Source organism: Sphingopyxis sp. KK2, from assembly GCF_001990265.1.
Classification (GTDB): domain Bacteria; phylum Pseudomonadota; class Alphaproteobacteria; order Sphingomonadales; family Sphingomonadaceae; genus Sphingopyxis.
The window spans coordinates 1-41,518 of sequence record NZ_LYVN01000024.1; the positions used below are offsets into that span (position 1 = coordinate 1).

The 41,518-nt window shown below is 64.5% G+C and carries 37 protein-coding genes, 1 tRNA gene and 1 pseudogene; 22 read left to right on the top strand and 17 right to left on the bottom strand.

Annotation, left to right across the window (positions count from 1 at the left end; genetic code table 11):
* A partial coding sequence (locus B1A78_RS06270; protein WP_077146157.1) for an ImuA family protein occupies window positions 1-698 on the bottom strand: 698 nt, incomplete at its 3' end.
* A 177-nt stretch (window positions 699-875) separates the two neighbouring features.
* On the opposite strand from B1A78_RS06270, the gene B1A78_RS06275 reads away from it, so the two are divergent.
* Entirely contained in the window at window positions 876-1,790 is a 915-nt protein-coding gene (locus tag B1A78_RS06275; protein ID WP_231568074.1) for a HEPN domain-containing protein, read from the top strand.
* Window positions 1,791-1,805: 15 nt separating this feature from the next.
* Here the strand turns inward: B1A78_RS06275 and B1A78_RS06280 are convergent, their stop codons facing one another.
* The 5 genes from B1A78_RS06280 to B1A78_RS06300 all read right to left on the bottom strand — a co-directional run bounded on the left by B1A78_RS06280 (window position 1,806) and on the right by B1A78_RS06300 (window position 10,292).
* Window positions 1,806-2,054, bottom strand: coding sequence for an EexN family lipoprotein (locus B1A78_RS06280; protein WP_156103406.1), 249 nt, complete (start codon window positions 2,052-2,054; stop codon window positions 1,806-1,808).
* Between the two features lie 274 nt (window positions 2,055-2,328).
* On the bottom strand, window positions 2,329-2,970 hold the full coding sequence (locus tag B1A78_RS06285; protein ID WP_051908556.1) for a hypothetical protein: 642 nt from the start codon (window positions 2,968-2,970) through the stop codon (window positions 2,329-2,331).
* A gap of 19 nt (window positions 2,971-2,989) precedes the next feature.
* Window positions 2,990-6,895 carry a CHAT domain-containing protein gene (locus tag B1A78_RS06290; RefSeq protein WP_037468506.1) on the bottom strand — a complete coding sequence of 1,302 codons (3,906 nt, stop codon included), beginning with the start codon at window positions 6,893-6,895 and terminating at the stop codon, window positions 2,990-2,992.
* Window positions 6,896-7,093: 198 nt separating this feature from the next.
* Complete coding sequence (locus B1A78_RS06295; RefSeq protein WP_062793020.1) at window positions 7,094-9,256, bottom strand: ATP-binding protein; 2,163 nt, start codon at window positions 9,254-9,256, stop codon at window positions 7,094-7,096.
* Window positions 9,257-9,305: 49 nt separating this feature from the next.
* Window positions 9,306-10,292 carry a DNA cytosine methyltransferase gene (locus tag B1A78_RS06300; protein WP_062793022.1) on the bottom strand — a complete coding sequence of 329 codons (987 nt, stop codon included), beginning with the start codon at window positions 10,290-10,292 and terminating at the stop codon, window positions 9,306-9,308.
* Between the two features lie 45 nt (window positions 10,293-10,337).
* On the opposite strand from B1A78_RS06300, the gene B1A78_RS06305 reads away from it, so the two are divergent.
* Entirely contained in the window at window positions 10,338-10,799 is a 462-nt protein-coding gene (locus B1A78_RS06305; RefSeq protein WP_077146140.1) for a hypothetical protein, read from the top strand.
* Between the two features lie 113 nt (window positions 10,800-10,912).
* On the opposite strand, the gene B1A78_RS06310 is transcribed toward B1A78_RS06305, so the two are convergent.
* Window positions 10,913-11,521 (bottom strand): hypothetical protein, encoded by a 609-nt coding sequence (locus B1A78_RS06310; RefSeq protein WP_037468513.1) that lies wholly within the window; start codon window positions 11,519-11,521, stop codon window positions 10,913-10,915.
* 254 nt (window positions 11,522-11,775) lie between these two features.
* Between B1A78_RS06310 and B1A78_RS06315 the strand changes: the two genes are divergently transcribed.
* The 14 genes and pseudogenes from B1A78_RS06315 (at window position 11,776) to B1A78_RS06380 (ending at window position 24,822) form a co-directional block, all read left to right on the top strand.
* Window positions 11,776-13,812, top strand: coding sequence for a conjugal transfer protein TraG (locus tag B1A78_RS06315; RefSeq protein WP_037468514.1), 2,037 nt, complete (start codon window positions 11,776-11,778; stop codon window positions 13,810-13,812).
* Window positions 13,809-14,216 carry a hypothetical protein gene (locus B1A78_RS06320; RefSeq protein ID WP_037468516.1) on the top strand — a complete coding sequence of 136 codons (408 nt, stop codon included), beginning with the start codon at window positions 13,809-13,811 and terminating at the stop codon, window positions 14,214-14,216. The genes B1A78_RS06315 and B1A78_RS06320 overlap by 4 nt, the downstream gene beginning before the upstream one ends.
* On the top strand, window positions 14,213-15,202 hold the full coding sequence (gene trbB, locus B1A78_RS06325) for a P-type conjugative transfer ATPase TrbB (RefSeq protein ID WP_037468518.1): 990 nt from the start codon (window positions 14,213-14,215) through the stop codon (window positions 15,200-15,202). The genes B1A78_RS06320 and trbB overlap by 4 nt, the downstream gene beginning before the upstream one ends.
* An 11-nt stretch (window positions 15,203-15,213) precedes the next feature.
* Entirely contained in the window at window positions 15,214-15,543 is a 330-nt protein-coding gene (locus tag B1A78_RS06330; protein WP_037468729.1) for a TrbC/VirB2 family protein, read from the top strand.
* A complete protein-coding gene (locus B1A78_RS06335) occupies window positions 15,540-15,800 on the top strand; it encodes a VirB3 family type IV secretion system protein (protein ID WP_037468520.1) in 261 nt (86 codons plus the stop codon). The genes B1A78_RS06330 and B1A78_RS06335 overlap by 4 nt, the downstream gene beginning before the upstream one ends.
* Entirely contained in the window at window positions 15,794-18,259 is a 2,466-nt protein-coding gene (gene trbE, locus B1A78_RS06340) for a conjugal transfer protein TrbE (protein WP_037468522.1), read from the top strand. Before B1A78_RS06335 ends, trbE begins: the two co-directional genes overlap by 7 nt.
* Window positions 18,256-18,972: a P-type conjugative transfer protein TrbJ gene (gene trbJ, locus B1A78_RS06345; protein WP_037468524.1), complete on the top strand. Its 717-nt coding sequence runs from the start codon at window positions 18,256-18,258 to the stop codon at window positions 18,970-18,972. The genes trbE and trbJ overlap by 4 nt, the downstream gene beginning before the upstream one ends.
* 115 nt (window positions 18,973-19,087) lie before the next feature.
* The gene (trbL, locus tag B1A78_RS06350) at window positions 19,088-20,410 is read left to right on the top strand and encodes a P-type conjugative transfer protein TrbL (protein ID WP_037468526.1); all 1,323 of its coding nucleotides are present in this window, start codon (window positions 19,088-19,090) and stop codon (window positions 20,408-20,410) included.
* Window positions 20,411-20,414: 4 nt separating this feature from the next.
* A complete protein-coding gene (gene trbF / locus B1A78_RS06355) occupies window positions 20,415-21,203 on the top strand; it encodes a conjugal transfer protein TrbF (RefSeq protein ID WP_037468528.1) in 789 nt (262 codons plus the stop codon).
* Window positions 21,200-22,024 (top strand): P-type conjugative transfer protein TrbG, encoded by an 825-nt coding sequence (gene trbG, locus B1A78_RS06360; protein WP_037468530.1) that lies wholly within the window; start codon window positions 21,200-21,202, stop codon window positions 22,022-22,024. Before trbF ends, trbG begins: the two co-directional genes overlap by 4 nt.
* Complete coding sequence (locus B1A78_RS06365; protein WP_231568076.1) at window positions 22,021-23,277, top strand: TrbI/VirB10 family protein; 1,257 nt, start codon at window positions 22,021-22,023, stop codon at window positions 23,275-23,277. Before trbG ends, B1A78_RS06365 begins: the two co-directional genes overlap by 4 nt.
* Entirely contained in the window at window positions 23,277-23,501 is a 225-nt protein-coding gene (locus B1A78_RS06370) for a DUF2274 domain-containing protein (protein ID WP_037468731.1), read from the top strand. Before B1A78_RS06365 ends, B1A78_RS06370 begins: the two co-directional genes overlap by 1 nt.
* Before the next feature lie 5 nt (window positions 23,502-23,506).
* Window positions 23,507-23,659, top strand: a pseudogene (locus B1A78_RS23345) (helix-turn-helix domain-containing protein); the annotation flags it as partial.
* Window positions 23,660-23,721: 62 nt separating this feature from the next.
* Window positions 23,722-24,822: a site-specific integrase gene (locus tag B1A78_RS06380; RefSeq protein ID WP_051908558.1), complete on the top strand. Its 1,101-nt coding sequence runs from the start codon at window positions 23,722-23,724 to the stop codon at window positions 24,820-24,822.
* Between the two features lie 17 nt (window positions 24,823-24,839).
* Here B1A78_RS06380 and B1A78_RS06385 read toward each other — a convergent pair.
* The 6 genes from B1A78_RS06385 to B1A78_RS06410 all read right to left on the bottom strand — a co-directional run bounded on the left by B1A78_RS06385 (window position 24,840) and on the right by B1A78_RS06410 (window position 30,536).
* A tRNA-Lys gene (locus B1A78_RS06385) sits at window positions 24,840-24,915 on the bottom strand.
* 122 nt (window positions 24,916-25,037) lie between these two features.
* Window positions 25,038-26,144 (bottom strand): rod shape-determining protein RodA, encoded by a 1,107-nt coding sequence (gene rodA, locus B1A78_RS06390; RefSeq protein WP_077146142.1) that lies wholly within the window; start codon window positions 26,142-26,144, stop codon window positions 25,038-25,040.
* Window positions 26,141-28,048, bottom strand: a complete 1,908-nt coding sequence (mrdA, locus tag B1A78_RS06395) for a penicillin-binding protein 2 (RefSeq protein WP_077146143.1) — start codon at window positions 28,046-28,048, stop codon at window positions 26,141-26,143. Before mrdA ends, rodA begins: the two co-directional genes overlap by 4 nt.
* On the bottom strand, window positions 28,049-28,573 hold the full coding sequence (locus tag B1A78_RS06400; RefSeq protein WP_077146144.1) for a rod shape-determining protein MreD: 525 nt from the start codon (window positions 28,571-28,573) through the stop codon (window positions 28,049-28,051).
* A complete protein-coding gene (mreC, locus tag B1A78_RS06405) occupies window positions 28,570-29,469 on the bottom strand; it encodes a rod shape-determining protein MreC (RefSeq protein ID WP_077146145.1) in 900 nt (299 codons plus the stop codon). The genes B1A78_RS06400 and mreC overlap by 4 nt, the downstream gene beginning before the upstream one ends.
* Before the next feature lie 20 nt (window positions 29,470-29,489).
* A complete protein-coding gene (locus B1A78_RS06410) occupies window positions 29,490-30,536 on the bottom strand; it encodes a rod shape-determining protein (RefSeq protein ID WP_077146146.1) in 1,047 nt (348 codons plus the stop codon).
* Window positions 30,537-30,722: 186 nt separating this feature from the next.
* Here B1A78_RS06410 and mutL point away from each other — a divergent pair, with 186 nt between their 5' ends.
* Window positions 30,723-32,543 carry a DNA mismatch repair endonuclease MutL gene (gene mutL, locus B1A78_RS06415; protein WP_077146147.1) on the top strand — a complete coding sequence of 607 codons (1,821 nt, stop codon included), beginning with the start codon at window positions 30,723-30,725 and terminating at the stop codon, window positions 32,541-32,543.
* A gap of 68 nt (window positions 32,544-32,611) precedes the next feature.
* Complete coding sequence (locus tag B1A78_RS06420) at window positions 32,612-33,091, top strand: hypothetical protein (RefSeq protein WP_077146148.1); 480 nt, start codon at window positions 32,612-32,614, stop codon at window positions 33,089-33,091.
* A 6-nt stretch (window positions 33,092-33,097) separates the two neighbouring features.
* On the opposite strand, the gene B1A78_RS06425 is transcribed toward B1A78_RS06420, so the two are convergent.
* On the bottom strand, window positions 33,098-34,663 hold the full coding sequence (locus tag B1A78_RS06425; RefSeq protein ID WP_077146149.1) for an alkaline phosphatase: 1,566 nt from the start codon (window positions 34,661-34,663) through the stop codon (window positions 33,098-33,100).
* A gap of 212 nt (window positions 34,664-34,875) precedes the next feature.
* Here B1A78_RS06425 and B1A78_RS06430 point away from each other — a divergent pair, with 212 nt between their 5' ends.
* On the top strand, window positions 34,876-35,847 hold the full coding sequence (locus tag B1A78_RS06430) for a DUF2167 domain-containing protein (protein ID WP_144037714.1): 972 nt from the start codon (window positions 34,876-34,878) through the stop codon (window positions 35,845-35,847).
* Window positions 35,848-35,857: 10 nt separating this feature from the next.
* On the opposite strand, the gene B1A78_RS06435 is transcribed toward B1A78_RS06430, so the two are convergent.
* Entirely contained in the window at window positions 35,858-36,631 is a 774-nt protein-coding gene (locus B1A78_RS06435; protein WP_372236866.1) for a MauE/DoxX family redox-associated membrane protein, read from the bottom strand.
* Window positions 36,632-36,663: 32 nt separating this feature from the next.
* Between B1A78_RS06435 and B1A78_RS06440 the strand changes: the two genes are divergently transcribed.
* Window positions 36,664-37,077 (top strand): MerR family DNA-binding protein, encoded by a 414-nt coding sequence (locus B1A78_RS06440; RefSeq protein WP_077146152.1) that lies wholly within the window; start codon window positions 36,664-36,666, stop codon window positions 37,075-37,077.
* 24 nt (window positions 37,078-37,101) lie between these two features.
* On the opposite strand, the gene ychF is transcribed toward B1A78_RS06440, so the two are convergent.
* On the bottom strand, window positions 37,102-38,199 hold the full coding sequence (gene ychF, locus B1A78_RS06445; RefSeq protein ID WP_077146153.1) for a redox-regulated ATPase YchF: 1,098 nt from the start codon (window positions 38,197-38,199) through the stop codon (window positions 37,102-37,104).
* Window positions 38,200-38,363: 164 nt separating this feature from the next.
* On the opposite strand from ychF, the gene B1A78_RS06450 reads away from it, so the two are divergent.
* Both B1A78_RS06450 and B1A78_RS06455 read left to right on the top strand, forming a co-directional pair.
* Window positions 38,364-39,002 (top strand): CAP domain-containing protein, encoded by a 639-nt coding sequence (locus tag B1A78_RS06450; RefSeq protein ID WP_144037715.1) that lies wholly within the window; start codon window positions 38,364-38,366, stop codon window positions 39,000-39,002.
* A gap of 79 nt (window positions 39,003-39,081) precedes the next feature.
* Entirely contained in the window at window positions 39,082-40,236 is a 1,155-nt protein-coding gene (locus B1A78_RS06455; RefSeq protein ID WP_077146155.1) for a serine hydrolase, read from the top strand.
* Between the two features lie 43 nt (window positions 40,237-40,279).
* On the opposite strand, the gene B1A78_RS06460 is transcribed toward B1A78_RS06455, so the two are convergent.
* Window positions 40,280-41,518, bottom strand: a 1,239-nt coding sequence (locus B1A78_RS06460) for a PhoX family phosphatase (RefSeq protein ID WP_077146156.1), incomplete at its 5' end; no start/stop codon positions are given.

Below are 41,518 nucleotides of genomic sequence, written 5' to 3' on the forward strand. Positions count from 1 at the left end.
GGTCGGTCGACCAGTGCGGCAGGAAGAGCGATACGACCCGTCGCATCGCAGCCCTCCAATATCCAGAAATGCGGATTGCCGCCGCGTACGCGTTCGAGCGCGACGCGCCAGCGTGGGCGGCCAAGGCTCGGAATGCCAAGGTCCTCGCTTGGGCTCGCGGTGATCCGCCAGCGCGTCACCGCGGCCGTGCCCTCGGCGGCTTGGTCGGCCTTGCAGGTGCGGCGAAAGACGAACGCCGGAACGCCCGAGGTTTCGGCGGCGAGCTGGAGGCGCTTCGACGCCGTCGTCGAATATTTGCTCACCTCGCCGACGACGCCGGCGAGGCCAGGATGGCGCAAGCATTCTTCCATCGCGAGCAGGACATTGGTGTCGCTGCCCGCCTCGACATGGATCACGCGGTCGGGGTGCAATCCCGCGAGATGCAGGGCAGGGGCGAACAGGTCGTGCCAGCGCAGGCACCAGAAAACAGTCCCTTCGGTCCGCGCGAGGATGCCGGCGAGGAAGATCGTCGCGCTCGCATCGTCGGCGAGCTCGGGGCTTCCGGCTATCTCGTGGAGCGCGCCGGTCGCGATTCCGCCGCCCGGGAGTCGCGAATCGACCGCCTCGACGCCGAACGGAAGCACCTCGTGCCGCGCGCACACGCCTTCGATCCGCGCAATTTTGGCGCGAAGATCGGCGAGGACGGCAGGGTGGCGCATGATAACATAGGACTCGGCAGATAGTTGATTCGTTTCCTCTTTGTTCCTTGTCGGCTTGCCGAGTCAAGCGGGACGCCGCAAAGGGCAGGCCGATCACGATGCGATCAGGTCCGGAATGAATCGAGTTTGGCTTGCCAGAGTCTTGATTGTCGGCCAGATTCAGGGGCTGAAATGAAAATGGACATCGATCATCTTCCCGCGCGGCAGCAGGGCGAACTCCAGCGCATCAAGACCGTGCTGATGGAGGAATTCGCGCGATCGATCGAACGTGCGACGATGCCCGCCAAGCGCAACGGCAAGATTCTGAAGATCATCCTGTTCGGCAGCTATGCGCGCAGCGACTGGGTCGACGAGCCCGAGAACGGCTATCAGTCGGACTTCGATCTGCTGGTCATCGTCAGCCACGAGGACCTGACGGATATCTCCGACCACTGGTATATCGCCGAGGACAAGATCCTTCGTGATCCCGACGTCGACCGGACGCTAAACATCATCGTCCATACGCTAGCCGACGTGAACAAGGCGCTGACCCGCGGCGAATATTTCTGGGTCGACATCCTGCGCGACGGAATTCTGCTCTACGATTTGCCCAACCATCCGCTGGCGGTGCCGAAGCCACTGACGCCGACCGATGCGTATCGGATGGCGGTCGAGTATTTTGAAACATCGCTGCCGGCGATAGACGTTCAATTGCAGACGGTGGATTTTCAGGCTCAGCGCGGTGACAATGAGCTGATCTGGCGGAAGGCGGCCGCATTTTCGCTACATCAAGCGGTTGAACGTGCCTACGCGTGCTTCTTGCTCACCAGCACCTTCTATTTCCCGCGCTCGCACAACATCAAATTCTTGCGTTCGCTCGCCGAAGACCGGGAGCCGCAGCTTGTGGAGGCTTGGCCCCGCGAGAGCAAATTGGATCGGCGCCGTTTCGAGCTGTTGAAGCGCGCCTATGTCGAGGCACGATATTCGCCGAACTACGAAATCACCGTGGAGGACCTCGAAGCGCTCGCGGCTGCGGCCCGCAACCTGCGCGAGATCGTCGAGCGACTTTGCCAGGAACAACTGGACCGGCTGCGTTCGGCCGCCGGACTGTAGCGCTCCGCCCCACGGTCAACGGGGCGTATAGGCTTTCCCGTCACCGACAAACCGCTTGCTCCGCGCCTTCGCGTCGGCCCGGATAACGGCCATCTCGGCGTTGTTGCATTCGTTGCCGCGAACAGAGCCATCTTGGCACCCCGCGAACACCTCGCGCGCCTCGTCGACATGTGCGTCGAAATACTGCTTGCTGCGCGGCTCTTCCTTCCCGCAGCTCGCCAGCGCGGTTCCGAGAAGAACAATTCCAATAACTTGCGTCCTCATCAGGCTCTCCTTTGCGAGCCAACAAATTATCGCGGGGCGTCACCACCGATCAACAAAAGACCGCAGAAACTCTCAAATCGAGAGCGATTGTTAGCGCACACCATCGCCAGCACGCCGGGCATTTGATAAAGGCATCACCGCCGGGCGGCCGTCGCATATGTGCAAGCCTCGGCTAAAAGCGGCGGCGCAAGTTCTCGAACTTGTTCTCAACGCCCGGCTTCACGCCCAAACCGGCAGCCTGCGCCTCGATCTCCGCCATCCGGAATCCGTTGGATCACCGACCCTTCTTAAGACGTTCGAAATCAGTTAGACCGGCTGCGCGAAAAGCATCGAACATCTCGGCGCCATCTCCTAACGGCGTGACTTGGCTATGGGTCGCTGCACCAAGATCATCACAGAGTTGTATCGCAGATCTGATTGTAGAGGACAGCCAGGCGAGAAAGCGCTCCATATCGGGCGGATATAAAAGATCGGTCTCGCTTTCGAACATGCCATGTGAACCGTCTTCGGTGACGTAGGTGTTAATCGCGGTTTCAAGAACAAAGAGGTTGAGAATCGCGGTTGCAGTAAGATCGCGCTTATCTGGAAGCGCCCTGAGCTCAGGGCGCCATTCGTAGGTCTTTGCGATCAGTGCATCGTTGATATGCCCTGCAAAGACATTGCGCAGATACTTTGCGAAGCGCAGCGCGCTCGCTAATTCTTTGACGGTCTCGCCGAGCGAAGGATACTCGCGGTAGAGCGGCTGCAAAGCCGGCGCGAGATCGGCGAGCTCGCCGAGCGCCACAAGCGCTGTCTTACACGCAGCAACCCAGCGGCTCGAAAGTTTCGTACCGGCTGATAGATCGCTATCCGCGAGGAAAAGATCGCCATGAAGAATGCGCGACCTAAAATAGATGAGTTCACTGCTTGTCGCCATGCGCACCATACCCTTTCGCTCAGCAGGCTTGACCGCCTAAGTCGGTGGTCGGATGCCGGAGGTCGGGGTTGCCGAACAAGGTCATCGCGAGGCCATATGAGGGATCCTGCGCGAACCGGTCGTCGACCAGCTTGTTTGCCTCGAAACAAGCCTCGATGATGCGGGCCCCATTCTTCCAATGCTGGAGAAAGGCCGGGAGCCAGTGCGATGGAACGCGAGAATCGAGCGGCCATGGCGAAGCAATCACAGCAGCGCAGCCTCGATCAAGTATCTGCTTGGCAAGACCGACGGAAGTATTTGCGGCCGGATGCTTGTCCGCGCGCCCGCCACTGCAAACAAATAGAATCACAATTCCGACGTTCCTCAAAGCATTGGCGAGCTCGCCAGCACTTACCTTCAATACGCCCTCGTCCGACACCATCTGGAAATAACGGCCCTCGGAATTGACTCCACCGTGCGCTGTTACCACCGCAAGCGTTGATCCAGCGAAGGACGCCGGAAGGGTCGGGCCGTTGTCCGCAATGAATTGGTGCTCATTGAAGCAACTTTCTAGCCGTTCCGCGACCATCGCAAGAGTCTGGCTTTCGCCTCCACCCGCTGTCGAAATCCATGCACAATAGCGTCCGTCGCCGATCAAGCCGGTTCGGCGCGCACCCGCGAGCCAAGCGAGGGATGGCGCCGAAGCCATCGGCCGCGTCCGACCAGCGAACTCGCTGTCAACAAAAAGCAAATTTGGCGGGAACGACTGAAGGCTTGCCTCGGGGATCAGCACAATTGGACCTGGGGGCAGGTCTGAAAAGCGAAGATTATCAGTCGTTGTATAAAAAATGTTAGGCGGTCGATCATCGAGTCCATAGCCGAACGGGAATCTCTCAGCCCATTGCCGAAGCCTCGCCTCAGTGAAATGGTCGTCGGCTTCAACAACCGGCGGGCCGACATCGCCGCCGATGGTACTCACCCTGACGAGGCGGCCGCGATCATCGAAACCCGCCTGGACAACGGAAATACCGGTGAGGGAAATCGCGCGCGCGTATTCGCCGCTCTCCTCGATCGCCTTCGCAAGCGGCGGAGGAACTGCGGCTTCGTCCCAACCGGGAAGTGCAACGCCATAGTCAGCAAGGAGATCGAGGAGGAATGACGCTTGTTGCGGCTGGCGTATGATCTCGGAAGCTCCAAGTGCACGGCTGGCGATAATTGTGACGTCTCTCAGGTCAAACCCGGCATCGGCGGAGTAGCGAGAAGCTCCGCGGCCCTTCAAAACCTCGAACACAGTCTCGGCGCTGGGGCTGGCGGCGGCGGCGGCCTCAAGCATCGCACGGGTTCGGGAATCCGTTCGCGCCAGAAGTTCGCCGAAAAGCGTCTCCGCGTCTTCGACACCATGATTGCTATCGCGCATCTCGCGCAGCAACTGGCCGACGACTGCGGCAATCGGCGCGGTCATGGCGTTGCTCGCCAGGACATCGTTGCCGTTGGCAATCGCGTCGGGAAGCAACGCGGCCAGCCCCTCGAAGTCCCGCTTCTGAAGGAGTTCCCTATGGCGGATCTGGATATCCAGTGTGTCCGCGAAATGTCCGTGTGTGTCGGCCTTGCCCATTGCTTCGAGCCAAAAGCGAGACCGCGCGGCCATCCGCTTGGCCTCACGGTATAAATTAGCGTCACGCGTCAGTCGTGCGAGCGTTACGGCCTCCTGATAGAGCTGCTCGAGTTCCGCTTCGTCATCGGCAAGCATCGCGCACGCGAGTGCGACCATCGCATCCACAAAGTTGGATGAGCGCGCATAAACATCCGCTAGGGCGAACCAGGCGAGGCGTCGCCGGCGCGGCGTACTCGCCCCATTGAGAAGCGCCTGCTCGACAAGGTCGCGAGCTGGCTGCGCTGATCCTGTGGACACTAGACGACCCGCGACAACACGCAGCAACGCGAGATCGATATCGGGATCCGCTGAGTGGCGTGCAAAGGCCGATGCCACGAGCAGCCAAGTTACATGACTGTGTTCCTCCTCGGCCGAACCGGCGGGCGCATGAGAGAGATATTCGGAAACACTAGAAACAACGGCATCCGCATCTTCGCTCAAGAGTTCGGGGGGGAGCGTCAGCCGCCCAATTATTGCCGGTTCCTCGCTCTTGATCCATTGGAAGACCGATTCCATGAACGGCTTCTTCTCCATCAGCCATTCCATTCCAGCCGTGCTGATGAATGCGTCCGGAAGCGCTTTGATGGTTTGATTCGCAAGTTTTGCATTGATGATTGCGAGAATGGCAAGACCATCGGTACCCGACGCTGGAGCTTCGAGGAGTTCAGATAGCGATACGCGAAGGTCTGCCCGCGAAGGGTCGTCGGCAAGTCGCTTGAGCAGAGCGACGATCGCGTCCTCGACCCGCTCGCGTCCGATCGGCCAGGCGCCCTTGGACCCCGCGAGCAGAAATATCTGTCCTAGAACATGTATGAGGTATCGCTCGCCGCGTGCAGCGTGTGCTCCGATTGGCAAGGGCTGCACTAGCTCAAACGCATGAATCGGGAGCGCCCTAGCTATAGCATCGTCGACTGCCGCCATGCGATAGGCAGTGGCAAGATCCTGATCGGTGCCCGCCTGCGCGATGAAGGAACTATAGTCGGGGACGGTCGCGCCACCGAGATTCTGGTCGAGTATTCGGTAGAAGGCGGCGGATTCTCCGTTTTGCAGCCGGTCCGCCGCCACATCCGCCGCCAACGCATATTGTCGCTCAGCGGCGAACCGACGAAGATCACGACGTGCAACGCTCTCGTTGCCAGGGAACAGCGCGTCCAGCCGCGCTGCGGCGGCGGCGGCGATTACGGTAAGATCACCGTCCATTGCGATCCCAAGTGCCGTTTCGAGATATTCAAGCGTATCAAGTTCGGCGATCGCCGGAGCCAGAAGCTCGCCAGCAAGCCTTAACGCGTTTGCCTCGCCTGCAATTCGGGCGAGGCGAACGCGCGCACTTGGGAGAAGCGAGGCTCCGCGATCTGCTTCGCCGCGGATCGCCTGTAAGACGTGCGCCGAAAAACCGGCGCGGCTCATCAGCTGAATCCGGAGAAATTCTTTGTGGTGGTCGGCGCTGGCAGGAAGTCCTTCGAGATCGCGAAGAGCTGCACCTAGTCGACCCTCGTCAATCCATTGCGCCCACTGGTCGATGCGCTTGGCAATCAGGTCGTCAGGCCCGTCTTCGCTCCAACTCGACACAACGCCACAACCCTCGATCGAAAGGAGCAGGTCCTGGAGCGGCTTTCTGCTTGGGTAGGAAAGCCCAGTATCCATGGCCGTGTAGGTGAGACGACCCTTGCCATTTGCCGTCGCAGCAGCCGCAAGCCCATGAACTTGTGGCACCCAGAAATCTTCATCAAGGATCGGCGCGGAAAGCCCACGCGGAACGTTGGGTTGAATGTCGTCCGCGCGATAGGCAGCCGCGTTGACAACGACGATCGCCGTGAAGTCGTTTGCATCGGCAATGCGTTCGACGATCCCGCCAGTGAGGAGGTTCGGCATCACCTCGATGACGAATGTCGCGCGGCGCGCAGCCTCGTGTTGTCCGGAAAGTTCGCATCCCGAAAAACGTTCGTAGACCTCGCGAAAGTTATCCCAAAAAGTTGTGAACCACGCGTCGGCGTCAGAATTCGGCGGCAAAACAATAATATATCGACGGAATGCCGGTTCGTTGCCATTGATATGAATCGCGCTGAGAGCCGCCGCGATGATGCTGATGCGACGATGCACCGTTGCGACGTCAAGGCACAATATGTCGGACCCGCCGAGAACGTTCGGTTGATCGGAGTAGTATTGGACAATATGGTCCGCAGCAGCAGCCCAGTCGCCACGCTGAATCGAAATCAACGCGCGTTCCGATGCACCAGAAGTGGCGGGATCGTCGTCATTTCCGTCGTTGCCGGAAGGCTCTTCGATTATCATGCCGTCGCCGCGCCTAAGAGGTAAACAAAATCAACGACAGCGAAGTGCTCATCAATAGCCATCGCTAGCGCATAGATGAAAGATGCTTCCCGGCCAATCCGGGAGCGGCTGAACCATGAGAATAGTCCTGTTTATGGATGGTTGATTCGCAAATTCGTGGCCGATTTCGCGTATAACCCAGAGCCAAGAAACGAGTTGCTATTGGAGGGTCGTAACCGTCTGTACCGATTCTTGCTCAGCAGCCGAAGCGGTCACTTCTTCTTCGTCGTCGGCTAAGCCTCGGCGTATGTCGATTTCGAGGGATTCAATTACCGACGCGTGTGCAACTTGCGCCCCCTCCAGAAGGGATCGAAGCCCCACTACTTTCCAAGCAGTGTCAGGACCTGCCTTCCCGACTCGGTTGAGCAAAAGCCTCTCGTCATCGTTGGTCGTCTTTGTGTCGGGCATAGATCCGATAAGGTAGCCCTGAACGTGAACCCGACGGTGTAACTCCATTAGGCAATATTCTTCGACCTTCGCCATATAGCCCTCGAGCTGTGACAGATGGGCGTTCATCAAGGGAAGCGACGGGCTCTTCAATTCTACTATATTTATCTGATGCGGAGCGCCCGTGTCGCTCATAACAAAGACAAGGTCGGGGCGCTTAGCGTCATCCATCGCCTTGACCTGTTCATCTATGCCAAGGTGAGCCGCAATAGCAGTCGATACTCTTGAGAGGTTGGCATCACTCGTTAAGTATCTGGAATACTCCGGCTTGATTAGCCAAGGCTGGTCTTTGAGAAGGCCATGGAGGCGATTCTCGATCCCTTTCGTCTTCCAGAACTCTCCCTCACCATCTTCGATAAGCTTCAAGAGGGCATTGATGCCATTTCGCTTGCCGCGATAGTTTTTCAAAGCATCGCTTTTCTCGATATCTGCCAGCTCGACAAGATTGAGCGCGATGATTTGAAGGGACTTAGGATCATGTCCGAGTTCGCTAAGCCGGATTAGAACTTCGCCGGCATTGACAGATTGCGCCACCAGCGGTGCCAATTCTGCAAATTCTTCTGAGTCAGCGCCATGTTCCACCGCGAGCGCGCGTATGAGCTTCTTGGCTGAGGTCTTTGCTCGACCTTCCAGGGCATCTGTGAATCTCATCACCGATCGGGCAGTTTTAGACCTCTCGATATCATCGTCGACCTTGTCTTCTTTCCACTTTGCGTGGGCAGCAAGCGCCTTTTTCATCGCTTCTTCGACGAAGGTGATCAGGGCGCGCACGATTTCGTTGTCTTCGCGCAACTGCGTCCGGTTGGTATTCACCAAGTCGATGCCATGACGGTCAAGGTCATCGGCGCGAACAACACATTCCATGTAGCTCTGGCTGTGGAAGTTGTGCATGCCGGTCGGAAGTCCGAACAAAGATGGCCCAGCGGCGAGCCGATCGTTGCAGTAGATTCGGGCTCCCCGCTGCGACGTCGGTAGGTGCTTCCCCCTGGGGCGAAATCCTACCATATATTTGACGGGCAGGGTGGTAACGTCTTCCACATTCACGACATCGTCGGCCAAATTAGCCAGAGAGGCGCCCGCGGGATAAACAAAATCATACTCTGCGACTTCGGCTTCTACCAAGACGTGGTTTATCTTGATGGCCAGTTCGTCGGGCTCGATCCCGAAAAACGCCTGGCGAATAGTATTTCCGATGGTATCGGTGGAAAAGCGCACCGCATCGGCTTTCAATCCGGTCAACGTGATCTTGGTGCCATGATCTTCAGAGGGGAGATTGTCTTCATAACTCGCCGGAATGTCGACCGATCCTAGGTCTTCGGCATGTCGGATTGTGCTATCGTCAAGTATGAAGGTTGTGGCGAAAGTTTCACCCTTGCGCTTGGTACGGATAACCACCTTTGTCGCGGCGCCGAACCCCGCTAACTTCCCAAGTCCCTTTCGCCCCATCACGTTTCGGACGCCCGTTTCGGACTTCAAAATCGTTTCTGCCCCGGTCTGGACATCCAGGCGGCGCTTTCGATTTATAGGCAGGAATTTCTGTTCAACATCAGCCGGTGACATCCCGTGACCATCGTCAGAAATTACAATCGAAATATTCTCTGGAAGGGGGGTAAGAAGAATCGTGAACGGATCGCGCTGATTTTCGGCGACTTCCTTCTTTGCGGCAGCCTTCGCAGCAACCCGAGCTTCATGAATTTCGTCGGTCGGGATCGTAATTTCTACTTGTCGCGCCTCGCTGTCGTACGCGTTGGCGACAAATTCGACTAGGCATTTGCCTATCGTCGCATACATGTTGATTCCAAGTGCTTCTAGCATCCCTCCCTGAATTCGGAGGGGAAAAGAAGCGGGCCGCTTATCGAAAAGGTCGTGGCTCATTCGGTCAGCATGATACTTGTTGAACCGAATTGGAAGAGCCTGCATCCAATTACGCGGCTACTTTGATCTCCGTTTTGGATATCGCGTCGCGCACGGCGCCCGCGACGGCGCGGGCTAACGGTACCGGGACGCCGTTCCCGATCTGACGAGCTACAGGGTAAGGCCTGCCAGCGAACATCCAATGATCCGGCACTCCCTGAATTCGTGCGCCCTCACGAAGCGATAGCGTCCGATTCTCTACGGGATGTAGATATCTACCCTTGGAGGGGTTCTGGAATGTGCATCGGATAGTGTTGAGAGGTTGATCTGGATCGACCCGCCCCCAGACGTCTGTTGCCTGGCATCCGACCCGCGTCCACGATGGGGGGCAGAGTTCGGGAGCCAGCCGCATCAAATCTCGCTTGTCACCTCTTGGCGGAATGAGCTGAATTCGTTGAGCCGCGATCCCGACCGGCTGTGGCCAGCGATGTAGTTCGTCGCCCACAGGTATTTCTCGGGCGAGGACATCGCCAGCGGTAATGCGTTCATGATGCGGCGCAGGAGCGTTGAACCTTCCAATCTTCGAAGCAATCGTAAAGGCTCGGCGGCGCAGCTGCGGCGTCCCGTAATCCACGGCGTCAAGGAGCCATGTAAATATCTCGTATCCTTGACCTTCCAGCATCACAGCAAGGCGCCGCCACTGCTGAGACGACAGAAATGGTGGGACATTCTCAACCACAACCACTTCCGCGTTGCTCGCTTTCGCCCACCTCGGAACTTCGAGCGCAAGATCGTTCCTGACGTCCAAGGGGTCTTGCCTGCCGAGCGTGGAGAAGCCTTGGCAAGGCGGGCCCGCGATCAACACATCCGCCTGTGGGATGTCGTCGAATCCTGACACCGATGCCGTAACTCCGACGTCGCGCAGGTTCCGATTGTAGGAAGCAATTGCTTCCTTCGAAATGTCGATAGCGAGAACTGGTTCGAAGCCATGATCGACGAAGCCAGCACTGAAAAGGCCGGCGCCGCTAAAAATATCACAGAAGGTCATATTTCGCATATTCGCATAGCTTTAATGTGAATATGCGAATATGCAAGGCGAATTATGCGATTCGAAGATGTCCCTGATGATGTCCTGGAACTCTTGGCGGCGATGCTCCGAGTGCCGGGATTGCCCGTTCAAAAGGACATTGCTCGTGCGATCGGAGCTGATCAGGCACTAGTATCGCGGGTGAGGAACCGAGAGGTGAAGCGCGTTACCCCGCGCATCGCCAACCTGTGGAACTATGTGAATCAACGAATTGCCGAACAGCGCCGCGCTGGCGCTGCCAGCGAAGAGATTGACAGCGACGTTTCGAAGAACGCGTTGTTAAAGCCAAAGCGGCGCGCGCGCGATCTTCCCAACGTTTCGACGTTGGGTCCGGCTTCCCAATACGCGGACGATGCTATTTCCGGCGTTAAGGCGTATTTGGCGGACGGCTACGATGCACGCCTGATTCTAGAACAGATTCAGGTGCTGCGTAGAGCTCAGCATGTTCGACGAGCCGGTCGGAGCCGCGATGTATAGCGCTTAGGCCGACTGACGCGCAGACTATGATAAACCACGGCGGTGCTGCGAGGCGCGAAGAGAGATGCGCCAATCGTCCCGGTTGCACAGCCGTTGCATATCACATTCCCCGCTTAGTCACGCATATCTCTCTCCAGTGCCAGCGCCTCCCGCGCTGTCTTTAAGTCGGCCATCGTGGCGGGCTCAGATATTCCGCCAATTCGTTCGATCTCGCGTAATGCGGGTTGCACGGCATCAATCGCGCTGATGGCCGGGTCGAGCACCCATTCGACGCCGTAACCAACCTTGCGGTCCTGATCTTCAACGATATGAGGAAAATGGGTCACCGCTTCGCCATAATATCCGTAAAACCGCGCCACGGGCATGAGAATGTCAGGAGACAAGAGACCGACCTTGGATGCCAGTGCTTTGAAAAGTGTGGCCTCGGGGAGGACAAAGCTCTCGGTAAAATGAGCAGGAAGTCCGCCCCCAGAAATCCCAGTGCGCAGGTACCATCGCCCTACTGAATTGGCTAGATGAACGAGTTCCTTCGAAATCAGCGTGATCTCGCTGTAAAGACCGAGGGCCACAGATAACGCCTCTTTCGCCCGGGTTTCATCATCGCGGCGCCGGTTCAACTTGTAGTTGTAGAGCGCGCCCCAAGTCAGCGCTGCGAAGCCGAGGATGGAGCCGATCATCGACTGCCAGCCCTTCAACTCCTCATATAACTCGCACAGTGTCATCAGGTCCCCCCTATGTCGTGAATGCGGCCACCCGTGTTTCGCGGCCTCGCGGGATGAAGTCGAGCATTCCCAACCGCGCGCCAGCTTCCCGCATACGCTCAGTCGTCACAATAATGTAGGAATACACGGCTCGATGGTCTGAAATGCGTCGGAGACGTACCTCGGTGCGTCGGAGACGTACTGTAAGTTTGGCCGTCTAGCGCGGATTTTGTGGGCTCGGGTCCGGACAAGGCCGTCCGGACGGGAGCCTCATCATGACCCCGACCAAATTGCTCATCGGCCAGATATTGATCGTCTTCGCGATTGTGGTTCTCGGCGTCTGGGCAGCCACGCAATGGGCCGCCGAGATGCTCGGCTATCAGCCGGAGCTTGGCGCGCCATGGCTCCGCCTCGGCGGGCTGCCGGTCTATCGGCCGTGGGACCTCTTTCCCTGGTGGTATCACTATGAGGCCTATGCGCCGCACGTCTTCGACAAGGCGGGTTCGCTCGCGGCGGCCAGCGGTTTCATCGGCTGCGGCGCGGCGATCGGCGGCTCGCTCTGGCGCGCGCGACAGAAAGGGCAGGTCACGACTTACGGCTCGGCGCGCTGGGCGAAGGAGCGCGAGATCGACGCCGCTGGGCTGCGCGGCGATGCCGGCGTGTTTCTGGGGCGGCTGTCGGGCCGCTATCTGCGCCACGCGGGCCCCGAGCATGTCATGGCGTTCGCGCCGACGCGTTCGGGCAAGGGCGTCGGGCTCGTCGTCCCGACGTTACTCAGTTGGACCGGTTCGGCGGTCGTCCACGACATCAAAGGCGAGAATTGGCAGCTGACCGCGGCGTGGCGATCGCGCTTCTCGCACTGCCTCTATTTCGACCCGACCGACGTCCGCTCGGCGCGCTACAATCCGCTGCTCGAAGTGCGCAAGGGCGCATGCGAGGTCCGCGACGTCCAGAATATCGCCGATATCTTGGTCGACCCGGAAGGGGCGCTCGAACGGCGTAATCACTGGGAAAAGACCTCCCATTCGCTGCTCGTCGGCGCGATCCTCCACATTCTCTACGCCGAAGAAGAGAAGACACTCGCGCGCGTCGCGACCTTTCTCTCCGATCCCTCGCGCAGCTTCGCCGCGACGCTCGTCGCGATGATGCGCACCAATCATCTCGGAACGGCAGACGAGCCGCGGGTCCATCCCGTCGTGGCATCGGCGGCGCGCGAGCTGCTCAACAAGAGCGAGAATGAGCGCTCGGGCGTGCTCTCGACCGCCATGTCGTTCCTCGGCCTCTATCGTGACCCGACGGTCGCCGCGGTGACATCGGGATGCGACTGGCGGATCGCCGATCTCGTCTCCGCCGAGCGGCCGCTCTCGCTCTATCTCGTCATCCCGCCGTCGGACATTTCGCGGACCAAGCCGCTCGTTCGCCTGATCCTCAACCAGATCGGTCGCCGCCTCACCGAGAAGCTCGACGACCGGCGATCGACCGTCCGCCGCCACGACCTTCTGCTGATGCTCGACGAGTTCCCGGCGCTTGGCCGTCTCGATTTCTTCGAGACCGCGCTGGCCTTCATGGCGGGCTACGGCATTCGCGCCTTCCTGATCGCGCAGTCGCTGAACCAGATTTCCAAAGCCTATGGCGATAACAACGCCATCCTCGACAATTGTCATGTCCGCGTCGCCTTCGCGACCAACGACGAGCGCACCGCGAAACGCATCTCGGACGCGCTCGGCACCGCGACCGAGCAGCGTGCAATGCGCAACTACGCTGGCCACCGGCTCGCGCCCTGGCTCGCCCACGTCATGGTCAGCCGGCAGGAAACCGCCCGCGCGCTGCTGACGCCGGGTGAGGTCATGCAGCTGCCGCCGACCGACGAGCTGGTGCTCGTCGCCGGGCTGGCGCCGATCCGTGCGAAGAAGTTGCGCTATTTCGAGGACGCCAATTTCAAGGCGCGCCTCGGCCCCGCGCCCGAACTCGCCGATGACGGCTATGCCGATCGACCGGCAACACGCGGCGACGATTGGAGCGGCTGCGTTGCGGGGTTGGTCGCTGCCGACATCGACGCGGATGACGCCGACGACGCCGCGATCGAGGATGGCGGCGCGCAGCAGGCGAAGGTGCCCGAACTCGCCGAACAGCCGGAACCGCGCGTCGAGACCGCGCGTCCCTCCAACCCGCTCGGCATCGACGACGATACCGATCCCGCGATCGACAAGAAATTGATGGACCGCGTCCGTCCGCTCGCGCCGGTCTTGATCGGTCACGCGATGGACGAAGCCGTGTCGCAGGACGGCGAGCAGCTGGGGCTCGGGCTGTGAGCGCGCGCGCGGGCCTCGTCCGGCACCAACTCTTCATCGAGCGCGGCCTCAGCGACCGGCTTTCGCTGCTCGCGAGAAAGCCCGGCGTCACCAAATCGACGATCCTCGCCGAGGCGCTCGAAGCCTGGCTGACGCGCCAAGGCGTCAATGAACTGCAGGAGCGCTTCGGTCCGCGCCTCGATGGCCTGGCGCGCGTGCTCGCGCGGATCGAGCGCAACGGCCAGATCGAGATCGAAATCCTCGCACTCCTCGTGCGCTACCTCCTCGCATCGGTCCCGCCGGTTGCCGAGGGCGATGATGTCGCGCGCGCGCAGGGCCGCGAGCGCTTCGAATGGTTCACGGCGAAGGTCGTCGAGGCCTTCCGCGAGGGCCGCGGCAGTTTTGGCTCGGGAGGCGGCGCGTGAGTGCGGCCGTCTCCGCCGAACGGCGGCGCACGATGCTGCGCAGCGCGATGGGCCCGGCGATCGAGGCGGCGCTGTCGAACGCGCATGTCGTCGAGGTGATGGTCAATCCCGACGGGGCGCTGCGCGTCGACGTGCTCGGTGAAGGCCGGGTCGATACCGGCGTGCGCATGGCGCCCGAACAGGTCGAGCGGATCATCCGGCTTGTGGCATCGCATGCCCGCTTCGAGGTGCACGCCGCGTCGCCGATCGTCAGCGCCGAGCTGCCGCCGCATGGCGAAGGGGCAGGCGAGCGGTTCGAGGGCCTGTTGCCACCGGTCAGCCTCGCCCCCTGTTTCTCGATCCGCAAGCCCGCGGCGCGGGTCTATACGCTAATGGATTATGTCGGCGCCGGCATCGCGACGCCGGAGGCGGCGCGCCTCCTGTCGCTGGCCGTCGTCGAACGGCTCAACATCCTCGTCGCCGGCGGAACCAGCTCGGGCAAGACGACGCTTGCCAATGCGCTCCTCGCCGAAATGGCGAGCCTCGACGAACGCGTGATCCTGATCGAGGACACGCGAGAGCTCCAATGCCCCGCGCCCGACCGCGTCGAACTGCGCACGCGTGCGGGCGCGGTCTCGATGGGCGATCTCGTCCGCTCGACGCTGCGGCTCCGCCCCGACCGCATCATCGTCGGCGAGGTGCGCGGTGCCGAGGCGCTCGACATGCTCAAGGCGTGGAACACGGGACACCCCGGCGGCATCGCCACGGTTCATGCCAATAGCGCGGCGTCGGCGCTGACCCGGATCGAGCAGCTCGTCCAGGAGAGCGTCGTCACCGTACCGCGGCGCCTGATCGCCGAGGCGATCGACCTCATTGTCTTCATCGCCGGACGCGGCGCCGCGCGGCGCATCGCGACGATCGCGCGCGTCGAGGGCGTCGGCCCGACCGGCGACTACGCACTGACCGACCTTTCCATTCAGCCTGAAGGAGAAATGCCATGTCCCTGATTCCCTTTGCGATGTCGCGCGCCACCACGACGGCGCACACCGCGCGTCCGGTCCTTGTTGCTGCTCTGACGTTCGGCCTTGCCGCAACGGCGCTCGCCGCGGGCTCGGGCATGCCGTGGGAGGAACCGCTCCAGCAGGTGCTGGAATCGGTGCAGGGACCGGTCGCGAAGATCATCGCGGTGATCATCATCATCACGACCGGGCTGACGCTGGCATTCGGCGAAACCTCGGGCGGCTTCCGGCGGCTGATCCAGATCGTCTTCGGCCTTTCGATCGCCTTCGCCGCCTCGAGCTTCTTCCTTTCCTTCTTCAGCTTCGGCGGCGGGGCGCTCGTCGCATGAGTCATATCGAAGGCTATGAGGCGCCGATCCACCGCTCGCTCGCCGAGCCGATCCTGCTCGGCGGCGCGCCGCGCGGGCTCGCGATCGTCAATAGCACGATCGCCGCGGCGATGGGGCTCGGACTTCAGCAATGGATCGCCGGCCTCATCCTCTGGGCGCTCGGCCACACGCTGATGGTATTCGCGGCGAAGCGCGATCCCGATTTCGCGCCGGTGCTCGCGCGCCACATTCGGCAGAAAGGCGAGCTCACATGCTGAACCTCGCCGAATATCGGTCGCGCGCCGACCGGCTCGCCGATCATCTGCCATGGGCGGCGCTCGTGGCGCCCGGGATCATCCTCAACAAGGACGGGAGTTTCCAGCGCAGCATCGCCTTTCGCGGCCCCGACCTCGACAGCGCGACCGAGGCCGAACTCGTCGCCGCCTGCGCGCGCGCGAACAATATGCTGCGGCGCTTCGGATCCGGCTGGGCGCTCTTCTTCGAGGCCGAGCGCGTCGCCGCGGCGGGCTATCCCGAAAGCGAATTCCCCGACGCGGCCTCGTGGCTCGTCGATGCCGAACGGCGCGCCGCATTCGACGACAGCGAGCGGCAGCATTTCGAGAGCCATTTCCACCTGACGCTCGTCTGGATGCCGCCTGCCGACCAAGCCGACGGCGCCGGGCGCGCGCTGATCGAACGCCCCGACGCCACGCAAGGCACGCGCGACTGGCGCGAGGCGCTCGCGCGCTTCGAGGCCGAGAGTCTGCGCGCGATCGACCTGATGGCGACGTTCATGCCCGAGGTCCGCGCGCTCGACGATAGCGAGACTCTGACCTATCTCCACCGCGCGATCTCGCCGCACCGCCACCGCGTCCGCGTTCCCGCGACGCCGATGTATCTCGATGCGTTGCTCGCCGACACGCCGCTCACCGGCGGGCTCGAGCCGATGCTCGGTGACCAGTATCTGCGGTCGCTGACGATCCTCGGTTTCCCCTCGATCAGTCGCCCCGGCATCCTCGACGCGCTCAACGGACAGGACTTCGCTTATCGCTGGACGACGCGTTTCATCGCGCTCGACAAGGCCGACGCGACTGCGGCGCTGACCAAGCTCCGACGGCAATGGTTCAACAAGCGCAAGTCGCTCTCGGCGCTGCTGCGCGAGGTGATGTACAACCAGCCGGCGCAACTGCTCGACAGCGACGCCGACAACAAGGTCGTCGATGCCGATGCCGCACTCCAGGCGCTCGGCGGCGATCATGTCTCCTTCGGTTATTTGACGACGACGATCACGGTATCGGACCGGAACCGTGCCCGCGCCGAGGAAAAGCTGCGCGCCGCCGAGCGCATCGTCCATTCGCTGGGCTTCACCGCGATCCGCGAGAGCGTCAACGCGGTCGAAGCCTGGCTGTCGAGCTTGCCGGGCCAGACTTACGCCAATGTCCGCCAGCCGCTCGTGCACAGCCTCAACCTTGCGCATCTGATGCCGCTTTCGTCGGTGTGGGCCGGACCCGACTGGAACCGCCACCTTGGCGGCCCGCCGCTGCTGATGGCCGAGACCGGTGGATCGACGCCGTTCCGCCTCTCGACCCATGTCGGCGACGTCGGCCATATGATGATTGCGGGGCCGACGGGGGCAGGGAAGTCGGTCCTGCTCGGTCTGATCGCATTGCAGTTCCGCCGCTACGCGGGCGCGCAGCTCTATATCTTCGATAAGGGTAATTCGGCGCGCGCCGCGGTGCTGGCGATGGGCGGACGACATCATGCGCTCGGCGAGGGCGACGATATGCTCGCCTTCCAGCCGCTGCGTGAAATCGATCGCGCCGAGGAGCGGAGCTGGGGCGCCGACTGGGTCGCCTCGCTCGTCGCGCACGAGGGCGTTGCGGTGACCCCCGACATCAAGGACGCGATCTGGTCGGCGCTGACCAGCCTCGCGAGCGCGCCCGCCTCGGAACGCACGCTCACCGGTCTGTCGCTGCTCCTCCAGTCGAATGCGCTGAAGGCGGCGATCCAGCCCTTCACGCTCGAAGGTCCGCACGGCCGTCTGCTCGATGCGGCCGAGGAAGGGCTGGCGCTCGGATCGGTCGAATGTTTCGAGACCGAGGCGCTGATGGGGCAGGCGAGCGTCGTCGAACCCGTCCTCTCCTACCTGTTCCACCGGCTCGACGCGCGGTTCAACGGGCGGCCGACCCTGCTTATCCTCGACGAAGCCTGGATATTCCTCGACAACCCGCTCTTCGCGGCGCGCATCCGCGAATGGCTGAAGGTGCTGCGCAAGAAGAATGTCGCGGTGATCTTCGCGACGCAGAGCCTCGCCGATATCTCGAACAGCAGCATCGCGCCTGCGATCATCGAAAGCTGCCCACAGCGGATTCTCCTCCCGAACGACCGCGCAGTCGAGCCGCAGAGCCGCGCCGCCTATGCCGCCTTCGGGCTCAACGAAGCGCAGATCGAGCTCGTCGCGCGCGCGACGCCGAAGCGCCAATATTATCTCCAGTCGGCGCGCGGCAACCGCCTCTTCGAGCTCGGTCTGGGCCCGATTGCGCTGGCGCTCTGCGGCGCATCCGATCCGGCGACGCAGGCGCGGATCGACGCCGTCCTCGCCGAGCATGGCGAAGGCGATTTCGCGGCGCACTTCTTGCGCGGCGCCGGCCTCGACTGGGCCGCCGACCTGCTCGCCGACTTCCCCGGTGCCCCCACTACCGATCGACCCGCCCCCCAAGAAGGAGAAATGCCATGAAGACGTTTGCCCATATGCTGCTTGCCGCTGCCGCCATTCCGGCGCTGCTGCTCGCCGTGCCGCCCGCCACCGCGATGCCGGTTTTCGACCAGGCCAATTATTCGCAGAACCTGCTCACAGCCGCGCGCACGCTCAAGCAGATCGACCAGCAGATCCGGCAGCTCCAGAATGAAGCGCAGATGCTTGCCAACATGGACAAGCATCTGAAGCGAGTCGACTTCCCCGAACTCGAAAAGCTGAAGGATAATCTCGCCCGCGTCGATGCGCTGATGGAAAAGGCCGAGGGGATCGACTTCGGGGTCGACCAGCTCGACGCGCGCATGGCGGCGCTGTTCCCGAAGGACTTCTCCGGCCTGCCCCGGTCGGCGAGCGTCGCCAATGCCAAGGCGCGGCTCGATACCGCGATGGCGTCGTACCGCCGCACGCTCGCGGTCCAGTCGCGCATCGCCGCCGACGTGAAGGCCGATGCCGCGGTGCTCGCCGACGTCGCGGCGCGAAGCTCGAGTGCGGAGGGCAGCCTGCAGGCGCAACAGGCGACCAACCAGCTTCTCGCTCTCGCCGCCAAGCAGCAGATGCAGCTCCAGCAGATGATGGCGGCCGCTTACGAGGCCGACATGATCGACCGCGCCCGCGCGGCGCAGAGTGCGGCGGAAGCGCGCGAGCGCACACGCCGCTTCCTCGGCGACGGCAAGGCTTACACGCCGATCCGCTGACCAGCGACACGAACGGCGCGAGGCTGCCCCTCTCCTGGCCCGCCGTTCGCCGCGGGGTCTCGAAAACTCCCCCCGAGACCCCGCGGACCCATCATCCTCTACGAAAGCCCGCCCGATGGACGATCTCAATGTCATCGACCGCTTCATGGAAGCCTTCATCCGCTACATCGACAGCGGCTTCGGGCTGCTCGGCGGCGATGTCGCTTTCCTCACCAGCATATTGATCGGCATCGACATCACGCTCGCCGGGCTCTTCTGGGCGATGGGCGGAGAGAATGACATCATCGCGAAGCTGCTCAAGAAGATCCTCTATGTCGGCGTCTTCGCCTTCATCATCGGCAACTTCGGGGCGCTTTCGGATATTATCTTCCGCTCCTTCGCCGGGCTCGGCATCACCGCCGGCGGCGGCACGATCTCGGCCGAAGACCTACTGAAACCCGGACGGCTTGCCGGCGCGGGGTTCGAGGCGGCGCATCCGCTCATCGACCAGATCAAGGACATGCTCGGGCCGATCGCTTTCTTCGAGAATTTCCTCGAGATCGTGGTGCTGCTGATCGCCTGGGTCCTCACGATCCTCGCCTTCTTCATTCTCGCAATCCAGCTTTTCATCACGCTGATCGAGTTCAAGCTGACCAGCCTCGCGGGCTTTGCGCTGATGCCCTTTGCCCTCTGGAACCGGACCGCTTTCCTCGCCGAACGCGTGCTCGGCAGCATCATATCGTCGGGGGTAAAGGTGATGGTGCTTGGCGTCATCGTCGGCATCGGCTCGGGTTTCTTTCCCGATTTTCTGACGACGATGGCGGGCTCCGAGCCAGACGTCGAGGAAGCGATGTCTTTGGCGCTCGGCGCGCTGGCCTTGCTTGGGCTCGGCATCTACGGACCGGGCATCGCATCGGGCATTGTCGCCGGCGCACCGCAGCTCGGCGCGGGCGCTGCAGTCGGCACCGTCGCCGCAGCCGCGGGAACAATGATCGTCGCCGGCGGCGCCGGCATGGCGGCTGCGCGCGCTGGCGGCGGCGCCGCGCTCGGCGCGGTTCGCGCCGGCACATTGATGGGCGCGGCGGCCTCGACGTCGTACAAGCTCGGGCAGGAAACCTCGGGATCGCAAACGGTCGGCGCCGGTCTCTCGGGCGTCGCAACCGCGACCAGGGGCGCGGCCGTCAACGCTGCGCGCCGCACTGGCAGCTCGCTCGGGATCGGCGACGCCGCCGCCGCCGGGCGCGATGCCGCCTGGAACGCCGGAAATCAGAGCAAGAGCCCGGCTTCGCCGCCGTCGAACGAGAATGCCGCCGCGTCTGCTGCACCGCCCGCGTGGGCGACCGATCTCAAGGCCGACCAGCGCCGTCGCTCGGCGCGGCAGACTGCCGCCCATGTGATTTCCGACGGGAGCCGCGGTGGCAGCGGCGCGAGCCCCGATATCGCCGAGAAGGAGGATTGATCCGATGAAATTCAAACGACCTATCCAGCGCTACGGGCACACGCCCGAGCCGGTCACGCCCTATCAGCGCGCCGGACAGGCGTGGGACGACCGGATCGGCGCCGCGCGCGTCCAGGCACGAAACTGGCGGATCATGGCATTCGGCGGACTTCTGCTCTCGACCGGGCTCGCCGCCGGACTTGTCTGGCAGTCGGTACAGAGCCGCGTCACGCCCTATGTCGTCGAGGTCGACCGGCTCGGCGAGGCGCGCGGCGTCGCGCCCGCAACCGCCGATTATAATCCGACCGACCCGCAGATCGCGTGGGCGCTCGGCCGCTTCATTGCGAATGTCCGCGGCATCTCGCTCGACCCGGTGCTGATGCGCGAGAATTGGCTCGTCGCCTATGACTTCGCGGCTGAGCGCGGCGCTCTCTTCCTCAACGAATATGCGCGGGCCTCCGATCCCTTTGCGAAGGTCGGGACGAGATCGGTGTCGGTCGAGATCACCAGCGTCGTGCGCGCCTCGCCGCGGTCGTGGCAGGTGAAGTGGAAGGAAAGCGCCTATGAGCGCGGCAGCCTTGCTTCGACGTCGCGCTGGACCGCGATGCTGACCGTCGTCGTGAAGCCGCCGCGCTCGGCCGACGTCTTGCGCAAAAATCCGCTTGGCCTCTATGTCGAGGCGATCGACTGGAGCCGCGAATATGAGCGCGAGGAGCGCGGCCCCGCCGCCGCGAACGCGCCGCCGCACACGGCGGGTGAGCCGCCCGCCGAAACTCCTCCTGTACCCGCAACCCCCGAAGGAGCCTTGCCATGACGTGCTTCCGCCCGATTCTTGCCGCTGCCGGTGCGGTGGCTCTGGCCTCTTCCGCAATCGCCGGTCCCGGGCCGGTCGAGCGCGTCCGCGCGGCGGCGGCTGCCGCCGTCAAGGAACCGCGCGCGCAGGACTATCGCGGTGCCATCCAAACCTATGCCTATGTCGAGGGCGGCGTTTACCGGCTCGTGACCGCGCCCGAGCATATCACCGACATTGCGCTCGAGCCGGGCGAAGCGCTCGTCGCGGTCGCGGCGGGCGATACCGCGCGCTGGACCGTCGGCGACACGACGAGCGGGGCGGGAGAGGCGCGCCGCGTCCATATCATGATCAAGCCGCTCGCGCCCGGCTTGGCCACGAATCTCATCATCACGACCGACCGGCGCGTCTATCACCTCGCGCTCGCAAGCACCGCGCGCACGGCGATGTCGGCGGTCTCCTGGACCTACCCGCACGACAGTCTTCTCGCGATCGAGCGCGCCGCAAGTGCAACGCGCGCCGCGGTCGAGGCGCGCCCGGCGATCGATCCTGTCCATCTCGACTTCAGCTACGCGATCCGCGGCGACAAGCCGGCATGGCGGCCGCTGCGCGCGTTCGACGACGGACGGCAGGTCTTTATAGAGTTTCCGGCGACGCTCGGGCAGGGCGAGGCGCCGCCGTTGTTCGTGACCGGGGAGGGCAATAGTCCCGAACTGGTCAACTACCGCGTCAGCGGACGCTTCTATGTCGTCGACCGCCTTTTCGAGCGCGCGGAGCTTCGTCATGGAACGAAGCGGCAGACCGTCGTGCGCATTGTCCGCGTCGGCCCCGGAGCGAGCCGGTGAACGCGTCCGACGTGCCCGATCGCAATGTGAGCGAGGACATCGCACCGAAGGTTGGCGCCGCGCCTGCCGATCCTGCCGCGTTGGAGCAGCCGGCCCCGCTGACGCCCAAGGTCGATCCCGAGAGCCTGGTGCTGCGGGGAAGCCCGCGCCGAGTGGTGCGGTTCCGGCGCGAGCTGATTATCGGCATGGCTGCCGTCGGCGCGCTGGCGATCGCCGCCACCGCATGGATTGCGCTCAGCCCCGCGTCCTTCAAGCTTGCCGCGAGCGGCGACGAGATGTTCGACGCGCAAGCGGCGCGCTCGCCCGAGGCGCTCGCCGCGGCACCCGGGAGCTATGATGCGATCCCGAAGCTCGGTTCGCCGCTGCCCGGCGATCTCGGGCGCCCGATCCTCGAGCATCAGCGCAAGCTGGCGGGCGAGGGCGAGGTGCTGCCTGCCGACCCTGCCGCCGATGCGGCCGCCGTCGCCCGCGAAAAGGCCTTGGCGGACCAAGCTGCGGCGCGCCAATCGGCGGTGCTGATGCTCGGCGGGCGGAGCGGGGCGGCTAACCTTACAGTCGCCGACACCGTATCGGCGCCGGAGAAACCTGGCGAAACGGTTCCGGGAGCTCCAGCCAGCGCCGCAGCGACCGGCAGCGCGGTCGCCGCTAGCGCGAATGAAGTCAGCGCACACCGCATTCGCCAGCCGGCCTCGCCTTGGATCGTGAGCAGCGGCAGCATCATCCCGGCGAATCTCGTGACCGGGCTCGACAGCGACTTGCCCGGCCTCGTCGTCGCGCAGGTGAGCGAGAATGTTTACGACAGCATCACCGGACGCACGCTCCTCATTCCGCAAGGCGCCCGGCTCCTTGGGCGATATGAAAGCAATATCGCCTTCGGCCAGCGCCGCGCTTTTGTCGCCTGGCAGCGCATCATCTGGCCCGACGGATCGTCGCTGACGCTCGACAACGCGCCCGCGACCGATGCCGCGGGCTATGCCGGGCTCGCCGACCAGGTCGACTTCCACAGCTGGGCTTTGCTCAAGGGCGTCGGGCTCGCGACGCTGCTCGGCGTCGGCACCGAACTCGGCTTCGGGAACGACGAGAGCGAACTCGTCCGCGCAATGCGCGAGTCCGCGCAGACCAACGGCGCGCGCGCCGGCGACCGCATCGTCGAGCGGAATCTCGACATCCCGCCGACCATCCGCGTGCGGCCCGGCTGGACGCTGCGCGTGATCGTCCACCGCGATCTCGTCCTCGCGCCGTGGAGGCCGTGATGCCCGATATCAAGCTGGCGAAGATCCCCGATCGCAAGCCCGTGAAGCTCGTCGTCGAGATGTTGCCCGACCTCGAACAGGCGCTAGCCGATTATGCCGACGCCTATGCGGCGGCTTACGGGCAGCGCGAGAAGCCCGCCGACCTCGTGCCCTACATGCTCTGGTCGTTCCTCGAGAGCGACAAGGCGTTCGCGCGCGCCCGGCGCGGCGGCGCGGCGCCCTAGCCGCGATGGCGGAGCCGGCGCTTCTATCGCTGATCGAGGCAGCGGATTTCCTCGGCCTGCATCCGAACACCGTGCGCCGCTACGTCCGGCAGGCGGTCATTCCCGGCGGCAAGATCGGGCGCGACTGGCGCTTCGTCGAGGCCGACCTTGTCGCCTGGCTTCGCGGGCGGTATCCTGATGACGCACGGATGCATCTGGGTGCCGACGACAAGGAGGCACTATGGCACTCTGGAAACGTGCAAATACCTATTATGTTGACATCACAGCCCCGGACGGAAGCCGAATTAAACATACTACTGGCACAGCCGACCGGGAAAAAGCGAAGGAATACCACGACAAGCTGAAGGCTCAGCTGTGGGACTTGGCGAGACTGAAGCAGAAGCCGAAGCGTTCATGGGACGAAGCGGCACTGCGTTGGCTCAAGGAGAAGGCGCACAAAAAGTCCTACCGGGACGATGTGCAGCGGATCCGTTGGTTCACTGGTCATTTGCGGGGCAAGACCCTCGACCAGATCGACCGGAGCCTCGTCGATGGCCTGGTGACGCGCCATATCCATGGCACGGATCGCACGAAGGATCTCTATGTGGCGCTCATCCGCGCCATCTTCCGAAGGGCGATGCGCGAATGGGAATGGATCGACGCCGTGCCGGCGTTCAAGACCTACAGCGTCGGCGGAAAGGTCCGCGTTCGCTGGATCACCGAGGAGCAGGCCGAAACCCTGCTCAAGGAACTGCCGGCCCATCAGCGTGAAGTGGTCGTGTTTGCGCTCGCGACTGGCCTGCGCCAGGGCAATGTGCTCGATCTGACATGGGACCGGGTCAATCTCGCCCGGCGCATCGCGACGATCGAGCATGGCGATACGAAGAACGGGGAAGCTTTGGGCGTCCCGCTCAACGATCTCGCCGCCGCCGTTCTCATGCGGCAGCAGGGCAAGCATGAAAGCCATGTGTTCACCTTCCGGGGCAGACCGCTCCGTTCGGCGAACACGCGGGCTTGGCGCAAGGCGCTCCGGCGCGCCGCGATCACCAACTTTCGTTGGCACGATCTGCGGCATACCTGGGCGAGCTGGCTCCGGCAGAATGACGTGCCCACCTGGGTGCTTCAGGAGCTGGGCGGATGGAAATCGGAATCGATGGTGCGCCGCTATGCGCATCTGTCGGTGAAGCATCTTCAGCCGTACGCCGACCAGCTGACTTTCGGGTCCCGAACCGGCCTCGCCGGAGAGGCGCAGAAGACTGCGGAAGTCCATGTCCCAAAATCACCCCCAGGCACGGCGCAAACCGGTCTGCGATTGGTGACCCGGGACGGGGTAACCGTTTGATTTGTAAGGGAAGAAAATGGTGGACGCACTAGGGCTCGAACCTAGGACCCGCTGATTAAGAGTCAGCTGCTCTACCAACTGAGCTATGCGTCCACTGCCGTTTTCCGGCGCGCTTTGGAGCGGGGGGCAGGGCCCTTTGCTGCGAAGCGAGCGGCCCGCTATCATGGCCTTGCGGGGATGGCAATGCCCCGATCGTCTTTTTTGCGATAATTTTATCAGCTGAGGCGGCTGCTCTGCTTTTTGCTGTCATTCTCGATCGCGAGGATGATGCCGACGCAGGTCATGATCGTCAGCATCGACGAGCCGCCATAGGAAAAGAGCGGCAGCGGGATGCCGACCACGGGGGCGAGTCCCATCACCATCATCAGGTTGATCGCGATGTAGAAAAAGATCGTCATCGTGAGGCCCGCGGCGGTCAGCTGGCCGAAGCGGGTGCGGGCCTTCAGGGCGACACGCGTCGACCAGCGCAGCAGCAGGAAGAAGCCCAGGAGCAGGCCCAGCCCGCCGATCAGCCCCCATTCCTCGGCCATCGTCGCGAAGATGAAGTCGGTATGCCCCTCGGGCAGATAATCGAGGTGGCTTTGCGAGCCGTTGAGGAAGCCCTTGCCGCCGATGCCGCCCGAGCCGATCGCGATCTTCGACTGGCTGATATGGTAGCCGGCGCCGAGCGGGTCGCTTTCGGGGTCGAGGAAGATCAGCACGCGTTTCTGCTGATAATCATGGAGGAAGGAGAAGAGCACGGGCAGCGCGGCGAGGCCCGCTGCCGCCGTGCTGCCGAACCACCAGAAGGGCAGGCCGGCGCAGAACATCACGATCACGCCGCCGATGCAGATGGCGAGCGCGGTACCGAGGTCGGGCTGGAGCATCACCAGCGCGGCGGGAAAGCCGATCGCGACCAGCGCGGGCCACAAGGCGGTCCAGGTGCGCGTATTGCCGGGCGGCAATTGCGCATAGAAGCGCGCGAGCGCGAGCACGATCGCCACCTTCATCAACTCGGACGGCTGGAGGTTCATGAAGCCGAGGTTGAGCCAGCGCTGGCTGCCTCCGCCGACGAAGCCGAGCAATTCGACCGCGATCAGCAGGATCAGCACGCCGATATAGCCGAGATAGGCGAAATCCTCGAAGATCCGGATCGGGAAGCGGCCGATGATGAGCGCCAGCGTCAGGAAGGCGGCGAAGCGCACGCCCTGTTGCAGCGCCCAGGGCGACCAGTTGCCGCCGGCCGCCGAATAGAGGACGAGCAGGCCGAAGCCGGTGATCGCGCTGAGCAGCGCGATCAGTTTCCAGGGGATGCGCTGAACGGCGGGTGGGACGGGGATCATTGCGGCACCCCCGGGTCGGGATCGCTCGACGCGCCCGCTTTCCACGCCGCATAGTCGCGGTCCATGCGTTCCTTGATCGTGCCGCCCCATCCGGCCTCGAAGGTCTCGAGCGCCTCCATCCCCCTTTCGCGATCGAAGAGGAAGGTCATGAAATCCTTGGCGACCGGCGCTGCGGCGCGGGCGCCGCCCATGCCATGTTCGATCACGACGGCGGTCGCATAGCGCGGATTGACGACGGGCGCGAAGCCGATGAACAGGCCGTGGTCGCGGAATTTCCACGTCCCCGCCTTGCCGTTGCCGGTGTTGAGCCCGCGCACCTGCGCGGTGCCGGTCTTGCCCGCCATCGTGATGCCGTCGAGCGGCAGGCGACTGCGCACCGCGGTGCCCGCGCCGTTGACGACGAGATCCATGCCGTGGCGCGCGACTTCGAGCGCTTCGGGTGCGAAGGGCAATGCCTCATTCTTGAACTGGCGGTTGACGAGGCGCGGATAGAGGCGTCGCCCCGACGCGATGCGCGATGCCATCACCGCGAGCTGGAGCGGGTTCACGCTGACATAGCCCTGGCCGATGACCGCGTTCAGCGAATCCGACGCCGACCACTGCTGGTCATATTTGCGCATCTTCCACGCGCTGTCGGGGATGGTGCCGAAGCGCTGGTTGCTGCCCGCGAGCTGGAATTCCTCGCCGAGCCCCATCAGCCGCGCCGTCGGGGCGATCGCGTCATAGCCGAGCCGGTGTGCGAGCCAGTAGAAATAGCTGTTGCAGCTCTTCATGATCGCCGAGGGCATGTCGAGGCTGCCATGGACGCCGAGGCAGCGGAAGAAGCGGCTGCCGAGCCGGTAGCCGCCGACACAGGTGTGGCGCTCGCTGGGGTCGACGCCATGTTCGACCGCGGCGATCGCCGCCATCGGTTTCAACGTCGAGCCCGGCGGATAGAGCCCGCGCGTCGCCTTGTTGATCAGCGGCTGGTGGTCGTCGGCGCGCAGCCAGGCATATTCGCTGTTGCTGATGCCGTCCGAAAAGCTGTTCGGGTCGAAGCTGGGCATCGAGACGAAGGACAAGATGTCGCCGTTGGCGCAGTCGATGACCACTGCGGCGCCCGATTCGCGTCCCATACGCCGCGCGACATATTCCTGGAGGTCGGCGTCGATCGTCAGGTGAACGGTCTTGCCCTGGATGTCTTCGGTGGTCGACAGGTCGCGCACCACCTTGCCGCGCGCGGTCACCTCGACGCGCTTCGCGCCCGGGGTGCCCTTCAGCATCGGCTGGAAATATTTCTCGAGCCCGTCCTTGCCGATCCGGTACCCCGGCGTGATGTAGAGCGGGTCCTTGTCCTTCTGATATTCCTCGGCATTGGGCGCGCCGACATAGCCGATCAGATGGCCGACCGCCGCGCCGGTCGGATAGTTGCGGGCAAAGCCGCGTTGCGGCGCGACACCGGGGAGTTCGGGCAGCCGGACGAGGATCGAGGCATAGTCGCCTTCGGACAGATCCTCGGCGATCGCCACCGGCTGGAAACCCGATGCGGCCTTGAGGTCGCGGTTGATCCGCTCCATCGCGTCGCCGTCGAGCCGCAGCAGCGTGCGCAGCTGGCCGAGCACCATTTCCTTGTTGTGCAGCCGGTCGGGGATGACGTCGATGCGCAGCGACACGCGGTTGTTCGCGAGCGCCTTGCCGTGGCGGTCGACGATCCAGCCGCGACGCGGCGGGATCAGCGTCAGGTTGACGCGGTTGCTTTCGGATTCGAGGACATAGCGGTCGTTGTCGATGACCGAGATATAGGCCATGCGCGCCGCGAGCGCGGCACCGACCGCAACCTGCGCGCCGCCGACGACGAGCGCGCGGCGCGTGAAGGTCAGGCCCCGCCAGGCTTCGGTGATCGGTGGGCTTTTCTTGCGCGGCATCTATCGGCGTTTCAGGCGGAAATTGTCGAACATGCCGGTGAGGCGCATGAACAGCGGGACGAGCAGCGCCGATACGATGATCTGCGGCGCGACGAGCCCGAGCACCTTGCCCATATGCGCGTCGGGATGCGCGATCAGCGCGGCGAACGACTGGATCGCCGCGACGAGCAGCGCGGCGATCGCCCAATCGTGGAAAAAGCCGCGCCAATAGATGCGCTGCGAGAAATAATGGACCGCGATGCTGGCGAAGGTCCACAGCGCGATCGCCGAGCCGATCGGTGCGCCGCTGAACAGATCGTCCCAAAGGCCGAGCGGCAAGCCGATCCACACCGGCCACATTTCGATGCGCAACAATTGCCAGCACAGGAAGAAGAGCAGGCCGAGCGGCGGCAGCACCGGCGAGCTGGCAACCATCGGCAGCATCAGCGGCAGCGCCGAGGCGATCATCACGCTGGCGATCGGCACGATCCGCATCCGCCACAGCGAGGCGGGTTCGCCCAGCCGGCGCGTGTCGGTGCGGTTCATGGCGCGGGTGTCGAAGCGGGAACCGGCGCCGGTACCGGCTGCGCTTCGATATTGTCGGGGGTGTAGGCGCGCAGCACCGACACCGCGTCGACCTGTGCCGGGTCGGCGAGCGGACGCGCGAGCGCGCCTTCGCTGGTCCGCCGCACGACGATCGCAACGGGGATATTGGGCGGATAAAGACCGCCGGTGCCGGAGGTGACGAGGATATCGCCCGGCTTGAATGGGTTGTTCGCGATGTTGAGGGTGCGGATATCGAGGTCGCCGTTGCCGCGGCCGTTGGCGAGCGCGGGCAGGCCGTCGCGAGCGCGGCGGATCGGCACGATATTGTCGATGTCGGTGAGCAGCAGCACCTGCGACACCGAAGGCCCGCTCGACAGCACGCGCCCGATCAGCCCGTCGGCGCCGCGCACCGGCTGGCCCGATGCCACCCCGACGTTGCGCCCGATGCTGAGCAAGGCGATACGCTTGCTGCTCGTCGAGGTCGAGGTGAGCAGATAGCCGTTGGCGACCGCGGCCTTGTCGTTTTCCTGCAGCTTGAGCAGCGCTTTGAGCTGGCGGTTCTCTTCTTGCAATGCGCTCGTTGCGACGAGCTGGCGCCGCGTATCGGCCAGTTCCTTGCGCAGCCGGCGGTTTTGCGAACCCGCGCCGACATAGGCCGACACCCAGTCGTCGACGCCGGCGATCGATCCGATGACCGAGCGGGTGCCGCGCGCGACGGGCGCGGTGACTTCATGGCTCGCGACGCGCAGCGCCGCGAAACCCACGGGATCGGCAACCGACAGGATCGCCAGCAACAGGCCCGCCACCGCCCCGGTCACCGCGATGACATAGGCGACGAACAGGCTCGTCTGAGCCTTTCGGGATTGCCCCGGACGTCGATGTGCCGGGCGGACCATGGGAGAGCGCTACCCTTCGATCAGGCTTGCTGGAGCACGCCGCGGAAGGCGGGGTCTTCCATCGCGCGGCCGGTGCCGATCGCGACGCAGGTCAGCGGATCCTCGGCCACCGTGACGGGCAGGCCGGTCGCGTCCTTGAGCAGCTCGTCGAGCTCGGCGATCAGCGCGCCGCCGCCGGTCAGGACGATGCCCTGGTCGACGATGTCGGCGGCGAGTTCGGGGGCGGTGTTCTCGAGCGCGATGCGCACGCCCTCGACGATCGTGCCGATCGGTTCGGACAAAGCTTCCGCGATCTGCGCCTGGTTGATCGAGATTTCCTTGGGCACGCCGTTGACGAGGTCGCGGCCCTTGATGTGGATCGTCATGCCGACGCCGTCGGCGGGGATGCGCGCGATGCCGAAATCCTTCTTGATCCGCTCCGCCGTGGCTTCGCCGATCAGCAGATTATGGTGTCGGCGGACGTAGGAGACGATCGCTTCGTCCATCTTGTCGCCGCCGGCGCGGACCGAGGTGGTATAGGCGAGACCGCGCAGGCTGAGCACCGCGACTTCGGTCGTGCCGCCGCCGATGTCGACGACCATCGAGCCGATCGGTTCGGTGACGGGCATGTCGGCGCCGATCGCGGCGGCCATCGGTTCCTCGATCAGCCACACTTCGCTGGCGCCGGCGTTCGACGCGGCGTCGCGGATCGCGCGGCGCTCGACGCTGGTCGAGCCCGAGGGCACGCAGATCACGATTTCGGGGCTGCGGAACGCATTGGGCTTGCCGCCATGCACCTTGGTGATGAAGTGCTTGATCATCTGTTCGGCGACGTCGATGTCGGCGATGACGCCGTCGCGCAGCGGGCGGATCGCCTCGATGCTGTCGGGGGTCTTGCCCATCATCAGCTTCGCGTCGTCGCCGACCGCCTTGACTCGCTTCACCCCGTTGATCGTCTCGACCGCGACCACCGAAGGCTCGTTGAGGACGATGCCCTTGCCGCGCACATAGACCACCGTATTGGCGGTGCCGAGGTCGATCGCCATGTCTTGGGAATTGAACTTAAGCCAACGCGAGAAAAAGGACATCGATGGTCTTTCCTGTACTGCGTGCGAACGGACCGCCCCGTCGCCGTATGATTGGCGCTTTCCCGTCCACGAACAGGACCAAATCTGGGGAAGATTCCGGCGCTGCCGGGGGCGGCGGGCTGGATGGAAAGATCGGGCTGTGCGGGTGGGTCGCGATTTGCGTCCGACTGCGCTAGGAGAGGGATTATGTCAATACGCCGCCTGCCGGAAACCCTCGTAAATCGGATCGCAGCCGGTGAAGTGGTCGAAAGACCGGCTGCGGCGCTCAAAGAACTGGTTGAAAACGCCATAGACGCGGGTTCGAGCCGGATTTCGGTGCGAATCGCCGACGGCGGAATCGCGCGAATCGAGGTCGAGGACGACGGGTCGGGAATGACCCCCGCCGACATGGCGCTGGCGCTCGAACGCCATGCCACGTCGAAGCTGCCCGACGAGGCGATCGAGGCGGTGACGACGCTCGGGTTTCGCGGCGAGGCGTTGCCGTCGATCGCCAGCGTCGCGCGGCTGACGCTCGAAAGCCGCATGCCCGGCGCCGACGGCTGGAAGCGCGTCGTCGATAATGGCGCGGTGGTGGCCGAGGGGCCGGCGGCGCTCGCCAAGGGCACGCGCGTGCTGGTCGAGGATCTGTTCGCGCGCGTGCCCGCGCGGCGCAAGTTCCTGCGCAGCGGGCGCAGCGAATATGCCGCCTGTCTCGATGTGGTAAAGCGGCTGGCGATGGCGAACCCCGCGGTCGGCTTCACGATGGAACATGACGGGCGGCGGGTACTCGACGTTCAGGGCGGACAGGACCGGCTGGCGCGCGTCGCGGCGCTGACCAGCCGCGACCTTGCGGGCAACAGCATCGGGGTCGATCTCGACCGCGGCGACGTCCATCTCGGCGGCGTCATCAGCCTGCCGACCTACAATCGCGGCGTGTCCGACCATCAATATCTGTTCGTCAACGGCCGCCCGGTGAAGGACCGGCTGCTCGTCGGGGCACTGCGCGGCGCCTATGCGGACCTGCTCGCGCGCGATCGCCATCCGGTGGTCGCGCTGTTCCTCGACGTGCCGGCGAGCGAGGTCGATGTGAACGTCCACCCCGCAAAGACCGAGGTGCGCTTTCGCGACCCGCAGCTCGTTCGCGGCATGATCGTCGGCGGGCTGCGCCGCGCGCTCGACGAGCATGGCTTTCGCAGCGTCCAGCGCCCCGCCGAGGCGGCGCTGGCGGCGTGGCAGCAGGAACCGGTGGCGCCGGCGCCGACAACGGGATTCCTCTTCGGTGCGGCGCCGCGCACCGAACCCGCGGTGCATCTGTTCGGTGCCGACATCGCGCCGCCCGCCGCCGATGTTGCGCGCGTCTATGACCGGCTCGTGCCCTTCGCCTCGACGCCCGCGCCGCTTGCGGGGCGCGCCGAGGTCGCCGTCGCGCCGGTGCCCGAGGCCGCGGCGCATCCGCTGGGCATCGCGCGCGGCCAGATCGCCAAGACTTATATCGTCGCCGAAGCCGAGGATGGGCTGGTGATCGTCGATCAGCATGCAGCGCACGAACGGCTGGTGCTCGAACAATTGCGCGGCGGCATGACCGGGCGCGCGGTGCCCTCGCAGGGGCTGCTCTTGCCCGAAGTCGTCGAGCTCGACGAACCCGCGTGCGACCGGCTCGAGGCGGCGGCGTTCGAACTCGCCGCGCTCGGCGTCGAACTCGAACGCTTCGGCCCCGCCGCGGTGATGGTGCGCGCGACCCCGGCGATGCTCGGCAATATCGACTGCGTAAAGCTGGTCACCGACATCGCCGACGACCTCGCGGGCTATGACGCCGCGCTGGGACTCAACGAAAAGCTCGAACTCGTCGCCGCGACGATGGCGTGCCACGGCTCGGTGCGCGCGGGCCGCACGCTCGGCGTCGCGGAAATGAACGCGCTGCTCCGCCAGATGGAGGTCACGCCGCATTCGGGCCAGTGCAACCATGGCCGCCCGACCTGGGTCAAGCTCGCGATGGACGATGTCGAACGGCTTTTCGGCCGGAAATAGAATTTTTTGCTCGGATTCGGGACAAAATCGGGGCAGGGGACGAGTCCCCCTCCATGGAGTATCCATCAATGAAATTGACGATTGCTGCGCCGCTCGGCGTTGCCCTCCTCCTCGCGGCCTGTTCGGGTGAGCCGCAGGCCGAAAAGGCCGCCGCGCCGGCGCCGGTCGCCGAAAAGGTCGACCTGCCCGACACCGGCAGCGCAAAGCCGATCGAGCTGGCCGCGATCGGCAAGGGTGAATTGCTCGCCCTCGAAGGCGCGCGCGCATGCCGCTTCACCATCGACGGGCAGGATGGTCCCGCGCTGGTCGTGAAGACCGACGTCGCCACCGATGCCACCGCGCAGGGTGCGGTCAAGGTCGGCAGCCGCGTCCAGCGCGTCGCCGGTCCGGGCGGCTTTGCCGAACTGCAAAAGGGCATGGACCTGTCGGGCCCGGGCCTCAACCTAATCGTCGAACCGTCGGCTAGCGGCGCCAAGGCAAAGCTCGCCGCCAGCCGCCCGTTCGGCAAGCCCACCAGCTTCGAGGGTGACTGGAGCTGCGACGCGTAACGCGTCTCAGCCCATCTTTATCCCGGCAAGGCCGTTTTCGACGACGCCGGTCGCCCGCTTCGACAGCGTGTTGACCGGCGTCGTTACCTTGTCGACGACCATGAAGTGGGTCTGCCAGGCTTCGCGGCCGACCTCGCACACGACATAGCCGCGCTGGTCGTTGGCGAATTTGAGCTCGGGGTTGAGCTTCAGCCAGTCGTCGGTACCGACGCGCTTGTCGGTCCCGTCGCCGCCCGACGAGATCGAGGTCGCGACGAATTCGGCGCCGACCACCTTGTCCTTGAGGACGAGGTCGCCGCAGAAATTCTGATGCTCGTCGCCGGTCAGCACGACGCAATTCTCGAGGCCGGCCATGCGTGACAGGATGCGTTCGCGCGGCGCCTCATAACCCGCCCAGCTGTCAAGATTGATGATCTTCTTGGGCTCGTCGGGCTTGCGGCGGCGGTCGAGCGACATCATCGTCACCTGCTGCGCGAATGTGTTCCAGGTCGCGCCGCCCTTGGCCAGGTTGCGGGCGAGCCATTCCTCCTGCGCCTTGCCGAGCACCTGCGCTTCCTTGGCGTAAACCTCCGGGCAGGCGGGCTTGAAGCCGTCGCCGCACGGCTGATCGTCGCGATATTGGCGGGTGTCGAGCAATTGCATCGCCATCAGGTCGCCATAGCGGAACTCGCGGTTCATCGCGACCATGCCGCCGCGCGGGAGCAGCGCCTTGCGCACCGGCATATGTTCGTACCAGGCCTGCATCGCCGCCTGCTTCTTGAGCATGAAGACTTCGGGCGGCGCGGCGTCGGGATCGTTGCCGTCGAGCCCCATCTTCCAATTGTCGATGTCGGACACCCAGTCGTTGCGGATCTCATGATCGTCGAAGCTCGACAGATGGGCATGGACCGAGCGCACCGCCTGCTGGTCGATGTCGAGGAGAGTCTGCGCATAGGCGCCGCGGAAATCGTCGAGGTCGATCAGCGCGCGCTGAGCATAGCTGCGCACCGGACGGATCGGCAGGCCGTTGTCGAACAGATAGTCCTGCTGATATTCATAGATGAAGTCGCCATAGTGATAGACGAAGGCAAGGTCCTCGCGCGCGAGGTGGCGGTAGGCGCCGTAAAAGCCCGATTCATAATGCTGGCAGCCCGCGACGCCGAATTTCAGCGCGTCGACCTTCGCTCCCGGTGCGGGCAGGGTGCGTGCGCGGCCGCGCAGGCTGCGCTCGCCCGCGGCGGTGAAGCGGTAAAAATAGGGGCGGTCGGGGAGCAGCCCCGCGACCTCGACATGGACGCTGTGGCCGAGTTCGGGGCGCGCCAGTTCGGTGCCCTTGGCGACGATGTCGCGGAACCCCGTGTCGGTCGCGACCTCCCAGTCGACGGGCACATTGGTCAGCGGCATGCCGCCGTGGCGCTCCATCGGTTCGGGCGCGAGGCGGGTCCAGATGACGAAGCCGTCGCTCGCCGGATCGCCCGCCGCGACGCCCAGCTTGAACGGAAAGTCGCGGAGAAGGCCCTGCGCACGCACGATGGCGGGTGCGGCGAGCCCGGCGAGCGTCGCCCCGGCCAGAAAAGAGCGGCGATTATACATGGCAGTTCCCGTGATTAGATGATTCGGTGTGACGAGCGGCATAGCCCAGCGCGCCACGAAATCCCAATGGCGGGGGATAGTGACAGAAGGGTTGCGGCGGCGCCGCCTTTCTGGAACAGCTAGCCCATCTATCCGGGGGGAAGATCATTATCAAATTGCCGAATTCGCGTGCCACGCTTTCCATCGCCGGCGCACTGGCGCTCGCCATCTCGATGCCCTTCGCCAGCGCGACCACCGCGCCCGGCCCCGTCGCCGAACAGGCGGCGATCGCGGCGCAGCAGGCGGCGGCCGACCGGCTGACCAAGACGATGAAGCGCCAGACGGGAACAGTGCACATCGCCGCGGCCAATGCCGACCTCAACCTGGGCGACGCCTATTATTTCGTCGGGCCGGAGGAGGCGCGCACGATCCTCGTCGATGTCTGGCGCAACCCGCCGGGCGCCGCGACCGGCGTGCTCGGCATGGTCTTTCCCAAGGGCAAGAGCTTTACCGACAATACATGGTCGGCGGTGATCACCTTCGAGGACACGGGCTATGTGTCCGACGACGATGCCAAGACGATCGACTACAACGAGATGCTGGCGAATATGAAGGCCGCCGACGAGGAGCAGGCACCGGCCACGCGGGCCGAGGGCTATCCCGCGGGCATCCTCCAGAACTGGGCGCAGGCGCCGACCTATGACGCGCAGAAACATTCGCTGGTCTGGGCGCGCGACATCAAGTTCGACGGCATGACCGAGGACACGCTCAATTACGACATCCGCCTGCTCGGCCGGTCGGGGGTGCTCAGCATGAACATCCTTGCCGACATGAGCCAGCTTGCCGAGGTGCGCGAGGCCGCCAAGACCTTCGCCAATGTCGGCAGCTTCCGCACCGGTGCGCGCTATGCCGACTATAATGCGTCGACCGACAAAAAGGCCGAATATGGCATTGCGGGGCTGGTCGCGGCGGGCGGCGCGGCGGCGGCGGCGAAGAAGCTTGGGCTGCTCGCGGTGCTGGGCAAGTTTGGCAAGTTCATCATCATCGGCGTGATCGCGCTGTTCGCGGCGTTCCGCAACGCGATCGGCGGGCTGTTCGGGCGCAAGCCGGCGCTCGACGCCGCCGAATGGCAGGACGACAATCACGTCGCGTCGGTCGAACCCGCCGCGAACGACGATCCAGCCACGCGGCCGCCGGGGCAATAGCCCCGGCGCGTCAGGCCAGCATCGCGAGCATCCACAGCGCCATCGCGACCATCGCGAGATTCTCGGTCAGCGAGACAAAGCCCAGCGGCACCTTGCTGCTGCCGCCGACGCACGCGCATTTGAGATCGCGCCGATCGATATAGACCGCCTTGAATACCGACACCGCGCCGATGGTGCCGATGAACAGCGCGATCGGGATCGACAGCCAGGGGAGCGCGCGGGCGGTCATGAGCACGCCCGCCAGCCCCTCGGCAAAGGGGTAGATCAGGCCGTAAGGGACCCAGCGTTTGGCGAGCAGGTCGTAATTGAGGAACATCGTCGAGAAGCTGGCGATATCCTGTAATTTGAGCAGCGCGAGCACGACCATGCTGAACGAGACGAACCATTCGGCCGCCTGCATCGTCAGCGCGCTGCCGAAGGCGGCGTGGCTCGCGGCACCCGCCATCAGCGCGGTCATCGCGAACAGCGCGATCACCGGACGATAGCTGACGGCGTCGGGGTCGGCGACCTTGAGCCCGAAGTGGCGGCGCAAATCGTCATGGCCGCCGATGCGGACGCCGTCGATGAAGGTCTGCGGCGTCGTCTTGACACCATGCTCGGCCTTGAAAGCGTCGACCTCCGCGCGCGTCGTGAGCCAGCGATCGTCGACCGCATAGCCCCGGCGTTCGAGCAGATATTTGGCCTTCAGGCCATAGGGGCAGGTGTGGCCGGGCATGACCATGCGATGAAGAACGGCCGTCTTGCGGCCTGCGGAGGGGGTTGCTTGCTGTGTCATGCGCCCCATATGGCATCCGTACCATGGTACGGAGTCAAGCGATGCAATTCACCATCGGAAAATTGGCCGCCGCGGGCGGCGTCGGGGTCGAGACGATCCGCTATTACCAGCGGCGGCGCCTGCTGGCGACGCCCGCGCGCAGCGGCGGCGACGGCTGGGGCGGCGGCATCCGCCGCTACGACGAAGACGACCTCCGCCGCTTGAGGTTCATCCGCGCCGCGCAGGGCGCGGGCTTCACGCTCGAAGAGATCGGCGAACTGCTCGCGCTCGAGGCCGGCGACGACCGCGTCCAGGTGCGGCACCTCGCGCGCCAGCGGATCGACGCGCTCGACGCCAAGATCGCGGCGATGACCGAAACCCGCGCCGCGCTGGCCCGCCTCGCCGACCAATGCGCGGCGAGCGAGGCCAACGATACCGGGGGACCATGCCCGATCCTGGCGGCGTTCGAGCCCTGATTTCCCGCCGTGGGCGGGGAGGGATCAGCTATGCAGGAAGTGCATCACGTCGCCGTCATGGACGACATAGGCCTTGCCTTCGGCGCGGAGCTTGCCGGCTTCGCGCGCCTTGGCTTCGCCGCCCAGCGCGACATAATCGTCGTACGCGATGGTTTCGGCGCGGATGAAGCCCTTCTGGAAATCGCTGTGGATCTCGCCCGCGGCCTCGGGCGCGGTGGCGCCGGCGTGGACGGTCCAGGCGCGCGCTTCCTGCGGGCCGACGGTGAAGAAGGTAAGCAGGTGGAGCAGTTCGTAGCCGGCGCGGATGACGCGGGCGAGGCCGGTTTCGTGCAGCCCCATTTCCTCGAGAAATTCCATTCGGTCGGCCATGTCCATGGTGACCAGCTCGCTCTCGATCGCGGCCGAGACGACCACCGCCTGCGCGCCCTCGGCAGCGGCCTTGGCGAAGACCTTTTCGGAGAAGGCGTTGCCGTTCGCGGCGCTGCCCTCGTCGACGTTGCACACATAGAGGACGGGTTTCGAGGTCAGCAGCTGCGCGGTGCGCAGCACACGGGCTTCCTCGTCGTCCTTGGGATCGGTCAGCCGCGCGGGCTTGCCTTCGCGCAGCAGGTCGAGCGCCTGGCCGAGGACGCTCGCGGCGATCTTGGCTTCCTTGTCTCCCTGCGCGGCCTTTTTGGCGAAGGCGGGAACGCGCTTCTCGAGGCTTTCGAGGTCGGCGAGCAGCAGCTCGGTCTCTACCGTCTCGGCGTCGGCGACGGGATCGACCTTGTTCTCGACATGCTGGATGTCGTCATCTTCGAAACAGCGCAGGACGTGGACGATCGCATCGACCTCGCGGATGTTGCCGAGGAACTGGTTGCCGAGGCCTTCGCCCTTCGACGCGCCGCGGACGAGGCCGGCGATGTCGACGAAGGCGAGCTGGGTCGCGATGATCTTCTTGCTGCTCGCGATCGCCGCGAGCTTGTCGAGGCGTGCGTCGGGGACCGCGACATTGCCGATATTCGGCTCGATCGTGCAGAAGGGGTAATTCGCCGCCTGCGCCGCCGCGGTTTCGGTCAGCGCGTTGAACAGGGTGGACTTGCCCACGTTAGGAAGTCCGACGATGCCGCATTTGAAACCCATAAAAACTCCGTGTTTCCGGCGCCGCAGGGAAGGGCGCCGGTCTTGCCCGCGCCCCTAGCGCCAAGTGGCCGCCGACGCCAGTCCTTGCGGGCGCGGCGCATGCGGTTGCGTCATGTTCAGCCTTGCGCTCTTATCGCGGCACGATGAGGCGATCCTGGCGATTCATGGCTGCGGTGGCGGCATTGTCGGCTGCGGCGATGGCGATGGGCGGGGCCGGTGCCGCTGCGCCCTCGCGTTTCGAGGCGGGGGTATTCGCCGAGCTCAATCGCTTTCGCGCCGACCCGCCCGGCTATGCCAAGGTGCTGGGCACCTACCGCCCGCGCTTCACGGGCAAAAGGCTGCGTGGCGCCGAAAAGGGCGAGATCGACATCATGACGGTCGAGGGCGTCGCGGCGGTCGACGAGGCGATGCGCGACCTGCGCGCGGTGAAGGAGCCGCGTGCTCGGCTGACCCAATCGCCACTGCTCGCCCGCGCCGCCGCCAGCCATGTCGCGGCGCAATCGGCGACGGGGGCGATGGGTCATTATACCGGCGGCCGCGGTCCCGGCGAGCGCATGCTCGCGATCGGTGGCGGCCGCGACGTCAACGAGGTCATCACCTATGGCCATCACAGCGCGGCGTCGGTGATCCAGCAATTGCTGATCGACGACGGCGTCGCCAATCGCGGCCACCGCATCGCCCTGCTGCGCGAACGCCACCGCTTCGCCGGGGTCGCCTGTGGGACGCACAAGGTCCACCGCACGATGTGCGTCATCCTGATGTCCTCGACCGCCGATGGCCTGCCGGCGAAGCCGAAGGCCTGACGGTTACTGGCGAGACCGGGATTTTCGGGCTTTAGTTCATCGTCATAGCTGTTATGCTCCGATAATACAGGAGGTGCCGATGACGCGCGCGAAGCTTTTGTGGACCTTGCCCCTTTTGGCCGCGGCGGCACCGGTGCACGCCGCCTCGCTTCCCGATCAGGCGGGCGTCGCGGCAATCGCCGACAAGGCGATGGCCGGCACCGGCGCGCGCGGCCTGGCGATCGCGGTGATCGACGGCGGCGAGGTGCGGTCGGTGCAGAGCTTCGGTGCGCGCAATGCCAAGGGCGACCCGCTGACGCCGCAGACGATCATGTATGGCGCGTCGCTGACCAAGCTGGTGTTCGCCTATACGGTGCTGCGCCTGTCCGACGAGGGCAAGCTCGACCTCGACAAGCCGATCGCCGCGATGCTGGCCAAACCTCTCCCCGACTATGGCAATCTCGACGCCTATGGCAATTGGGGCGACCTTGCGGGCGACGCGCGCTGGCAGACGATCACGCCGCGCATCGTGCTCAATCACAGCACCGGCTTTGCCAATTTCTCCTTCCTCGAACCCGACGAAAAACTGCGTTTCCATTTCGATCCGGGCAGCCGCTACGGCTATTCGGGCGAGGGGATCATGCTGCTCCAGTTCGGGCTCGACCAGGGGTTGGGGCTGAATACCGGCAAAGAGGTACAGCGCCTCGTTTTCGATCCGTTCAAGATGCCGAACAGCAGTCTCGTCTGGCGCCCCGATTTCGGGGCGAACTATGCCGACGGCTGGACGCTCGACGGGAGCGTCGAGGCGCATGACGAGCGTGGCCGCGTCCGCATGGCCGGGTCGATGGACACGACGATCACCGACCTTGCGAATTTCGCGGCGGCGGTGGTGTCGGGCGAGGGGCTTTCGGACAGGGCACGCGGCGAATTGCTGCGCCCGGGACTGCCGATCCGCTCGCGCTCGCAATTTCCGACGCTGGCGGGTGACGTGGCGGAGGCCGAGCAGTCGAAGGGCATCGCGGCGAGCGTCGGGCTGATCACTTTCACCGGGCCGCAGGGACCGGGCTTCTTTCGCGGCGGCCATAATGATTCGACCGGCAACACCCTCGTCTGTGTCGAGCAGGGGCAGCGCTGCGTCCTGATCATGTCGAACGATGTCCGCGCCGAGGCGGCCTTTCCGATGATCGTGCGCGAGATATTGGGCGAAACCGGGACGCCCTGGCGCTGGATCTTCGGCGATATGAATTTCATCTGAGGCGGCCGCCCGCTCTCTCGATCGAGAGCGGGCGGCACGCGGATCAGTTGCCGACCGGCTGGTTGTCGGTGCGGCGCACGACGATCGTCGACGAGCGCGGCTGCTCGCCCGCGACCGGCCAATTGCCCGTCGGGTGCTGGATGTTGACGAAGAAGGTGCGAAGGTCGGGCGTATAGGCCAGACCGGTGATCTCGCACCCGACCGGACCGACGAGGAAGCGCTTCGACTGCTTCGTCGCCTGGTCGAGGTAGAACATTGCATTCTGTCCGACCGTGTCTTCGATGGTCAGGCCCGAGGCGCCCGAGGTGCCGGGAACGCTATGGTCGGTCTGCACCCACAGGCGGCCCTGCGGATCGATGCGGATGCCGTCGGGGCTCGAGAAGGTGTCGCCCTTGATGTCGCCGGTCAGGTTCGCACCGCCTGAGGCCCAGGCCGGGTCGCCCGCCAGCAGGAAGATTTCCCAGCTGAACTTGGTCGCCAGCGGCGAATCGCCTTCCTCGCGGAACTTCAGGATATGGCCGTGGCGGTTGGCGACGCGCGGGTTGGCGGCGTCGGTGACGCGGCGGCTGCTGTTGTTGGTCAGCGTGACGAACACCGCCTTGTTATCGGGGGCGACCGTGATCCACTCGGGACGATCCATCACGGTGCCGCCGGCGACGCGCGCCGCCGACTGGCAATTGATCAACACATCGGCCTGGTTGTTGAAATTGACGATCGTCGGTGCCGGCGGCGTCGTGCTCTGGCTGATATTGCCGGGGTCCGACGCGCCCGCGGTCAGGCCGTTCTGGCCGACGACCAGCGCGCGCCATTCGCCCGTGCCGTCGGCGTTGAAGCGCGCGACATAGAGCGTGCCGTAGTCGAGCAGGTCGGTGTTCGCCGCCCGGTTGCTGCTGCTGTAGGCGCGATCGGGGATGAACTTGTAGACGCAGCCCGGGGTCGAATCGTCGCCCATGTAGAAGGCGACGCGGCGGTCGGCGTTCGTCATGAACGCGACATTCTCGTGGCTGAAGCGGCCCATCGCGGTGCGCTTGGTCGGCGCAGCGAGTTCGCGCAGCGGATCGATCTCGACGATCCAGCCATAGTCGTTGGCGGGCTTGGTCGGGTCGAGATAATTGTCGGTGGTTTCCTCGCAGGTGAGGTAGGTGTCCCACGGCGTCCGGCCGCTGGCGCAATTGTTGAGCATGCCCTTGATGCTGCCCGAGAGCAGGCCTGCGGCGGGGCCGCCGGCGCGATAGGCGCTGTTGCCCGTGTAGCGGCGGTTATAGGTCGATTCGGCCTGCAC

Excerpts from the sequence above, each read along its gene's own strand:
- B1A78_RS06275 (WP_231568074.1), top strand. The coding sequence starts at position 876 with ATGGACATCGATCATCTTCCCGCGCGGCAGCAGGGCGAACTCCAGCGC.
- B1A78_RS06280 (WP_156103406.1), bottom strand. The coding sequence starts at position 2,054 with ATGAGGACGCAAGTTATTGGAATTGTTCTTCTCGGAACCGCGCTGGCG.
- B1A78_RS06285 (WP_051908556.1), bottom strand. The coding sequence starts at position 2,970 with ATGGCGACAAGCAGTGAACTCATCTATTTTAGGTCGCGCATTCTTCAT.
- B1A78_RS06290 (WP_037468506.1), bottom strand. The coding sequence starts at position 6,895 with ATGATAATCGAAGAGCCTTCCGGCAACGACGGAAATGACGACGATCCC.
- B1A78_RS06295 (WP_062793020.1), bottom strand. The coding sequence starts at position 9,256 with ATGAGCCACGACCTTTTCGATAAGCGGCCCGCTTCTTTTCCCCTCCGA.
- B1A78_RS06300 (WP_062793022.1), bottom strand. The coding sequence starts at position 10,292 with ATGCGAAATATGACCTTCTGTGATATTTTTAGCGGCGCCGGCCTTTTC.
- B1A78_RS06305 (WP_077146140.1), top strand. The coding sequence starts at position 10,338 with ATGCGATTCGAAGATGTCCCTGATGATGTCCTGGAACTCTTGGCGGCG.
- B1A78_RS06310 (WP_037468513.1), bottom strand. The coding sequence starts at position 11,521 with ATGACACTGTGCGAGTTATATGAGGAGTTGAAGGGCTGGCAGTCGATG.
- B1A78_RS06315 (WP_037468514.1), top strand. The coding sequence starts at position 11,776 with ATGACCCCGACCAAATTGCTCATCGGCCAGATATTGATCGTCTTCGCG.
- B1A78_RS06330 (WP_037468729.1), top strand. The coding sequence starts at position 15,214 with ATGTCGCGCGCCACCACGACGGCGCACACCGCGCGTCCGGTCCTTGTT.
- B1A78_RS06335 (WP_037468520.1), top strand. The coding sequence starts at position 15,540 with ATGAGTCATATCGAAGGCTATGAGGCGCCGATCCACCGCTCGCTCGCC.
- trbE (WP_037468522.1), top strand. The coding sequence starts at position 15,794 with ATGCTGAACCTCGCCGAATATCGGTCGCGCGCCGACCGGCTCGCCGAT.
- trbJ (WP_037468524.1), top strand. The coding sequence starts at position 18,256 with ATGAAGACGTTTGCCCATATGCTGCTTGCCGCTGCCGCCATTCCGGCG.
- trbL (WP_037468526.1), top strand. The coding sequence starts at position 19,088 with ATGGACGATCTCAATGTCATCGACCGCTTCATGGAAGCCTTCATCCGC.
- trbF (WP_037468528.1), top strand. The coding sequence starts at position 20,415 with ATGAAATTCAAACGACCTATCCAGCGCTACGGGCACACGCCCGAGCCG.
- trbG (WP_037468530.1), top strand. The coding sequence starts at position 21,200 with ATGACGTGCTTCCGCCCGATTCTTGCCGCTGCCGGTGCGGTGGCTCTG.
- B1A78_RS06370 (WP_037468731.1), top strand. The coding sequence starts at position 23,277 with ATGCCCGATATCAAGCTGGCGAAGATCCCCGATCGCAAGCCCGTGAAG.
- B1A78_RS06380 (WP_051908558.1), top strand. The coding sequence starts at position 23,722 with ATGGCACTCTGGAAACGTGCAAATACCTATTATGTTGACATCACAGCC.
- rodA (WP_077146142.1), bottom strand. The coding sequence starts at position 26,144 with ATGATCCCCGTCCCACCCGCCGTTCAGCGCATCCCCTGGAAACTGATC.
- mrdA (WP_077146143.1), bottom strand. The coding sequence starts at position 28,048 with ATGCCGCGCAAGAAAAGCCCACCGATCACCGAAGCCTGGCGGGGCCTG.
- B1A78_RS06400 (WP_077146144.1), bottom strand. The coding sequence starts at position 28,573 with ATGAACCGCACCGACACGCGCCGGCTGGGCGAACCCGCCTCGCTGTGG.
- mreC (WP_077146145.1), bottom strand. The coding sequence starts at position 29,469 with ATGGTCCGCCCGGCACATCGACGTCCGGGGCAATCCCGAAAGGCTCAG.
- B1A78_RS06410 (WP_077146146.1), bottom strand. The coding sequence starts at position 30,536 with ATGTCCTTTTTCTCGCGTTGGCTTAAGTTCAATTCCCAAGACATGGCG.
- mutL (WP_077146147.1), top strand. The coding sequence starts at position 30,723 with ATGTCAATACGCCGCCTGCCGGAAACCCTCGTAAATCGGATCGCAGCC.
- B1A78_RS06420 (WP_077146148.1), top strand. The coding sequence starts at position 32,612 with ATGAAATTGACGATTGCTGCGCCGCTCGGCGTTGCCCTCCTCCTCGCG.
- B1A78_RS06425 (WP_077146149.1), bottom strand. The coding sequence starts at position 34,663 with ATGTATAATCGCCGCTCTTTTCTGGCCGGGGCGACGCTCGCCGGGCTC.
- B1A78_RS06430 (WP_144037714.1), top strand. The coding sequence starts at position 34,876 with ATGCCCTTCGCCAGCGCGACCACCGCGCCCGGCCCCGTCGCCGAACAG.
- B1A78_RS06435 (WP_372236866.1), bottom strand. The coding sequence starts at position 36,631 with ATGGGGCGCATGACACAGCAAGCAACCCCCTCCGCAGGCCGCAAGACG.
- B1A78_RS06440 (WP_077146152.1), top strand. The coding sequence starts at position 36,664 with ATGCAATTCACCATCGGAAAATTGGCCGCCGCGGGCGGCGTCGGGGTC.
- ychF (WP_077146153.1), bottom strand. The coding sequence starts at position 38,199 with ATGGGTTTCAAATGCGGCATCGTCGGACTTCCTAACGTGGGCAAGTCC.
- B1A78_RS06450 (WP_144037715.1), top strand. The coding sequence starts at position 38,364 with ATGGCTGCGGTGGCGGCATTGTCGGCTGCGGCGATGGCGATGGGCGGG.
- B1A78_RS06455 (WP_077146155.1), top strand. The coding sequence starts at position 39,082 with ATGACGCGCGCGAAGCTTTTGTGGACCTTGCCCCTTTTGGCCGCGGCG.